Annotated in this window: 50 protein-coding genes (1 of these 50 cut by a window edge); 23 read left to right on the top strand and 27 right to left on the bottom strand. The window is 65.1% G+C overall.

Translation table 11 applies throughout. The annotated features are described in order from the left end of the window. Nucleotides 1–330 carry the end of a CDP-alcohol phosphatidyltransferase family protein gene (locus R3X27_RS09280; RefSeq protein WP_317708572.1) on the top strand. 381 nt of this gene lie to the left of the window's left edge, so the window shows 330 of its 711 coding nt (coding positions 382–711); its start codon lies off the left edge, out of view; its stop codon occupies nt 328–330. A 4-nt stretch (nt 331–334) separates the two neighbouring features. On the opposite strand, the gene truA is transcribed toward R3X27_RS09280, so the two are convergent. The 6 genes from truA to R3X27_RS09250 form a co-directional block, all read right to left on the bottom strand. After that, entirely contained in the window at nt 335–1,102 is a 768-nt protein-coding gene (gene truA / locus R3X27_RS09275) for a tRNA pseudouridine(38-40) synthase TruA (protein WP_317708571.1), read from the bottom strand. A 294-nt stretch (nt 1,103–1,396) separates the two neighbouring features. Then, nucleotides 1,397–2,629 (bottom strand): HlyD family secretion protein, encoded by a 1,233-nt coding sequence (locus R3X27_RS09270; protein WP_317708570.1) that lies wholly within the window; start codon nt 2,627–2,629, stop codon nt 1,397–1,399. Then, nucleotides 2,622–3,083 (bottom strand): hypothetical protein, encoded by a 462-nt coding sequence (locus tag R3X27_RS09265; protein WP_317708569.1) that lies wholly within the window; start codon nt 3,081–3,083, stop codon nt 2,622–2,624. The genes R3X27_RS09270 and R3X27_RS09265 overlap by 8 nt, the downstream gene beginning before the upstream one ends. A gap of 474 nt (nt 3,084–3,557) precedes the next feature. After that, nucleotides 3,558–4,988, bottom strand: coding sequence for an NAD(P)(+) transhydrogenase (Re/Si-specific) subunit beta (locus R3X27_RS09260; RefSeq protein WP_317708568.1), 1,431 nt, complete (start codon nt 4,986–4,988; stop codon nt 3,558–3,560). Between the two features lie 13 nt (nt 4,989–5,001). Then, nucleotides 5,002–6,576 (bottom strand): Re/Si-specific NAD(P)(+) transhydrogenase subunit alpha, encoded by a 1,575-nt coding sequence (locus R3X27_RS09255; protein WP_317708567.1) that lies wholly within the window; start codon nt 6,574–6,576, stop codon nt 5,002–5,004. A 124-nt stretch (nt 6,577–6,700) separates the two neighbouring features. Beyond that, the gene (locus R3X27_RS09250; RefSeq protein WP_317708566.1) at nt 6,701–7,165 is read right to left on the bottom strand and encodes an isoprenylcysteine carboxylmethyltransferase family protein; all 465 of its coding nucleotides are present in this window, start codon (nt 7,163–7,165) and stop codon (nt 6,701–6,703) included. A 275-nt stretch (nt 7,166–7,440) separates the two neighbouring features. On the opposite strand from R3X27_RS09250, the gene R3X27_RS09245 reads away from it, so the two are divergent. From R3X27_RS09245 to R3X27_RS09235, 3 genes are read left to right on the top strand one after another with little or no spacing between them, the layout of a single operon-like run. After that, a complete protein-coding gene (locus tag R3X27_RS09245) occupies nt 7,441–8,388 on the top strand; it encodes an ABC transporter permease (protein ID WP_317708565.1) in 948 nt (315 codons plus the stop codon). Further along, nucleotides 8,385–9,206 carry an ABC transporter permease gene (locus R3X27_RS09240; protein WP_317708564.1) on the top strand — a complete coding sequence of 274 codons (822 nt, stop codon included), beginning with the start codon at nt 8,385–8,387 and terminating at the stop codon, nt 9,204–9,206. Before R3X27_RS09245 ends, R3X27_RS09240 begins: the two co-directional genes overlap by 4 nt. Further along, a complete protein-coding gene (locus R3X27_RS09235) occupies nt 9,203–10,765 on the top strand; it encodes an ABC transporter ATP-binding protein (RefSeq protein ID WP_317708563.1) in 1,563 nt (520 codons plus the stop codon). The genes R3X27_RS09240 and R3X27_RS09235 overlap by 4 nt, the downstream gene beginning before the upstream one ends. Before the next feature lie 512 nt (nt 10,766–11,277). Here the strand turns inward: R3X27_RS09235 and R3X27_RS09230 are convergent. The 3 genes from R3X27_RS09230 to R3X27_RS09220 all read right to left on the bottom strand — a co-directional run bounded on the left by R3X27_RS09230 (nt 11,278) and on the right by R3X27_RS09220 (nt 15,015). Beyond that, nucleotides 11,278–13,254 (bottom strand): VWA domain-containing protein, encoded by a 1,977-nt coding sequence (locus tag R3X27_RS09230; RefSeq protein WP_317708562.1) that lies wholly within the window; start codon nt 13,252–13,254, stop codon nt 11,278–11,280. Further along, entirely contained in the window at nt 13,251–13,784 is a 534-nt protein-coding gene (locus R3X27_RS09225; protein ID WP_317708561.1) for an RNA polymerase sigma factor, read from the bottom strand. Before R3X27_RS09225 ends, R3X27_RS09230 begins: the two co-directional genes overlap by 4 nt. 277 nt (nt 13,785–14,061) lie before the next feature. Next, nucleotides 14,062–15,015, bottom strand: a complete 954-nt coding sequence (locus R3X27_RS09220) for an MBL fold metallo-hydrolase (protein ID WP_317708560.1) — start codon at nt 15,013–15,015, stop codon at nt 14,062–14,064. A gap of 140 nt (nt 15,016–15,155) precedes the next feature. Here R3X27_RS09220 and R3X27_RS09215 point away from each other — a divergent pair, with 140 nt between their 5' ends. After that, a complete protein-coding gene (locus R3X27_RS09215) occupies nt 15,156–16,574 on the top strand; it encodes a YcjX family protein (RefSeq protein WP_317708559.1) in 1,419 nt (472 codons plus the stop codon). A gap of 58 nt (nt 16,575–16,632) precedes the next feature. After that, the gene (locus R3X27_RS09210; RefSeq protein ID WP_317708558.1) at nt 16,633–17,667 is read left to right on the top strand and encodes a TIGR01620 family protein; all 1,035 of its coding nucleotides are present in this window, start codon (nt 16,633–16,635) and stop codon (nt 17,665–17,667) included. Between the two features lie 91 nt (nt 17,668–17,758). Here R3X27_RS09210 and hemB read toward each other — a convergent pair whose 3' ends face one another. After that, nucleotides 17,759–18,760 (bottom strand): porphobilinogen synthase, encoded by a 1,002-nt coding sequence (hemB, locus tag R3X27_RS09205; RefSeq protein WP_317708557.1) that lies wholly within the window; start codon nt 18,758–18,760, stop codon nt 17,759–17,761. Between the two features lie 239 nt (nt 18,761–18,999). On the opposite strand from hemB, the gene R3X27_RS09200 reads away from it, so the two are divergent. The 3 genes from R3X27_RS09200 (at nt 19,000) to R3X27_RS09190 (ending at nt 20,713) form a co-directional block, all read left to right on the top strand. After that, nucleotides 19,000–19,479: a component of SufBCD complex gene (locus R3X27_RS09200; RefSeq protein ID WP_317708654.1), complete on the top strand. Its 480-nt coding sequence runs from the start codon at nt 19,000–19,002 to the stop codon at nt 19,477–19,479. Between the two features lie 39 nt (nt 19,480–19,518). Then, a complete protein-coding gene (locus R3X27_RS09195) occupies nt 19,519–19,950 on the top strand; it encodes a PaaI family thioesterase (protein ID WP_317708556.1) in 432 nt (143 codons plus the stop codon). A gap of 136 nt (nt 19,951–20,086) precedes the next feature. Then, nucleotides 20,087–20,713 carry a hypothetical protein gene (locus R3X27_RS09190; protein ID WP_317708555.1) on the top strand — a complete coding sequence of 209 codons (627 nt, stop codon included), beginning with the start codon at nt 20,087–20,089 and terminating at the stop codon, nt 20,711–20,713. A gap of 250 nt (nt 20,714–20,963) precedes the next feature. On the opposite strand, the gene R3X27_RS09185 is transcribed toward R3X27_RS09190, so the two are convergent. From R3X27_RS09185 to R3X27_RS09160, 6 genes are all read right to left on the bottom strand, one after another. Further along, nucleotides 20,964–21,473, bottom strand: coding sequence for a polymer-forming cytoskeletal protein (locus R3X27_RS09185; RefSeq protein WP_317708554.1), 510 nt, complete (start codon nt 21,471–21,473; stop codon nt 20,964–20,966). Further along, a complete protein-coding gene (locus R3X27_RS09180; protein ID WP_317708553.1) occupies nt 21,463–22,785 on the bottom strand; it encodes a DUF5930 domain-containing protein in 1,323 nt (440 codons plus the stop codon). Before R3X27_RS09180 ends, R3X27_RS09185 begins: the two co-directional genes overlap by 11 nt. A 339-nt stretch (nt 22,786–23,124) precedes the next feature. Then, the gene (locus R3X27_RS09175) at nt 23,125–24,351 is read right to left on the bottom strand and encodes an MFS transporter (protein ID WP_317708552.1); all 1,227 of its coding nucleotides are present in this window, start codon (nt 24,349–24,351) and stop codon (nt 23,125–23,127) included. 127 nt (nt 24,352–24,478) lie between these two features. Next, complete coding sequence (locus tag R3X27_RS09170) at nt 24,479–25,258, bottom strand: DUF2189 domain-containing protein (RefSeq protein WP_317708551.1); 780 nt, start codon at nt 25,256–25,258, stop codon at nt 24,479–24,481. A 375-nt stretch (nt 25,259–25,633) separates the two neighbouring features. Then, complete coding sequence (gene metG, locus R3X27_RS09165; protein ID WP_317708550.1) at nt 25,634–27,352, bottom strand: methionine--tRNA ligase; 1,719 nt, start codon at nt 27,350–27,352, stop codon at nt 25,634–25,636. A 198-nt stretch (nt 27,353–27,550) separates the two neighbouring features. After that, on the bottom strand, nt 27,551–27,898 hold the full coding sequence (locus R3X27_RS09160) for an MmcQ/YjbR family DNA-binding protein (RefSeq protein ID WP_317708549.1): 348 nt from the start codon (nt 27,896–27,898) through the stop codon (nt 27,551–27,553). Nucleotides 27,899–28,241: 343 nt separating this feature from the next. Here R3X27_RS09160 and cysS point away from each other — a divergent pair, with 343 nt between their 5' ends. The 4 genes from cysS to R3X27_RS09140 all read left to right on the top strand — a co-directional run bounded on the left by cysS (nt 28,242) and on the right by R3X27_RS09140 (nt 32,930). After that, nucleotides 28,242–29,636, top strand: coding sequence for a cysteine--tRNA ligase (gene cysS / locus R3X27_RS09155; protein WP_317708548.1), 1,395 nt, complete (start codon nt 28,242–28,244; stop codon nt 29,634–29,636). A gap of 160 nt (nt 29,637–29,796) precedes the next feature. Continuing rightward, the gene (gene cimA / locus R3X27_RS09150; RefSeq protein ID WP_317708547.1) at nt 29,797–31,428 is read left to right on the top strand and encodes a citramalate synthase; all 1,632 of its coding nucleotides are present in this window, start codon (nt 29,797–29,799) and stop codon (nt 31,426–31,428) included. Between the two features lie 15 nt (nt 31,429–31,443). Then, nucleotides 31,444–32,163, top strand: coding sequence for a class I SAM-dependent methyltransferase (locus R3X27_RS09145; RefSeq protein WP_317708546.1), 720 nt, complete (start codon nt 31,444–31,446; stop codon nt 32,161–32,163). Beyond that, nucleotides 32,160–32,930, top strand: coding sequence for a squalene/phytoene synthase family protein (locus tag R3X27_RS09140; protein WP_317708545.1), 771 nt, complete (start codon nt 32,160–32,162; stop codon nt 32,928–32,930). Before R3X27_RS09145 ends, R3X27_RS09140 begins: the two co-directional genes overlap by 4 nt. Nucleotides 32,931–32,981: 51 nt before the next feature. Here R3X27_RS09140 and chrA read toward each other — a convergent pair whose 3' ends face one another. From chrA to edd, 3 genes are all read right to left on the bottom strand, one after another. After that, the gene (gene chrA, locus R3X27_RS09135) at nt 32,982–34,172 is read right to left on the bottom strand and encodes a chromate efflux transporter (RefSeq protein ID WP_317708544.1); all 1,191 of its coding nucleotides are present in this window, start codon (nt 34,170–34,172) and stop codon (nt 32,982–32,984) included. 126 nt (nt 34,173–34,298) lie between these two features. Then, nucleotides 34,299–34,940 carry a bifunctional 4-hydroxy-2-oxoglutarate aldolase/2-dehydro-3-deoxy-phosphogluconate aldolase gene (gene eda, locus R3X27_RS09130; protein ID WP_317708543.1) on the bottom strand — a complete coding sequence of 214 codons (642 nt, stop codon included), beginning with the start codon at nt 34,938–34,940 and terminating at the stop codon, nt 34,299–34,301. Nucleotides 34,941–35,054: 114 nt separating this feature from the next. Further along, nucleotides 35,055–36,860, bottom strand: a complete 1,806-nt coding sequence (gene edd / locus R3X27_RS09125; protein WP_317708542.1) for a phosphogluconate dehydratase — start codon at nt 36,858–36,860, stop codon at nt 35,055–35,057. A gap of 228 nt (nt 36,861–37,088) precedes the next feature. On the opposite strand from edd, the gene R3X27_RS09120 reads away from it, so the two are divergent. From R3X27_RS09120 to R3X27_RS09110, 3 genes are read left to right on the top strand one after another with little or no spacing between them, the layout of a single operon-like run. After that, entirely contained in the window at nt 37,089–37,229 is a 141-nt protein-coding gene (locus tag R3X27_RS09120; protein ID WP_317708541.1) for an RSP_7527 family protein, read from the top strand. Nucleotides 37,230–37,276: 47 nt separating this feature from the next. Further along, nucleotides 37,277–38,482: an RSP_2647 family RNA methyltransferase gene (locus R3X27_RS09115; protein WP_317708540.1), complete on the top strand. Its 1,206-nt coding sequence runs from the start codon at nt 37,277–37,279 to the stop codon at nt 38,480–38,482. Between the two features lie 41 nt (nt 38,483–38,523). After that, nucleotides 38,524–39,024, top strand: coding sequence for an RSP_2648 family PIN domain-containing protein (locus R3X27_RS09110; RefSeq protein ID WP_411572476.1), 501 nt, complete (start codon nt 38,524–38,526; stop codon nt 39,022–39,024). 113 nt (nt 39,025–39,137) lie between these two features. On the opposite strand, the gene ileS is transcribed toward R3X27_RS09110, so the two are convergent. The 6 genes from ileS to R3X27_RS09080 form a co-directional block, all read right to left on the bottom strand. Beyond that, the gene (ileS, locus tag R3X27_RS09105; RefSeq protein WP_317708538.1) at nt 39,138–42,071 is read right to left on the bottom strand and encodes an isoleucine--tRNA ligase; all 2,934 of its coding nucleotides are present in this window, start codon (nt 42,069–42,071) and stop codon (nt 39,138–39,140) included. A 368-nt stretch (nt 42,072–42,439) separates the two neighbouring features. Further along, nucleotides 42,440–43,504: a selenide, water dikinase SelD gene (selD, locus tag R3X27_RS09100; protein ID WP_317708537.1), complete on the bottom strand. Its 1,065-nt coding sequence runs from the start codon at nt 43,502–43,504 to the stop codon at nt 42,440–42,442. Between the two features lie 232 nt (nt 43,505–43,736). After that, a complete protein-coding gene (locus tag R3X27_RS09095) occupies nt 43,737–44,711 on the bottom strand; it encodes a threonine dehydratase (RefSeq protein WP_317708536.1) in 975 nt (324 codons plus the stop codon). Nucleotides 44,712–44,967: 256 nt separating this feature from the next. Continuing rightward, nucleotides 44,968–46,338 (bottom strand): ArsB/NhaD family transporter, encoded by a 1,371-nt coding sequence (locus tag R3X27_RS09090; RefSeq protein WP_317708535.1) that lies wholly within the window; start codon nt 46,336–46,338, stop codon nt 44,968–44,970. Beyond that, complete coding sequence (locus R3X27_RS09085) at nt 46,331–46,846, bottom strand: CBS domain-containing protein (RefSeq protein WP_317708534.1); 516 nt, start codon at nt 46,844–46,846, stop codon at nt 46,331–46,333. Before R3X27_RS09085 ends, R3X27_RS09090 begins: the two co-directional genes overlap by 8 nt. Before the next feature lie 75 nt (nt 46,847–46,921). Next, nucleotides 46,922–47,152 (bottom strand): hypothetical protein, encoded by a 231-nt coding sequence (locus R3X27_RS09080; RefSeq protein WP_317708533.1) that lies wholly within the window; start codon nt 47,150–47,152, stop codon nt 46,922–46,924. Between the two features lie 152 nt (nt 47,153–47,304). On the opposite strand from R3X27_RS09080, the gene R3X27_RS09075 reads away from it, so the two are divergent. Next, nucleotides 47,305–48,747, top strand: a complete 1,443-nt coding sequence (locus R3X27_RS09075) for a protein adenylyltransferase SelO (RefSeq protein WP_317708532.1) — start codon at nt 47,305–47,307, stop codon at nt 48,745–48,747. Here the strand turns inward: R3X27_RS09075 and R3X27_RS09070 are convergent. Next, entirely contained in the window at nt 48,723–49,622 is a 900-nt protein-coding gene (locus R3X27_RS09070) for a DMT family transporter (RefSeq protein WP_317708531.1), read from the bottom strand. The genes R3X27_RS09075 and R3X27_RS09070 overlap by 25 nt on opposite strands. A 335-nt stretch (nt 49,623–49,957) precedes the next feature. Between R3X27_RS09070 and R3X27_RS09065 the strand changes: the two genes are divergently transcribed. The 6 genes from R3X27_RS09065 (at nt 49,958) to R3X27_RS09040 (ending at nt 55,732) form a co-directional block, all read left to right on the top strand. After that, a complete protein-coding gene (locus tag R3X27_RS09065) occupies nt 49,958–51,325 on the top strand; it encodes a DUF2927 domain-containing protein (protein WP_317708653.1) in 1,368 nt (455 codons plus the stop codon). 30 nt (nt 51,326–51,355) lie between these two features. Continuing rightward, complete coding sequence (locus R3X27_RS09060; protein WP_317708530.1) at nt 51,356–51,520, top strand: apolipoprotein acyltransferase; 165 nt, start codon at nt 51,356–51,358, stop codon at nt 51,518–51,520. Nucleotides 51,521–51,600: 80 nt separating this feature from the next. After that, nucleotides 51,601–52,572: an NAD(P)-dependent oxidoreductase gene (locus R3X27_RS09055; RefSeq protein WP_317708529.1), complete on the top strand. Its 972-nt coding sequence runs from the start codon at nt 51,601–51,603 to the stop codon at nt 52,570–52,572. Between the two features lie 266 nt (nt 52,573–52,838). Next, nucleotides 52,839–54,020, top strand: coding sequence for a VWA domain-containing protein (locus tag R3X27_RS09050; protein WP_317708528.1), 1,182 nt, complete (start codon nt 52,839–52,841; stop codon nt 54,018–54,020). Between the two features lie 101 nt (nt 54,021–54,121). Then, nucleotides 54,122–54,988 carry a DMT family transporter gene (locus R3X27_RS09045; protein ID WP_317708527.1) on the top strand — a complete coding sequence of 289 codons (867 nt, stop codon included), beginning with the start codon at nt 54,122–54,124 and terminating at the stop codon, nt 54,986–54,988. Between the two features lie 48 nt (nt 54,989–55,036). Continuing rightward, nucleotides 55,037–55,732, top strand: a complete 696-nt coding sequence (locus tag R3X27_RS09040) for a M48 family metallopeptidase (protein ID WP_317708526.1) — start codon at nt 55,037–55,039, stop codon at nt 55,730–55,732. 230 nt (nt 55,733–55,962) lie between these two features. Here the strand turns inward: R3X27_RS09040 and R3X27_RS09035 are convergent, their stop codons facing one another. Beyond that, entirely contained in the window at nt 55,963–56,292 is a 330-nt protein-coding gene (locus R3X27_RS09035) for a TfoX/Sxy family protein (protein WP_317708525.1), read from the bottom strand. Between the last annotated feature and the right edge of the window lie 44 nt (nt 56,293–56,336).

Here is a 56,336-nt window from a genome sequence, read left to right as displayed (position 1 = left end):
GGCTTCCCCGGCTGCTGGAATATGGTCGTGCTCGTCATCTTTGCGTTGAAGCCGCCGGTCTGGCTCTGCCTGATCGTGATCGTTGCCCTCGCAGCCGCGATGTTTACCTCGCTCCGCTTCATCCACCCGGTCCGCACGCAGCGCTGGCGGGCAATCTCGCTGCCGATGATCCTGATCTGGACGATCTGCGGGGCCTGGGCGGCCTGGGTCTCGTTCGATCCGCAAAGCTGGGCCCGCGTCGGGCTGATCATCTCCAGCCTCTATCTCGTCAGCGCGGGCGTGCTGCAACAGATCCTGCCCCAACGCAGCGCCAAAGCCTCCACCTCCTGATCACTCAGAGGAAGGGATCCGGCTGGTAGCCGACTCCGGCGAGGTAGAGCCCCTGCGGCGGACAGACAGGCCCACAAACCGACCGGTCGCGTGCCTCCAGCGCCTCGCGGACCTGCTCCGGCTCCCACGCCCCTGCCCCGACCCGCTCCAGAGTGCCGACAAAGCTGCGCACCTGATTGTGCAGGAAAGAACGCGCCCGGACATGGAAATGAACTTCCGGGCCGAGCGGCGTCTCCACCGCGCGCACATCGAGCTGGTCCAGCGTCCGAACCGGGCTGTCGGCTTGACATTCGGAGGCCCGAAAGGTCGTGAAATCATGTCGCCCGAGTAAGAAATCCGCCCCAGCCCGCATCCGGGAAACATCCAACGGATAGCCCACGCGCCAGACTTTCCCCGCAGCCAGCGCCGCAGGCGCCCGGCGATTGAGCAGTCGGAAGAGATAGCGTCGCTCCCCGGCCGAGAAGCGGGCATGCCACGCCTCCGAGACCTTCACGACGTCGACAATCGCCACTGGCAGAGGCTTGAGATGAAAGTTCAGGGCCTCGGAAAGGCGAAAGGGCTCCCAGTCTCGTTCCATATCGGCATGGGCGACCTGCGCAAGCGCATGCACACCGGAATCGGTCCGCCCCGCAGCCGCAATCGTTGGCCGGTCCCGCTGGAGCCGACCAAGGGCTTCCTCCACCGCCTGCTGGACGGAAGGGTGCTCTTTCTGGCGCTGCCAGCCGGCGAAGGGGGCGCCGTCATATTCGATCTTGAGGGCATAACGTGGCATATCGGCGCCTTAGCCGTTCGGGGCCGCGCTGTCCATGGACAGGCGACGAAACGGGAGAGACGGCGGACAGGCGCGACAGACTGCCGGTCCGAGGCGGGCGCGGCTACCGCGACATCGCTGCCATCGACGCAAAGCGAAAGCTGAACCGGAATATGCCCCCTCTCCGCCCGCAGGATCGCTCCACACGGCCCGAAACCAAACGGGGTCGAAAATGAGAACGCCCCGGATGCGTTTCACATCGGGGCGTTCGTCACATCGATTGTCTGGTCCCGAGACCTGGCAATGAGCCGCGCGTCAATGCCCGGTCAGCACCAGCCCGTTGATCGGCAGCATCATCGTCTGGATGCGCAGGATGAGTGCATGCACGAGGCCCACCGTGTCGACCATGTGCAGATACAGCCCCTCCCAGAACCCGACCTCTTCATTTTCCAGCTTGTCGTGATTGTCGGTGTAGAGGTTCAGGATACATTTCGAACCGGGCGCGATCCGGTCGGTCGACCCCTCGAAAACCTCTTCCACAAGCACCGGAACGGTGGCCGGACGGGCCCTGTCCTGCACATCGATCAACTGGTCGGTGGGGCGAAACTGACCGGCGGCCAGAACCGTCGGCACGGCCTGGACCTTCACCGGCAGGATCACGAAAGGCAGCGAGAGGCAGGTCATCTCGCCAATCATGCCTTCCTTGATGACCTGCGCATTGAGCTGGTTGAAACCGCCCTGGAAGAACCCGTCGCTGAACTCCGGCGGAACCAGCAGGCCGGCCGGACGCATGAACGGATTGACGATATCGCCAACCTGCAGGGCAAATTGCTGCACCACGCCGTCAACCCCGGCATAGACCGTCATCTTCGAGAGCGCCGTTTCGGCCTCGACAAGACTTGCCTGTGCCGTCTCGAGCTGTGCCGGCAGGCTGACATCGATCCTGGTCTGAACAGAGAAGAGCTGCGCCTCCGCGGCCTCAAGCGCGCCTTCGCGTGAATCCACTGTGTTCTGCAGCTTCTCCACATCGCGCGGACTGACAGCCGCCGAACCCTCGTCGAGCAGCTGCTTGCGCACCTCGTACTCGTCGATCGCCTGCTGCAAGGCGCCCATGGCCTGATCCACGCCGCCCTTTGCGACAGCCTTGTCCGCCTCCGCCAGCGCAAACTGGGCCTCGACCTCGGCGATCCGCTTGTTGGCACTCTCGACGGCCGCCTTCTGCGTCCTGTCGTCGAGCGTGAACAGAACATCGCCTGTTTTCACCTCGCTGTTGGTCGTCACGAAGATCTCCTTCACCCGGCCATTGCCTTCCGGAAGGATCGACACCGTGCGGAAGAAGGACGTCACGTTGGTCGTCGAGGGATGGTAATAGAACACGACGGTGATCAGCGCGATCGTCAGCATCAGACAGGTCGTCAGACCGATCCGAAGCTCATACCAGACCGAGAACAGCGTGATCTCCTTGCCAAGGCGCTTGCCTTGCCTGAATCGCCGGTAGAGGTAATCGGGCAGCAGCGTGAATGTCGCACAGAAGAGAAGCTCAAGCATCTTTCTCGCCCTCCTCGCTGCGGCCTTCCCAGGAGTCGAGATCGACATAATCGTCCCGCGATGCGCGGTTCCGGCGCGAAACTTCCGCCTGCTGCTCCGGTTCGGGCATTTCCGAGCCTGACATCTTCTGCAGGGACATGGCGATGGATCTCAGTGGCGTGAGGAAATCCGGTATCGAAACCGCCGCCAGAAGCAGCGCCAGGATCCAGAACGCGTTGTTATGGGTCAGCAGGCCGATCAAGGCCATGATCGCCACCAGCTGATACTGCGCCGGGCTCTTGGAATGCGCCATCTGCTCGGGCAAGGCGTGCAGCTTGAAGTAAAAGATCCCCAGCCCGAGTACCAGAAGCAGGACGAAGATCACGACAACGACGAAAAGCACATCCGTCTGTCCCGGCGGGGTCACGTACATCGGCAGATGCACGGCGCCTTCGGCTGTTTGGGAATCGGCCATGGAAACCTCTCTGTTTCATTTCTTTCTTAATACCTTAGGTTGCATATTTCGCGTGGCGGGCCAACAGGCGAGCGTCCCGGACCCCGGTTGTTTCCGGCCATGCCTGATCGCCCCCCCGGAAATCACGGCAACGTGGCCGGAACTCCATGATGAGCGGATTGCAATCATTGGGTTTGCGCGCTGAGGGGCACGGAATCAAGGCCGAAGGCCGCCGTGCCCGCGCCGGACCGTCCCGGCGGTCTGGCGCTTCCGCATCCTCGCGCAACGGATTGAACGATTTCGGACTTGGCAGGGATCAAGTGCAGACCACAACTGTTGCGGCGCCAACCCACGGTCCGGCGCGGGCACGGCTCACGTTGCGCCCCTTGCTTTCGCGGCGAAAGTCCGATCCGTCCGCTGATTGTCACCACTGGCCCTCGGCCACAAAAGAAAAGGGCCCGCCGAAGCGAGCCCTTTCCAAGGATCGGGAGATGCCTAGTCGATCCGGCTCAGCAGGTCGTCGAGGCTCTTCTTGGCGTCGCCGAAGAACATCCGCGTGTTCTCCTTGTAGAAGAGCGGGTTCTCGATGCCCGAATAGCCCGTGCCCTGGCCGCGCTTCGAGACGAAGACGACCTTGGACTTCCAGCATTCCAGGACCGGCATGCCGGCGATGGGCGAGTTGGGATCGTCCTGGGCGGCCGGGTTGACGATGTCGTTGGAGCCGATGACGATCGAGACATCCGTTTCCGGGAAGTCCTCGTTGATCTCATCCATCTCCAGCACGATGTCATAGGGCACCTTGGCTTCGGCCAGCAGCACGTTCATGTGGCCCGGCAGGCGGCCGGCAACGGGGTGGATCGCGAAGCGAACCTCCTTGCCCTTGGCACGCAGACGGCGGGTCAGCTCGGCAACGCTTTGCTGAGCCTGCGCCACGGCAAGACCGTAGCCCGGGATGATGACAACGCTGTCCGCATCCTCAAGCGCAGAGGCCACACCATCGGCGTCGATGGCAACCTGCTCACCGGTCACTTCAGCCGCCGGTTCGCCCGAGCCGCCGAAGCCGCCAAGGATCACCGAGACAAATTGCCGGTTCATCGCCTTGCACATGATGTAGCTGAGGATCGCACCGGAGGAACCGACCAGCGCGCCGACCACGATCAGCAGGTCGTTGCCGAGCGAGAAGCCGATAGCCGCCGCGGCCCAGCCCGAGTAGCTGTTCAGCATCGACACCACGACGGGCATGTCGGCGCCGCCGATCCCCATGATGAGGTGGTAGCCGATGAAGAGCGCCGCCAGCGTCATCAGGAAGAGCGGGAAGAAGCCGCCGGTGTTGAAGTACCAGATCAGGCAGACAAGCGACAACGCAGCGGCAGCGGCGTTCAGCATGTGACCGCCGGGCAGCTGCTTGGGCTTGCCGTCCACGGACCCGGCAAGCTTGCCGAAAGCGACGACGGAGCCGGTGAAGGTGATCGCACCGATGAAGACGCCGAGGAAGAGCTCGACCTTCAGGATGTTGACCTCGACCGGGGTCTTGTGCGCCAGAACGGCGGCGAAGCCTTCAAGTGCCTCACGTGCGCCCACATCCATCGCCAGCACACGGCCAAGCTCGAAATGGGCGTTGAAGCCGACAAAGACGGCCGCGAGACCGACGAGGCTGTGCATGGCAGCGACGAGCTGCGGCATCTCGGTCATCTGGACGCGCTTGGCGACCACGACACCGATGGTGCCGCCGCCGGCGATCAGGATCAGCGAGAGCAGCCAGAAGCCGGAGCCCGGGCCGATCAGCGTCGCGAAGATCGCGAGCGCCATGCCGACAATGCCATACCAGACAGCGCGCTTTGCGCTTTCCTGGCCAGAAAGTCCCCCCAGCGAAAGGATGAAGAGGACAGCCGCAACGATATAGGCGGCAGTGGTAAAGCCTTCCATTGTCTCGCCCTCCTTAGGATTTCTGGAACATGGCGAGCATGCGCCGGGTGACGAGGAAACCGCCGAAGATGTTGATCCCGGCCATGAAGATCGAGAGCGCGGCGAGAATGACGACCAGCCACGAGCCCGAGCCGACCTGCATCAGCGCGCCGAGGATAATGATCGACGAGATCGCGTTGGTGACGGCCATGAGCGGCGTGTGCAGGCTGTGCGCGACGCCCCAGATGACCTGGAAGCCAACAAAGACGGCCAGCACAAAGACGATGAAGTGCTGCATGAAGCTCGCCGGCGCATAGGCACCCACCAGCAACAGCAGCGCACCGCCAATCCCGAGCAGCATGAACTGGTTCTTCGTCTGGGCGCGGAACTCGGCCTTTTCGATCGCCAGCTTCTCTTCGCGGGTCAGCTCTTTCGGCTTCTCCGCGGGCTTCTGCGCCGCAATCGCCTGGATCTTTGGCGGCGGTGGCGGGAAGGTGATCTCGCCCTCATGGGTGATGGTGGCGCCACGGATGACGTCATCTTCCATGTCATGATTGACCGCGCCGTCCTTCTCGGGCGTCAGGTCGGTCATCATGTGGCGGATATTGGTGGCGTAGAGCGTCGAGGACTGCGCGGCCATGCGGGACGGGAAGTCCGTGTAGCCAACGATGGTCACGCCGTTGTCGGAGACGATCTTTTCGTCCTTGACGGTCAGTTCGCAATTGCCGCCACGCTCTGCGGCGAGGTCGACGATGACAGAGCCGGGCTTCATCATCTCGACCATGTCCTTGGTCCAGAGCACCGGCGCGTCCCGGTTCGGGATCAGCGCGGTGGTGATGACGATGTCCATCTCCGGCGCCAGTTCGCGGAACTTCGCAAGTTGGGCGTCGCGGAACTCAGGGCTGGACGGCGCGGCGTAGCCACCGGTCTCGGCTCCGTCCGTCTGGTCTTCGTCGAACTCGAGGAAGACGAACTCGGCGCCCATGGATTCGATCTGCTCGGCCACTTCGGGGCGAACGTCGAACGCATAGGTGATGGCGCCGAGGCTGGTCGACGTCCCAATCGCGGCCAGACCGGCTACACCGGCGCCCACAACCAGCACCTTGGCGGGCGGAACCTTGCCCGCGGCCGTCACCTGGCCGGTAAAGAAGCGGCCGAAATTGTTGCCCGCCTCGATCACCGCACGGTAGCCGGCGATATTGGCCATGGAGGACAGGGCGTCCATCTTCTGCGCGCGGCTGATCCGCGGCACCATGTCCATGGCGATGACACTTGCGCCCTTCGCCTTCGCGGCTTCCATCAGCGCCTCGTTGGAGGCAGGATAGAAGAAGGAAATCAACGTCTTCTCAGGTGTCAGCAGATCGATCTCTGCGTCTTCCGGCGGCCGAACCTTGGCGATTATATCACATGTGGCAAACAGCTCCTCTGCGCTGCCCACGACCTCGACACCAGCCTCTGCATATAGCGCGTCCGAGAGCCCGGCGAGCACGCCCGCTCCGCTCTCGATCACACAATCATACCCGAGCTTCTGAAGCTGCTTGGCAGAGTCTGGTGTCATAGCGACACGTGACTCGCCCGGGAATACCTCCCGCGGGGAACCTATCTTCACGTCTCCGTCCCTTTCGTTCGGATGTGGCGCGGCGTTGCGCGCCACAACATGGCGTTCTCCGAGGCAGTGTTTCGCACCCCGAATGCGCCTTTTCCAGCTAAATCGATAGAGCGCGGCGTTATGCTCAGATCCAACGCCGGGTCACACGCGCCCATTGCTCGAATTCCGGGCCGAAATCCTCCTTGAGCCAGGTTTCTTCCTCGGAAATGAAGCGATCCGTGATCACCCACAGGAAAAGCGGAACCAACAGGAGGCTCGGCCAGGCGGACCAGTGCAGGATACAGCCCAGCAGCAGCATCGCGTCTCCAAGATAGATCGGGTTGCGCGAGCGGGCGAAGACACCGTTGGTCACCAGGAAACGAGCATGCTGGTGCGGCACGAAGGTCGTATGGTTCTGCCGCATCTGCACCACGGCCACCAGCATCAGCAACACGCCGCCGCCGATCAGCAGCCCGGACGCGAGATCCGTGAGCGGATGATCGAACCGGCCGACAGGCAGTCGCGTGGCCTGCACCCAGGCCAGCCCCAGAAAGAGCAGCAACCAGGCGGGGGGGATGTCCAGCCATTTCACGAGTGACATCTTCGGCATGATGGCTCCAGCTTGTTGTCTGTCGCTTCAAATATCCTGTCACGAAAGATCCGCAAGCCCGTGTCGCGGTGACAGCAGACGGTGTCGGCATTAGCCACCCTTCCCTGAAAGCGCCGGAGGATCGCCGCGAAACCGGCGCCCTCGGTTTGAATCCGTGCCCGAAGGCTCAGCACCGATCTCCTCATTTTGCCTCTTGCGGCCTCTCTCCTGGTCGCATCGGTCGCACCCCCGCCTTCCCACTGGCGCCCCGCCATGACCGTCGCTAGGGTCGCCGCATGATCCGGTATGCCGCCACCCGACTGATTTCGCTTGGCTTGTCGCTCATGGCGGCGAGCTTTGTGATTTTCGCGGTGGTCGAAGTCATTCCGGGCGACCCCGCCGCCTTCATGCTCGGGATGAACGCGTCCGAGGAAACCGTCGCCGCCCTGCGTGACGAGCTTGGCCTCACAGGCTCGCTGCCCGCGCGCTATCTCGGCTGGGTCACCGGTATGCTCGGCGGCGATTTCGGCACCTCCTATACCTATCGCGTTCCGGTCTCCGAGTTGATCGCGGCGCGGCTCTGGGTCTCGCTGCCGCTGGCGCTTTACGCGCTGGCGCTCTCCACCTTGCTCGCCCTTCCCATTGGCATGCTGGCCGCCGCCCGGCGCGGACGGGCGACCGATTACGGCATCATGGGGCTGACGCAGCTCGGCATTGCCGTGCCGAATTTCTGGTTCGCCATGCTGCTCGTGGTGCTGTTCGCCATCACCTGGCCGATCTTTCCCGCCGGCGGCTTCCCCGGCTGGGAAAACGGGGCCTGGCCCGCGCTCAAGGCGCTGACCCTGCCGGCCGTGGCGCTGGCGCTGCCGCAGGCCTCCATCCTCGCCCGGGTCATGCGCTCCGCCCTGATCGAGACGCTGGGGCAGGACTATATCCGCACCGCCCGCGCCAAGGGGCTGACCGAGGGACAGGCGATCCGCAATCACGGGATGCGCAACGCGATGATCCCGGTCCTGACTATTGTCGGGCTGCAATTCTCATTCCTGCTGGCCGGCGCGATCATCATCGAGAAGGTGTTCTTCCTGCCCGGGCTCGGCTTGCTGATCTTCCAGGGCATCACGCAGCGTGACCTCGTCGTGGTCGAATCCGTCGTCATGCTGCTGGTCTTCGCGGTGATCCTCGTCACCTTCCTCGTCGATCTCGCCTATGCGCTGGTCGACCCCCGTCTGAGGCATTCGCGATGAGGCTCCCGGTCCAACTCATTCTCGGCATGGTGCTCTTCGGCCTCTTCCTCGCCGCGGCCCTGCTGTCGCTGGTCTGGACGCCCTTCGACGTCACCGAGCTCGACATCGCCCACAAGCTCGCTGCGCCGTCCGCCGAACACTGGCTCGGCACCGATCACCTTGGGCGCGACATGACCGCCATGCTGATGGCCGGGGCGCGGACCTCCATCGCCGTGGCGCTGATCGCCGTCGGCATCGGTATCGCGCTCGGCGTGCCGCTCGGGCTGGCTGCCGCCGCACGGCGCGGCTCGCTGCTCGACGAGGTCATCATGCGCGGCAACGACCTGATTTTTGCCTTTCCCTCGCTGGTCATCGCCATCCTGATCACCGCCGTCTTTGGCCCTTCGGCGATCAACGCCATTCTCGCCATCGGCATCTTCAACATCCCCGTCTTCGCCCGCGTGTCGCGCGGGGCCGCGCTGACCATCTGGCCGCGCGAGTTCATCCTCGCCGCCCGCGTCGCCGGCAAGCATTCGGCGCGGATCTCCGCCGAACATATCCTGCCCAATATCGCCAACCTGCTGGTGGTGCAGGGCACGATCCAGTTCTCCATGGGCATCCTCGCCGAAGCCGGCCTCTCTTATGTCGGCCTCGGCGCGCAGCCGCCCACCCCCTCCTGGGGCCGGATGCTGGCCGATGCCCAGACCTTCTTTTACGCCTATCCCCGCCTCGCCATCCTGCCCGGCCTCGCCATCGTGCTGACCGTTCTGGGGCTGAACCTGATGGGCGACGGGCTGCGCGACCTGCTTGACCCGCGCCTGCGGAGATCCGTCCGATGATCGCGCTGGAAAACATCTCGCTGCTCCTCGCCGGAATCCCGGTGCTGCGGGATGTTTCGCTGCGGATTCCGCCCGGCCAGACGCTCGGGCTGGTTGGCGAGAGCGGCTCGGGCAAGTCGATGACGGCGCTTTCGGTCATGCGACTCCTGCCGGACGGGTCGCAACTCTCGGGGCGGGTGCTGCTGGAGGGGCGCCCCCTGACCGATCTTCCAGAGCGCAAGATGTGCGCGGTGCGCGGTGGCCAGATCGGGATGATCTTTCAGGAGCCGATGACGGCGCTGAACCCGGTCCAGACCATCGGCGATCAGGTTGCCGAGACGCTGTTGGTCCATGGAGCGGCGCGGCGCTCGGAGGCGCGGGAGATCGCCAAGGAGCGGCTGGCGCGGGTCGGACTGGCGCCGGAGCGCTTCCCGCTCGACCGCTATCCGCACGAGCTTTCGGGCGGGCAACGCCAACGGGTCTGCATCGCGCTGGCCATCGCCCTGCGCCCCAAGCTGCTGATCGCCGACGAGCCGACCACAGCGCTGGACGTGACCACGCAAGCGCAGATCCTCGAGCTGATCCGCGAGCTGGTGCGCGAAGAGGGGATGAGCTGCCTCTTCATCACCCATGACCTCGCGGTCGTCGCCGAGATGGCCGACGAGATCGCTGTGATGAAGGCCGGCGAGGTGGTCGAACACGGGCCGACAGGCGAAGTGCTGCACGAGATGCGCCACCCCTATACGCGGGCGCTGTTCGAGGCGTCGCGGCACTGCCCTGAGCGGGCACCGATCGTGCAGGAGGCACCGCTTCTGGAGGTCGAAAACGCGTTGCGGGACTACCCGCTCAAGCGGCAGGGGCTGTTCGGGAGAAGGGAGCATTTCCGCGCCGTGGATGGCGTCAGCTTCGCGTTACGGCGCGGCGAAAGCCTTGGCCTCGTTGGCGAATCCGGCTGTGGTAAGTCGACCCTGACCCGCGCAATCCTCGGGCTGGAGCCGCTTCAGGGCGGCGCAATCCGGCTCGATGGCGAGGCGGTGTCGCCCACGATGCCAGCCGAGTTGCGGCGCCGGATGCAGGTGGTGTTTCAGGACCCTTATGGCTCTTTCAACCCGCGCTACAAGGTCTCGAAACTGCTGGCCGAGCCCTTCCACCTGATTGGTCGGCCGACGGATCTGGACGCACGGGTCGCGGAGGCGCTGGAGAATGTCGGGCTTCACGCGACGGATGCCGACAAGTTTCCACATGAGTTCTCCGGCGGTCAGCGGCAGCGGATCGCCATCGCGCGGGCGCTGATCGCTCGACCGGAACTGATCGTACTGGATGAAGCGGTCTCTGCGCTGGATGTCTCGGTTCGCGCACAGGTGCTCGATCTGCTGGCCGATCTGCAGGCGCGGTTCGGGCTGTCCTACCTCTTCATCGCGCATGACCTCAGCGTGGTGCGCTCGGTGACCGACCGGGTGCTGGTCATGCAAGCCGGGCGGATCGTCGAGGCAGGCGAAACGGAAACGGTTTTTGCAACCCCGCGCGCGGCCTATACGCGCGAATTGTTGGCGGCCGCACCAGTTCTCCCGGCGGCCTGAAGTAGCGACGAACCAACATGTTTTTCTTTTTTCGCAATAGGTTTTTAACTGGTTTGAGTCCAGTTTCCCGATGCGATGTGACGCTTCTGGAAGGATCAATCATGTTTTCTGTCTTCGCGAAGTTGATCGGGTTGTGGCCCGCCCAACCGCCCCGAATGGCTCGGGGAACAGGTCCCGCTGGCAGGCCGCATTCCGCAGGTCCGGTGCCGTCGCAGCCTTGTCCGGACGCTGGTGCGTCGGGTCAGGGCAATGTGGCCACGACAGATCTGGGCCTATCCCGAGTAGAGACGCCAGGCCGCAATTACGCCTCCGGAGACAGGGCCGCGACGGGACGGGCCGCGCGTTTTCCGCCGATACGGTAAGAAAGGCCCTGGCGCAGGGATCCGGGACCTTGTCAGGTTGCGCCAGCGCGGCAGCTCGCCCGGAGGCTGGCATCGCGGGCAAAAGACGCGCCGATGGACAGGACGATTGGCGCGCCCCGGTCCGGTATGTGGTTCAGGGGCGCGGAGATCCTACTTGTCGAGGCTGCCCGCGAGGCGGATGAGGCGGAGCGCCTCGGCGCGGTAGCCAAACGGATCCTCGCCACGCGCATTGCCGGCCAGCGCCGCTGCCGCGTCGTAGTCCCAGTCTCCCAGATAAACCGAGCCGCGCAGGAGTTGGCCGAAGCCGGCAATCGCCGTGGCGAAGCGGGTTTCGACTGAGGCCTGCGAGACCTCTGCCGGGATCGGCGTCTCGATCAGCCGGCTCTCGCTGCCACCCGGCTCCTTGTAGCGCAGGCGCAGGAAGCCAAGCTCCCCGTTTGCGCCCTCGGGCGTGGCGGCGGGCTGATAGCGCAAAGGTTCGTTCAGCACGGCGGACGAGCCGACAGGCGTGACCTCGTAAAGCGCCGTCACCTGATGCCCGGCGCCGATCTCGCCGGCATCGACCTTGTCATTGGCGAAATCCTCGCGCCGGAGCGCGCGGGTCTCGTAGCCGATCAGCCGGTATTCGGCGATCTCGGCGGGGTTGAACTCGACCTGGATTTTCACGTCCTGCGCGATGGCGAAGAGTTGCCCGGTAAGCTGGTCGACCAGCACCTTCTGCGCCTCGGCGATGGTGTCGATATAGGCGGCCTGCCCGTTGCCAGCCTGTGCCAGCGCCTGCATGGTCGCATCGTCGAGATTGCCACGCCCGAAGCCAAGCACGGAGAGGAACGCGCCGCTCTCGCGCTTGCGGGCGATGAAATCTTCCAGCGCCTCCGGGTCATGGATGCCGACATTGAAATCGCCATCGGTGGCCAGCAGGATGCGGGAGACCTCGCCCTCGCCTTTCATGGTCTCGGCCAACGCATAGGCCTGTTCCAGCCCCGCCTGCCCCGCCGTCGAGCCGCCCGCCTCCAATCGGTCCAGCGCGGCGAGGATCTTGCTGCTCTCTCCGGCCGGGGTCGGCTCCAGCACCGCGCCGGCACTGCCAGCATAGGCAACGATCGCGACCTCGTCCTCGGCGCGCAGCTCACCCAGCATCAGCCGCAGCGACTGTTTCAGAAGCGGCAGCTTGTCGGGGTCCTGCATCGAGCCGGAGGTGTCGATCAGGAAGACGAGGTTGAGTGGCGGGCGGTCCTCCAGCGCCGGAAGCGCGCCTTGCAGACCGATATGCAGGATCTGCGTGTCCGGATTCCAGGGCGTCGGGCTGACGCCGAGCGTGGTCGCGAAGGGCGCGCCGCCCGGTTCGGGCGCGGGATAAGCATAGGGGAAATAGTTTACCATCTCCTCGATGCGCACGGCCTCGGTGGGCGGCAGGCTGCCATTCATCAGCGAGGAACGGATAACCGACCAGGACGCGGTGTCGACATCGACGGAGAAGGTCGAGACCGGCTGGTCGGCAACGGCGGTCACGCCGGAGGGGTCTTCATTTGCGAAGGCTTCGGTATCGACATCGACCGGCGCGGGGCGGGCATCGCTGTCGGCCGTGAGCGCGCGAGAGACCACGCTGGTCTCCGGCGCGGCGCGAGACAGCGCAAGGCGGCCCTCGACCTTCAGGGACTGCTCCACCAGGGGTGACGGCGGCGCGGCCGAAGACAAGTCCATCGCCAGCTCGGCCTCGGCGAGGACCGGTTCGTCCAGCAGGACAGGCGCCTCGGGCGCGCTGTCGATGTCCAGGTCGTGGGCGCCATCCGTGCCGGGGCCGAAGGCGGTGTCCTGCGGCAGGACGATCAGGAGTGCGAGGCCGGCGGTAACGAGGCCAGTGGTGGCGGCGAGGCCGGCGCGGGTCGTGAGGGCGTGGATCATCGAAATTCCTCCATCAATCAGGCGCCCCCAAACGGGGCGGCTGTTGGAGGGACGCGGCTCGATGGAGGATTCTTGGGTGGTCCCGGCGCTTTCTGCAGTTTCCGCGAAAGCCGTGTCAAAGGCAGACATCGCGGCGGCGATATCGTCTGCCTTGCGGGCCGGGTCGGCCTCCGGCGAGCCGGATTTCAGAGCGGCGCGGAGCCGTTCGAGATCGTCTGTCATTGGTCCTCCTCCGCAAGCGCACGCAGGGCTTTCTTCACTTCGGACATGCGCCAGGCGACCGTTCCTTCTGAAAGACCGAGCACCGAGGCCGCCTCGGCTTGGGTCAGTTCCTCCGCGAGGATCAGCACGGCGGTGTCCCGCAGGTCGGGTTTGAGCCGCGCCATGGCGCATTCGAGCCAACCGACGGCGTCGCGTGTTTCCGCGTCGCCGGCACGGCGGGCGATTTCCCAGTCGCCCCAGCCATCGGCGGCTTTCGCGTGGGTTGCGGCCCGGCGGCGGCGGTCATGCGAGGCATTGACGGCGACGCGATAGAGCCAGGTGGTGAAACGGGCCTCGCCGCGAAAGCTCTTCAGCTTGGACGGCAGGGCGAGGCAGATGTCCTGGGTCAGGTCCTCGGCCTCGGCCCGCGCCCCGGTGAGGCGCATGGCGAAGGCAAATAGCCTGTCATAGTGCCGCGCGAGCAAGGCGGCAAAGGCGTCTCGGTCGCCATGTCCGGCGGCCCGGGCCAGGGCGTCGTCATCGGTTGTCATGCGCATGTCATCCCGTCTGACGGGCGCGGAAAGGAAATCCTTGGCGCAAGGGATAGATTTTTTTCGGGGCGGTCAATGAGAGAGATGGGACAATGCTGCCGTTCGCTGTCGCCCCGAAACGCTCCAGCGGTAGCCGCGCCAATCAGCAGTCAGACCCAACGTCCGCAGCCGTCTCCCTGGGTAAACCAGGCGTCCACGCAATTCCGGCAGGGCGGTTCGAGGTTTCGGTTTCCAGCCTCCCTTTTGACCTGCAACACAACCAACGGTCCCTCGCTCCCTATTCGAACTCCATCTCCTCATAGACCCGCCCGGCATTCTTCGTCGCCAGTTCTTCGAAGGTGTCGAGGGTCCGATAGGCCTCCTGATCAACGTAATAGGCCTCAGCCAGATCCCCGCCATTCTCCAGATGTTCACCGATCTTTTCGCGCAGATGCACCAGGTAGTCCCGGGTGTAGCGCCGTACCTGGTCCATATTGGTCGGATGTCCGTGCCCCGGGATCACGTAGGTCGCGTCCAGCGGCTCGAATTTGGTCTCCCAGGTCTCGATCCATTCGGAGGTGATCGTGTCTGGAAAGATCGGCAGCATCCGTTCATGAAAGGCGATGTCTCCGGCAATCACGAGCCCCTGTTCCGGGAGCCAGACCTGCGTATCGCCCGGTCCATGGGCTGGACCGAGATGCAGCACCTCGATTTTCGTGTCGCCAAGCGAAGCGTCATAGCTGTCCTCGAAGGTCAGGGTCGGCCCCTGGATCTCCGTCCCCTCCGCCTTGTCCCTGTTGTAGCGGATCATGCCGTCGAGGATCTGTTGCCCATATTCCTCGACCTCATGGGCAGCATCGACATGGCCGAGAATCGGTACGCCCTGCGCGGCCCAATAAGAATTGCCGAGCACGGCATGCCCCTGCCCGTTCTCGTTGATCACCAGCTTTACCGGCTGGTCCGTCACCGCCTTGATCTCCGCATGCAGCGCCTCGGCCAGGATCGCCGCTGCACCGCCATTGATCACGACCACCCCTTCAGACGTCACGATGAAGCTCAGGTTGTTGTTATGGCCGGAGTTTTCATAGGTCGGTGGTGCTGTCGCCCCGATCGCCGAGAACACGCCGGGGATCACCTCGACCGGTTTCGAATAGAGCGGGCTCTGCGGGTATTGGTCGGCAATGTCCTCGCTGGCCCCGGCCACGAGCGGCAAAATGCAAAGCGCCAGCGCAAGGCGCGAAATCTGGTACATGAACTGTCCTCCCTATTCGCACATATTCGTATTTGAGAATGCTTTGTCCAGACAAATCCTGTCGCAGCCCCTTTTCGCCGGCCCCTAGGCATTGCGCCCTCGGGGCCATATGTGTTGGTCGTGCAGCGAAAGAGGGTCCTGTGGTTATCGGTAGATTGGCGAATGGTCTGATACAGGGCGTGGAGGATGCGGGCTCGGCCCTGTCGGAGGCGCTGTTCGAACCGGTGATCCGCGTTGGCGTGACCGGCTTTGCGCGGGCGGGCAAGACCGTGTTCATCACGTCGCTTGTGGCCAACCTGATGGATCGCGGCCGAATGCCCGGTCTCGCCGCCGCCGCCGAAGGGGCGATTACCGGCGCTTGGCTGCAGCCCCAGCCAGACGACACCGTGCCCCGCTTTGCCTTCGAGCAGCATCTCGCGGCGCTGACCGGCCCGGCGCCGCATTGGCCCGAGCCGACAAGCGCGGTCTCCGAGCTGCGGCTCTCGCTGAAGGTGCAGCCGCGCGGAATGCTCGGCACGTTGTCCGGGCCGCGCACCGTCCATCTGGACATTATCGACTATCCAGGCGAATGGCTGCTGGATCTCGAACTGATGGACCAGAGCTATGATGACTGGTCCGCCGAGATCCTCGCCCGCGCCGAACCGCGCAGCGCCGCCGCGCCCTTCCTCGAAACGCTGCGCGAAACGGATTGCGACGCCGAGTTTGGCGAAACCGCCGCCCAGGCATTGGCCGAGTCCTATACCGCCTATCTCCGCGCCGCCCGCGCCGATGGCTTCTCGGACTGCACACCGGGCCGTTTCCTGATGCCCGGCGAGCTGGCAGGCTCGCCCGCGCTGACCTTCGCCCCCCTGCCCCGCCCGGAGACGCGCCCCTCGCGCGGCGCGCTGCGCCGCGAGATGGAGCGCCGCTACGAGGCCTATAAATCCCGCGTGGTCAAACCCTTCTTCCTCGATCACTTCGCCCGGATCGACCGGCAGGTCGTGCTGGTCGACCTTCTCGGAGCGATTCATTCCGGCCCGGCCGCGGTCGAGGATCTCGGCCGCTCGATGAACGACATCCTTGGCGCCTTCCGCCCCGGCCGCAACGCCTGGCTGACCCGGCTTCTCGGCCAGAAGCGCGTCGAGCGCATCCTCTTTGCTGCCACCAAGGCCGATCATATCCATCACAGCCAGCACGGGCAGATGACCGCGATCATGGAGGCGATGCTGCGCCAGGCCCGCGACCGCGCCGATTTCGCCGGCGCGAAAACCCGCGCCATGGCCATCGCCTCGCTGCGCGCCAGCACGGAGGAAACGCGCTCAGTCGACGGCGCCGAGCTGGGCATGGTGCGCGGGCGGCTGGAAGACGGGCGCGATGCGGTTCTCTACCCCGGCACCCTGCCAGAGGATCCCTCCCGCCTGCTTGTGCCCGCGCAGCAGGGCGCCGAGCGCTGGCTCGACGGCGACTATTCGGTGATGAAATTCGCCCCCGCCGCCTCGACCCTGAAACCCGGCGAGGGTCCGCCGCATATCCGGCTCGACCGGGCGGCCGAGTTCCTGATCGGGGACAAGCTGCGATGAACGGCACGGCGCGCATAGACACGACATCGCCGGACAGCCGGCAGGAAGGGAGCCGCGCATGAGCGAGACACCGAAAGGCCCGGTCCTTATCGAGATCGACGCACAGGACGCATCCGGCGCCCCCCCGGCCTCCGGACCGGCCGACGCGCCACCCGTGCCCGATGCTGTGGAACTGCCGCAAGGCGTGGCGATGCAACAGGCGATCTCGCTCGCCAGCCGCCGCCCCTCGCGGATCGGCCGGCTCTTCTGGGCCGCGGCGTTGAGCTTCGTCACCTTTGCCGCCTCGGTCGCGGCCTGGGATTTTGTCACCTCGATGTTCGGGCGCAATTCCGCGCTCGGGACGCTGGCGCTCGGGCTGCTCGGCGCGGTGCTGCTGAGCCTGCTGCTGATGGCGCTGCGGGAGGCGGCGGGGTTCTTCCGACTGTCGCGTCTCGACAAGATCCATCGCGACGCCAATGCTGCGATCACCACCGGCGATCTCGCCGCGGCGCGCGGTGTGGCCGAGCGCCTGGACGGGCTCTATGCCGGACGCCGCGAGCTGGAGCTTGCGCGCGAAAGCTTCAAGGCGCGGGCCAGCGAACAGTTTGACGCCGACGCGCTGCTCGGCCTAGCGGAGACGGAGCTGATGGCACCGCTCGACGAGGCGGCGCGGCGCGAAGTCGAGTCGGCCGCTCGGCAGGTCGCCACCGTGACGGCCATCGTACCGCTGGCGCTGGCCGATGTGGTGACAGCGCTGCTGTCGACCACGCGCATGATCCGCCGTATCGGGGAGATCTATGGCGGGCGCTCGGGCACGTTGGGCAGCCTGCGGCTGACCCGCTCCGTTCTGACCCATCTCGTCGCCACTGGCGCTGTCGCTGTCGGGGACGACCTGATCTCCTCGGTGGCCGGCGGCGGGTTGCTGAGCAAGCTGTCGCGGCGCTTCGGCGAGGGTGTTGTCAATGGCGCTCTGACCGCCCGGGTGGGCGTTGCGGCCATCGAGGTCTGTCGGCCGCTGCCCTTCCACCGGGGCCGGAAACCTTCGGTCTCCCGCATCGTGAAACGCGCACTTGCCGGGCTTTTCAGCTCGGAGGGCAAACCGAAAGAGGACTAGGCCCGGACCGCGCGAAAAGATGCGAACAGGACAGCCTTTCAAGGCCTGCGCGATGAACGCCGTGGCAGCACCACCCCCCGCGGGCCGGTGGTCAACCGTCCTTCAGCAGACGCGCCACGCGCGGCGCAAAATAGGTCAGGATGCCGTCGCAGCCCGCCCGCTTGAAGGCCAGAAGGCTCTCCAGCATCGCCTTCTCGCCGTCGAGCCAGCCATTGGCGGACGCGGCCTCGATCATCGCGTATTCCCCCGAGACCTGATAGGCGAAGGTCGGCGCACCAAAGGTGTCCTTCACCCGGCGACAGATGTCGAGATAGGGCATCCCCGGCTTGATCATGACCATATCCGCGCCTTCGGTGAGGTCCCGCTCGATCAGGCGCAACGCCTCGTCGGTATTGGCCGGGTCCATTTGGTAGGTCTTCTTGTCGCCCTTGAGCGCGCCCGAGGCGCCAACCGCGTCGCGGAACGGCCCGTAGAAAGCAGAGGCATATTTCGCCGCATAGGACATGATCGTCACGTTCCGGTGCCCGGCAGCCTCCAGCGCGGTGCGCATGGCGCCGATCCGGCTGTCCATCATGTCCGAGGGGCCGAGAATGTCCGCCCCCGCCTCGGCCTGGGCCAGCGCCATCTTGACCAACGCCTCGACCGTCTCGTCATTAACGATCTCGTCATCAACCACATAGCCGTCATGGCCGTTGATATTGTAGGGGTCGAGGGCGATATCGGTCATCACGGCGATGCCCGGCACCTCGGCCTTGATTGCGCGAATGGCGCGGTTGGAGAGGTTTTCCGGATTCCAGGCCTCGGCACAATCCTCGGTCTTGAGCGCGGGGTCGGTATAGGGGAAGAGGCAGATCGCCGGGATGCCCAGCTCGGCCGCCTCCGCCGCCGCCTCCACGGTCAGGTCCACGGAGCGGCGCATCACGCCGGGCATGGAGGGCACCTCCTCGCGCACGCCCACGCCGTCCCGGACGAAGACCGGCCAGATCAGGTCCTCCCGCGTCAGGACATTTTCCCGCACCAGCGACCGCAACGGCTCAGTGCGGCGCAAACGACGATGGCGGGTTGCCGGGAAAGGGGCTTGGCTGGGGCGCATCGGGGGCCTCCGTTCTGGGATCTTGCTGTGGTTTTTCGGTCGCAGTTTGGCTCAGGTTGCACGGATCTGCTTCTATCTCAAGAGTTCGCGAGCGCGCGGTGACCGCGTTGCCTTGCGCCCTCCCCCAAGGGAAGCTAGGTCACAAGCTACGCGCGCGCGGAAAGGGTCCGGCGCTGCGCGCTATCGACAGGAGCTCTCCGGTGCAGGACTGGTATCAGACGGCGTTCGAACTGATCGACATGCGGTCGTTCTCGAACCTGTGGTACTGGATCGCGCTGGCCGTTCTCTGGTCGACCTCCAGCCACTGGGTTATCGGCGTCCCCTTCGACATGATCACCCGCGCACGCCGGTTCGGCGGCGAGGCGGAGGCGGACCTGCACGATATCGTGCGGGTCAATGTCAATCGCATCCTCTACATCATCGATACGGCCGGGATCTGGATCATCGCCATCGGCTGCTTTGCCCTGACGATGCTGGCGCTGCTTGGCTTCGTCTACTCGGTTGAATTTGCACAGGCGGTGTTCCTGCTGACGGCGCCGATGGGCATACTCTCCTGGATGTCGGTGCGCACGGCGCAGAAGATCCGGGATGCCGATGGGGCGGGCCTCCATGAAAAGCTCCAGATGCATCGTTTCCTGACCCAGATTCTGGGCATGGTCTCGATCTTCGTCACGGCCTTCTGGGGCATGTGGCAGAACATGACGCTGGGTGTTCTCTGAGGCCGTAACCGGCCATCAACCGACAGGTGTGAGGGAGAGATGCAGAAGACTATCCTCGACGAACGGCAACTTGACGCGCTTCTGGCGGAGATCTTTCCGCAGGTTGCGACCGATTTCCGGGTCGAACGGCTCACGAAAGACGGGATCGTTCTGCGGCTCTGCGTCGGGGAGAAACATCTTCGCCCGGGCGGAACGGTTTCCGGACCGTCGATCTTCGCGTTGGCCGATTGCGCCATGTATCTCGCCCTGATGAGCCGGATCGGGGCGGAGGCGCTGACGGTGACGACCAATTGCTCCATCGATTTCATGCGCAAACCGGAGGCGGGCCGGGACCTGCTCTGCGAGTTGCGCCTGCTCAAGCTCGGGCGGGTTCTGGCGGTGGGCGACGGGCTGGTGTTTTCGGAAGCGGAGGCGGCGCCTGTCGCGCGGGCCTCGCTGACCTATTCGATCCCGCCGAAACGCTCGGCATGACGGCGGGGCGGGAGACGGTGCGCGCCGGCCGGATCCACGCAGCCCCTCCACCGCGCACCGCGATAGCCCGCCCTTTCCGAGCCGCCCGGGACGATCTGAAATTGAGAACAAAAGCGGAACATGTTAGGATCACCGCATGTCCAGCCACGCCGCCCTGCTCTCCCGCGCGCCTCATTCCGGCCGCCCCGCCCTCCCCGTCCTCGGCGAGATGTCTCTGACTCTGGCACGCGTGCACGAGTTCTGCGGCCCCGCACGGCGAAGCCTGGCGCAGGAAGTGGCCGCCGCACGCGCGGGGCCGGTTCTCTGGATCGTGCCGGGCTGGGGGACGGACTGGCTCAATGGCGAGGGGCTCTGCGAACGGATTGATCCCGGCCGGCTGCTGATGCTGCGCGCGCAACGGGCGGAGGACCTGCTCTGGTGCATGGAAGAGGCACTGCGCAGCGGGGCGGTGCCGCTGGTCGTGGCCGACCTGCCCGCCCCTCCCGCGCTGACGCCGGTGCGCCGGCTGCACCTCGCGGCCGAGACCGGCGCCGAGGCCGGGACCGGCCTGCCCGCCCCGATCGGACTGCTGCTGACGCCGGGGGATGGCGGCGCGCCGGGGATCGAAAGCCGCTGGTCGTTTGCCCCGGCCCATGCCCCCGGCCGGACCGCCTGGACCCTCAGCCGCCTGCGCAGCCGCATCGCCCCTCCGGCCCACTGGCCGATACAGGAAGGCCCGCGGGATCGGAGCGGCCGACGCCGCCTGCAGCCAGCGCCACGCTGAGATCACAGACCAGGGACGCGCCACACCCGGGGCGCATTGGTCTCGTTCGAGTCGGAGGCCGAGACCGGAGCTGCGCGCGCAAGGGCACGAAAACTGGACGCAGCCGCTATGACCCCGCGGCGCAAGAACGTCCGGTCCGCAGCAGGGAGCACCACGGAGTCCAGTCAGGCCAAAGAAATCGGGCGGCGCCATTGGCACCGCCCGTTCAAACTGTCCTGAGAAACTGTTGCACGCCGCATGGGCAGGCGGATCACTCCTCGGCGTCAGGTGCCGCCGGAATGATCGGCTTCGGAAGTGCCTTGCTGCCGGCGCCGCTGAGCGGATCGTCCTGGCGCTGCACGGAGCCTTCGAAATGCGCACCGCTCTCGATGGCGATGGTCTTGTGGATGATGTCGCCTTCGACCTTGGCCGTGGACGTCAGGCGGACCTTCAGGCCCCGCACGCGACCGGCGATATGGCCGTTGATCACCACGTCATCGGCAACGCATTCACCGCGGATCGTCGCATTCTCGCCGATTGTCAGCAGGTGGGCGCGGATATCGCCTTCGACCGTGCCTTCGACCTGGATGTCACCAGTGGTCTTGAGATTACCGACAATGGTCAGGTCCGACGACAGAACCGACGCGGGCGGTTTTGCCTTGGGCGCGGTGGGCTTGCTGTCAAGACCGGGCACTGCCGGTTTCTTGGCGGCCTCGGGCACCTTGGAGGTTTCGGGTTCCTTTGCCGGGCCGGGCTCGTTGATTCGGCTCTTAGAAAACATCTTTGGCTGCCTTGATAAAGTTCATCGGGTTCGTCGGCTTGCCGTTCACGCGCACCTCGTAGTGCAGATGCGTGCCGGTCGACCGTCCGGTGTTCCCCATATCACCTATCCGCTGCCCTTTCGAGACCCTTTGACCCTCGGAAACGCGAAGACGGGACATATGCGCATACCAGGTCTCGATGCCGAATTCGTGGCGGACCTTGACCATGCGGCCAAAGCCCGAGTGCCAACCCGCCTTCGTGACCACCCCATCGGCGGTGGAGTAGATCGGTGTGCCATGGGATGCGGCAAAATCGGTGCCATTATGCATCCGCCCCCAACGCGACCCGAAAGGCGAGGTGAACCGGAAGCTGTCCTTCAGCGGCATGCCGAAAGGTGCCTTCTCCGCAGCGATCCGGTAGAGATTCATCCGGTCCAGCCCCTTGAGAAGAGAGTTCGCCCGGGATTCGTCCGGCGTCGGCTCGACGCCTTTGGTAGAGAAGGTGATCGGCATGAGCGGGCCGCCCTGGCCGGAATAGCCGCGTTTCACGGTGTCCAGCAGCCGCGACGGCGGCAGGCCAGCCTTGGTGAACATCTTCTCCAGCGGCGCGACGGAAACGGTCAGCGCTTCCTCGAGCTGGGTGAAAATCTTGTCATTGCGGTCAAGGATCAGGTCGCGCTCGAACTTGGCTGCGTCGGCTTCCTCCAGCGCCATCTCCGCACGCGCAAGCATATCGTCGCGCTCTTCGGCGGTGCGCTCCAGCGCCTCGTTGAGGAAGGCCACGGTCGTATCGACCTCGGCCAGCGAGTTGTGCTCGCCCTCCTCCTCGGCACGACCTTCAAGGACGGCAACCGCCTGCTCGGTCTCGTCCCGCGCAACGTCGCGTTCCTGCATGGTCCGGCGCAGGGTGGTCTGGATCACGCCGATCCCGGTCTCCAGTTCGCGGCGCCGATCTTCGGAGGTCAGCAATTGCGACTGCATGCCGGAGATCTGTTCCAGCGCGGCGTTGAAACGCTCATGCGCCGCCAACGCCTCGACCTCGGCCGATTCCCGCGCGAGAGACAGCGCGTTGAGCCGCTCCTCATAGAGCGCCTGGTCGCGTTGCGCCTGCTCGCGCGCGTTGCCCGCGCCAATGCTTTCCATCAGCAGGACGGACGATGCCAGGATGGCCCAGGCAATCGTCGCGGCAGAGCCGAACAGCACCAGGGCCTGTGTGCCCGGGCGCAGCCGGATGAACCGCGTCTGCTCGCTTTCCGAGCGCAGGAAGAGGCGCTGCTCCGGAAACCATCGTTCGAAGAAGTTGTGAATTCGGTCGCTCGGTCGCGTACGCAAAGGCCCGTCCCGTCCCCTGGATCTCTTGTTCTTTTTCCGCCGGCCCACGTCATCCCCGTCGGGAACCAGCTTAAAGCGGCTTAGGACCTGTGCAGAATTCGTGCAAGAAAATTGAAGCTTTTCCATTGTCGCACCCGGATCAGCGCGGCGAATCGGCAAGTTTTCGCCGATTCTTTTTGCGTTTTCAGGCAATTCCGGTCCGATGCCGGGCCGTTTTACAACCAGAAGCCGAGTGCCTGCCAAAGAAGCAGTCAGGAAGGAGAGACTGCGCGCGCGCCAGAAACGGGGGAATTATGATGCAAAAGGTCCGGTTAGCCCCTGTCCGGCGCCTCCCCGCGCTCAGCGGCGACGGTCGCGGTGACGGCGCATCAGACGACCGATGGTGAAGGAGGTGCGCGGCGCATAGACATAGGGCGTGCGCGCCTCGACGGTGGGACGGGTGCGCATGCGGGCAAGGCCGAAGATGACCAGCACCGCATGAGCAATCGCGATCATGACGAACAGCGCGGCAGGCCCGTAGACCGCGATGAGCGTCGAGGAGAACAGCGGCGCGCCGATGGCGCCGAGGGCGAAGAAGAACATCAGCGCGGCAGAAAGCTCGACCCGCTGGTTGCTCTCGGCGAAGTCATGCGCGTGCGCGGCGGAAACCGAGAAGATCGGGAAAGAGACGAGGCCGAACAGAAATGCATTGCCGAAGATCACGGCATCCGACGCGGTGCCGATGGAGATGGTCGCGAAACAGGAGCCGATGGAAGCGACCGAGAGGCCAATCAGGATCCAGCGGCGGTCGAACTTGTCGGCGAGCCAGCCCACCGGGAACTGCGCCAACGCGCCACCGAGAACCCAGGCGGCAAGGAACCAGGCGATCTGGCTCGGCAGCAGCCCGACCTCCTGTCCATAGACCGGGCCGACCATGCGGAAGGAGGCCGACGAGACGGCAGCGACCACGACCCCGGCCGCGGAGAGCGGCGAGACGCGGAGAGCGAGGCCAGGGCGCAGACGGGGCGCCGCGGGCGTGTTGGGCTGGCGCACCGTCGAGAGCGTGATCGGAAAGATCGCCGCACAGCAGATCAGCGCGAGAAGGTTATAGGAGAGATAGGCCGCCGGCGCGAGGACCCCGATGAGGAGCTGCGCGCCGAGATTGCCCATCGTGTCGACGGCACGATAGATCCCCATGACACGCCCCCGATTGGCGTTGCGCAACTTCGATTGCAGCCAGGCCTCGATGACCGTGTAGGCGCCGGCAATGCAGATGCCGGTCGATATACGCATGATCGCCCAGGCATAGGGATGAACCAGCATCATATGCGCCAGCAGGCCGATCGCGCCCGCGGCTGTGAAGGCGGCAAAGGCGCGGGAATGGCCGACCGAGCCCATCAACCGCGGCGCCCACCAGCAGCCGATGAAGAAGCCGACGAAATGGGCCGAACCCAACAAGCCGATCTGGGCGGTGGTGAAGCCAAGTTGCAGCCCGGAGAGCGCGTCAAGCGGGCCGACGCCGCCGGAGGAAAGCTGCAGTAGCAGGACCGAGAGAAACAGGGCAGCAAAGGAGATGAGCAGGCGCATGGGAGATTCGGGCTTTCAATCGCTCCGGTGTCCCCCGTTGCCGAGCGCAGGTCTGGCCCGTTCGCGACACGCTTGGACAAATCCGCCCTCTTTCGGACGGGTCAGTGTCGCGGGGGATGGGCGCCGTTTATTCCGGGTGGATCAGCGCCCGCCGGTAGAGATGCCAGGTCGCGTGGCCGAGTACGGGCAGCGCGATAAAGAGGCCAAGGAAGGCCGGGATCATCGCCAGCACGACATAGACCGCGATGATGATCGCCCAGAGGAACATGACCCCAAAATTCTCGCGCACCGCCTCGAAGCTCAGCAGCATGGCGGTCATGAAGTCGATCTCCTTGTCGACCAGGAGTGGCAACGAAAAGGCCGTGAGTCCGAAGAGGATGAAGCCCATCAAAGCGCCGATCAGCATTTCCACCGCGATCATCGTCAGCCCGTTTGTTGTCAGGAAAACATCGAGCGAGGAGGTCACGTTGGTCATGACCGAGAGCCCCATGAAGAGCGCGAAGATCATGTGGGCGAGGAAGGAGTAGAACAGGAAATAGATCACGATGATCGCGCCGACCCAGGGGATCTGCCTGTCCTTCTCTTTCCAGATGACGCCGAAGATCTGGTAGAGATCCAGCGGCTTGCCAAGCTCGATCCGCCGGCTGGTCTCGTAGAGCCCCACGGCCGCAAAGGGCGCGAGCAGCGGAAAGCCGAGCGCCAGGATAAGCGTCTGGGAAACGAAGCCACCCGAGACGAAAAGCAGGATCAGCCCGCCCAGCACATAGACGCCGCTGAAGACCAGTCCGAAGCCCGGTGCGCGGCGAAAATCCTTCCAGCCCATATCGAGCGCGTAGAGAATGTCGGAGCGGTCAAGCTCCGCGATATCCGGGCGTGGTGACGCCTGGATTTCGGTTGTGTCTGTCATGTCGGGCCTCCCCTCCCGGCTTTGGCAAACAGTGACGGCCAGAATGGCGCAGAACGCTCAGGATGCACGTGTTTTTTTTGCCGAAACCCGGACTTATTGCGAGAAACGCACAGAATCCGGGATCGCTCGCCTTGCACGGGTGACGGCAATGAGGCGGTTGGGGTCATTGGTGCTAAGCGCTGATTGGCACGGAATCGAGGCCGAAGGCCGCCGTGCCAGCGCCTGCCCGCCCCGGCGGGCTGGCGCTTTGTAGCCCGGGCACAACGGATTGATCTTTTTCGGACTTGGTTGGGATAAAGCGTAGACCTCAGCCGATGCAGCGCCATCCCACGGGCAGGCGCTGGCACGGCTTGCGTTGGTGCGTTTTGCGCCCGATCAACTCCGAATGCCGGAGAACCGCTCGGCCCAGTCCGCCCGGTCCTCGTCACCGATCTTGGCAAACAGCGTATCTGGAACGACAAAGCCATGCTCGGCCGGCAAGATTTGGACAGCGGACGCCATGTCCTCGGGCCAGTCGGTCGCATCCGTGCGCATCGCTTCGAGCAGCGTGGCCGAAGCGTCCGGCAGGAAGGGCGCGGAGATGACCGCGTAGACGCGGATCAGGTTGAGCGCGAGGCGGATATCGGCGGCAGCGCGATCCGGATCGGTCTTGAAAGAGGTCCATGGGGCTGCGCCTTGCAGGAACTCGTTGCCCGCGGCCCAGATTGCCCGCAGTTCGGCCGCCGCCTTGCGCACCTCGATCGCCTCCATATGGGCCGTGTAGGCCTTCAGGCGCGCGTCGAGTTCCTCGACCAGTTTGAGCCCTTCTGGCGTCATCTCGCCGCCAGCGGGCACCGCTTCGCCGAATTTCGACCGGCAGAACTTGGTCACGCGGGAGACGAAATTGCCCAGCACATCGGCGAGATCCTTGTTCACGCCGGCCTGGAATTTCTCCCAGGTGAACTCGCTGTCCGAGGTCTCCGGTGCGTTGGAGAGCAGCCACCAGCGCCAGTAATCGGCGGGCAGGATCTCCAGCGCCTGGTCCATGAAGACGCCGCGCCCCTGGCTGGTCGAGAACTGACCGCCATCATAGTTCAGGTAGTTGAAGCTCTTGATGTAATCGACAAGCTTCCACGGCTCCTGGCTGCCCATGATCGTCGCCGGGAAGGAGAGCGTGTGGAAGGGGACGTTGTCCTTGCCCATGAACTGGACATACCGCACATCCTCGGCGCCGGAATCGGTGCGCCACCAGCGCCACCAATCGGCCTCTTCCAGCCCCTGCGCCTCGGCCCATTCGGCCGCGCAGGCAATGTATTCGATCGGCGCGTCGAACCAGACATAGAAGACCTTGCCCTCCATGCCGGGCCATTCCTCTTCGCCCTTCTTCACCGGGATTCCCCAGTTGAGGTCGCGCGTGATGCCGCGATCCCGAAGTCCATCGCCGTCATGCAGCCACTTCTTGGCAATAGACGTCGTCAGGACCGGCCAGTCCACCTTGCTATCGATCCAGCCGTCGAGATCACCCTTGAGCGCCGACTGGCGCAGGTAGAGATGCTTGGTCTCGCGCACTTCGAGGTCGGTCGAGCCGGAAATGGCCGAGCGCGGGTCGATCAGGTCGGTCGGGTCGAGCTGCTTGGTGCAGTTCTCGCACTGGTCCCCACGGGCCTTGTCATAACCGCAATTTGGACAGGTCCCCTCGATATAGCGATCCGGCAGGAAGCGGCCATCGGCATGGGAATAGACCTGCTTCTCCGAGACTTCCTCGATGAAGCCGTTCTCCGCAAGCTTGCCGGCAAAATACTGGGTCAGCCGGTGGTTCTGCTCCGAGGAGGACCGGCCGAAATGATCAAAGCTGAGCCGGAAGCCGGCCGCGATCCTGGCCTGAACGCGGTGCATCTGCGAGCAATACTCGGCCACCGGCATATCGGCCTTGGCCGCGGCGAGTTCGGCCGGCGTGCCATGTTCATCCGTGGCGCAGAGAAACAGCACCTCGTTGCCCCGTGCACGCATGTAGCGCGCGAAGAGGTCGGCGGGAAGCTGGCTGCCGACCAGGTTTCCGAGATGCTTGATCCCGTTGATGTAAGGGATGGCCGAAGTAATGAGAATGCGCGACATGCGAAGCGTGCTCCGTTTCTTTTGCGGCAGGCTTTAGCCGAAGCCGGACCAAAGCGCCAGCACGGAGACGGCGCCGCCCCGCAAGCCCCGGGGAATTCGACAGGGCGGCCCGCCCCTGCCCTCGCCCCGTCCACCCACGAGCCGGTCACCCCGAGCGAAGCGCCCCGGCAAGAGATCGATGGTCGGCGCGGGAAACGTCTAGCGACGCGGCGGGAAGCTGGCCTGAAGCTTCTTCGTCAGGCTGGCGCGGACCAGATCATAAGACATCGTGATCCTGTGTTCGGCTTCGTCCTCTTCCGTCGTTTCGAAGGGAAGCAGGACCCAGGAGCGATGGAAATACGGCGCTTTTTCGAAAGCTCCGGTTTCGCGCAGCATCTCGGCCGTGTCGATATCGGCGCATTTCACCGAGACACCCCGCCCCTGCGCGCCGATCGCGGCAAAGATCTTGCCGCCGATCTTCCAAATGTCATGGCCCGGCCCAAAAGGCGCGCTGAGGTTGGCTCCCGGGAGGGTTGCGCAGAATGAACTGGTGGCATCGCGATCCATGACGCGAACCTGCCTCGGGGATCAGGGCGCGGCAAGGGGAATTCGCGGACGGAGCGGGCATTCGCCCTGTTCTCAAGGATGAGGGACGCGAGCCGTGCCCTTCAGCGCTCGGACCCAAAGTCCCCAACCGGCTCTCAACAGACAATTTGCCTCCCCACCCCGTCTGCAAAGGAAAAAGCTTGGCCCCACAGTCGCCGCGCGTTATGAACGCCCTCATGAACCGTCGCTGCATCAATATTTGCATCTGCATTACCTGCTGACATCGTCAGGCGGGCCGGTTCCTTCATTCCCTTTCCAGATCGAAGTTGCTAGACCCGCCGCGCGCGCAACGCGAGGAGTGATCATGGCCGAGATAAGGCTCTGGAATACAAGGACCCGCAGCAAGGAAGTGCTGCAGCCGATCGACCCCGACAACGTGCGGATGTATGTCTGCGGGCCGACCGTCTATGACCGGGCGCATATGGGCAATGCCCGCCCCGTGATCGTCTTCGACGTGCTCTACCGGCTGTTGCGTCATACCTACGGCGCCGATCACGTGACCTATGTGCGGAATTTCACCGACGTCGACGACAAGATCAACAAGCGGTCCCAGGAGAGCGGCCGTCCGATTTCGGAGATCACCGAGGAGACCATCCGCTGGTATCACGAGGATATGGGTGCGCTTGGCGTGATGGTGCCGAACCACGAGCCACGCGCAACCGCCTATATCGCCGAGATGATCGCCATGATCGAGGGGTTGATCGCGGACGGGTACGCTTATGCCGCCGACGGGCATGTGCTCTTCGCGGTCGAGAAATACGATGACTATGGCAAGCTCTCCGGCCGGTCCATCGACGACATGATCGCCGGTGCGCGGGTCGAAGTCGCGCCCTACAAGCGCAACCCGATGGATTTCGTGCTCTGGAAACCGTCCTCCGAGGAGCTTCCCGGCTGGGACAGCCCGTGGGGCCGTGGGCGACCGGGTTGGCATATCGAATGCTCGGCGATGAGTCTCGCGCTGCTGGGCGAGAGCTTCGATATCCATGGCGGGGGCAATGATTTGATGTTCCCGCATCATGAGAACGAGATTGCCCAGAGCTGCTGCGCCCATCCGGGCAGCGACTTCGCGAAGATCTGGATGCATAACGAGATGCTTCAGGTCGAGGGCAAGAAGATGTCCAAGAGCTTGGGCAATTTCTTCACCGTGCATGACGTGCTGCACCAGGGCATCCCGGGCGAGGTGATCCGGTTTGTCTATCTCCAGACGCATTATCGTAAGCCGATGGACTGGACCGAACGCAAAGCTAGCGATGCAAAGCGGACGTTGGCAGGTTGGTACAGAATGACGGATGGGATTGAGCCATCCACTTCATTGCCGTGCGAGGTAATTGAGGCTTTGTCCAACGATATCAATACTGCCGGTGCGATTGCCGCGATGCATGGTTTGCTAAAACGAGAGCAATTTCCTGAACTGAAGGCCGCCATGAAGCTTCTTGGATTGCCTTCTGCCGAAGAAGTAGATTGGTGGAGAGAAGTTTTTGCGCCGGTCGCCGTTCACGACGAACCGGACCATGCGATCGAGATCGCGAACCTCGTCGATAGGTGGCAGGAAATGCGGAAGGCACGCGACTTCGTCGCTGCGGATGCGTTGAAAGAAGGGCTAGAGGCCTGTGGCCTAAAACTGTCGGTCACCCCGGAAGGACCAAACGCCGAGCCGACCGCAGAGTTCGATCCATCCAAACTGAAAGCGATAAAGTGACCGCCCACACGAACACCGCCCGGGGCGCTTGCGTCCCGGGCAGCGCCCGAACCGCCCCCCCGGGGCGGGCGCTTCTCGCCCACCCCGCGGTTCGGGCACTGCCCTCCGTTCGGTGCGCAGCACGGGACCATGACGAATTTCAGAAAGGAAGGGGTGCGGCATGAGCAAGGAACGTCTTTACCTGTTCGATACGACCCTGCGGGATGGACAACAGACGCAGGGCGTGCAGTTCAGCCTTGAGGACAAGCACCAGATTGCGCGGATGCTGGACGAGCTCGGGATCGACTATGTCGAAGGCGGCTGGCCCGGGGCCAACCCGACCGATAGCGAGTTCTTCGAAGCCGCGCCGAAGCTGCGGAACGCGACCTTCCTTGCCTTTGGCATGACCAAGCGGGTTGGCCGTTCGGCGGCCAATGACGAGGTGCTTGCGGGCGTGGTGAATGCCAATACACCGGCGGTCTGTCTTGTCGGCAAGAGTTATGATTTCCACGTGACCAAGGCGTTGGGCGTCGAACTGGAGGAGAATATCGCGGCGATCGCCGACTCGGTCTCCTACCTCGTCGGACTGGGGCGCGAGGCGATGTTCGACGCGGAGCATTTCTTCGACGGCTACAAGGCCAATCCCGAATACGCGCTGGCGAGCCTGCATGCCGCGTTGGAGGCGGGCGCGCGTTGGGTCGTGCTGTGCGACACCAATGGCGGCACGCTGCCGAGCGAGATCGGCGAGATCACCCGGGCGGTGATCGCAAGCGGCATCCCCGGCGACAAGCTCGGCATTCACACCCATAATGACACCGAAAACGCCGTTGCCGGCACGCTGGCCGCCGTCGAGGCGGGCGCGCGGCAGGTCCAGGGCACTCTGAACGGGTTGGGCGAGCGCTGCGGCAATGCCAACCTCGTCTCGCTGATCCCCACCCTGCTGCTCAAGGAGCCCTATGCGAGCACGCTGGGGACCGGGGTCACTCCGGACGGGCTGGAGAGCCTGACGCGGGCCAGCCGGTTGATGGACGACATCCTGAACCGCGTGCCGCAGCGCAGTGCGGCCTATGTCGGCGCCTCGGCCTTTGCGCACAAGGCCGGGCTGCATGCGAGTGCCATGCTCAAGGACCCGTCGACCTATGAGCATGTCGACCCATCGGTGGTCGGCAATGAGCGGATCATCCCGATGTCCAACCAGGCCGGGCAGTCGAACCTGCGCAAGCGGCTCTCGGATGCCGGGCTGAGCGTCGAGAAGGGCGATCCGGCGCTGGCGCGGATCCTTGATCTCGTCAAGGCGCGGGAATCGGCGGGCTACACCTATGACACCGCGCAGGCGAGCTTCGAGCTGCTGGCGCGGCGCGAACTGGGCCTGCTGCCGAGCTATTTCAAGATCGACCGCTATCGGGTCACGGTGGAGCGGCGCAAGAACCGGCTGGGGGAGACGATCACGCTCTCGGAGGCCGTTGTCGTGCTCTTCATCGATGGCGAGAAGCGGCTCTCGGTCTCGGAATCGCTGGACCCGGACGGCTCGGATCGCGGCCCGGTCAACGCGCTCAGCCGGGCGCTGGCCAAGGATCTCGGCCCGCTCCAGCCTTATATCGCCGATATGAAGCTGGTCGATTTCAAGGTGCGGATCACCAATGGTGGCACCGAAGCTGTCACTCGGGTTATTATCGACAGCGAGGATGCGCATGGACGGCGCTGGTCGACAGTGGGCGTGTCGCCCAATATCGTGGACGCCTCCTTCGAAGCGCTGCTGGAGGCAATCCAGTGGAAGCTGCTGCGCGACGGAGCGCCCACCGACACGCATTAAAACGGAGGAATATCAATGGATTTGAGCCCGTTCTTTACACTTCACAAGGACCTGCCCCGGGAAGGGCCGGGCACGCCGGAAGACGTGGCCTGGGCGGTGAACCTGGCCGGGACGCATGGACGGGCGCGGGTCTGCGATGCGGGGTGCGGACCGGGCGCGGATACGGAAGTGCTGGCCGAATTGTTGCCGGAAGCCTGGATCGACGCGCTGGACCTGCATCCCTATTTCGCAGAAGCCGCGGCGGCGCGGGTTGCGCGGTTCGGACCTCGGGTGAAAGCCTGGGCTGGATCGATGGCGGAGTTGACCGGCCCCTATGACCTGATCTGGTGCGCGGGCGCGCTCTATTTCCTCGGCGTGACCGAAGGGCTGACGGCCTGGCGTCCGGCTTTGACACGCGGCGGCAAGGTCGCCTTCTCCGAACCGATCCTGCTGGGACCGAACGAGCCGCAGGCGGTTCGGGACTACTGGGAGGAATATCCGCAAATCACGGAACTGGCCGGGATCGAGGCGCGGGTCGCGGCGGCGGGATACCGGATTCTCGACACGCGGGAGATCATCGGCGCTCCCTGGGAGGCCTATTACGCGCCAATGGAGGCACGGATCGCAGAGCTGCGCTCCGAGGGCCTGTCAGACGCGGTGGAAGCCGCACTTGTCGAGGGCGAGGCAGAGATTGCAGGCTGGCGCGCGGCAGCAGATCGGATCGCCTACCTGCTGGTCGTGGCGGAGCCCGCATGAGCATTGCCGATTGCGCGGCGCTGGTCGAGCGCGGGGACCCGGACCGGTTCCGCGCGGCGATGACGGCACCGGTGGCGGCGCGGGAAGGTCTGTTTCCACTCTATGCCTTCAATGTCGAGGTCACGCGCGCGCCCTGGGCGAGCCAGGAGCCGATGATCTGCGAGATGCGGCTGCAATGGTGGACCGACCTGCTCGGCCAGATTGCCGATGGGGCGGCCATCCAGTCCCATGAGGTGGCAACGCCGCTGGCTGGACTGGTCCGCGAGCGCGGGCTGGACGTGGCACCGCTTCAGGCATTGGTGGCGGCGCGGCGGTGGGATATCTACCGCGACCCCTTCGAGAGCGCTGAAGAATTCGACCGCTATCTGGACGCGAGCGCGGCGGGGTTGATGTGGGCGTCCGCACAGGCGCTTGGCGCCCCGGCGGAGCTCGAACCAACCGTTCGCGATATCGGCTGGGCCGGCGGGCTGGCGGCGTTGTTCCGGGCCGTGCCGGCGCTGGAAGCCCGCGGACGGTTTCCGCTCCATGACGGACGACCGGGCTCGGTCGCAGCGCTCGCCCATCGCGGGCTGGAGCGACTCTCCGCCGCGCGGCGGGTGCCTATCTCGAAAGAAGTCGCGCCGGCTTTGCGAGCTGCCTGGCGCGCGGAGGCCAGCCTGAAATGCGCGGTTTCGGCGCCGGATCGGGTTGTTCAGGGAGCGCTCGAAGAAAGCCCGTTGCGCCAATGGGCGAGCCTGTCGCGGCGGGTGCTGACCGGTCGCTGGTAGCCTGCGCGGAGCGGGTCGTCATTGCTCCGGGAGGAGCGCGCTCGGCGACAGTCAAACGAGCGCCAAGCCGACGCCGCCCGCCGCGCCGACCAGAACCACAGCCCAGGACGGCATTTTCCAGGCCACCAGCAGGACGAAACAGGCCAGCGCCAGCGCGAAATCGGCCATGTCTCCGACGCCGGCCGTAAAAACCGGGTCATAGAGCGCCGCGCCCAGGATGCCGACCACGGCGGCATTGGCGCCCTGCAGAAGGCTTTGAGCGCGCGCGCGGCGACGAAAGGCATCCCAGAAGGGCAGCGCGCCGAGCAGAAGCAAGAAGCCCGGCAGGAAGATCGCCAGCAGCGCGACCAGCGCACCACCGAGCCCGCTGGCGACTGCGCCGAGATAGGCCGCAAATGTGAAGAGCGGTCCGGGCACGGCCTGCGCGGCCCCGTAGCCCGCAAGGAAGGCATCGGCGCTGACCTGCCCGCCCCGGACCATTTCCGCCTCAAGCAATGGCAGAACGACATGACCGCCGCCAAAGACCAGCGCACCGGCGCGGTAGAAACTGTCGAACAGGGCGACCCCCGCGCCGAAACCGGCCAGCAGCGGCAGCACGAGTAGCAGGGCAAGGAAGGCGGCGAGGCAGATCGCGCCCACGCGCGGCGTGATCGGCACCGGCAAACGCCCGTCAAGCTCCGACGGCGCGCCGCGCCCGAGCGCGAGGCCGGCCAGCCCGCCCGCGAGGATTGCGCCGACCATCGCCAGCGGTCCCGGCAGGGCGGCAAGCAAGGCAACCGCAAGCACGGCGATGCCGGCGCGTTCGCGATCCGGGCAGAGGCTCTTCGCCATGCCCAGCACGGCCTGCGCGACGATGGCCACGGCAACGATCTTCAACCCCGAGATCGCCCCCTGCCCCACCGGTCCGTCCAGTGCGGCAGCGCCCGCGGCGAAGGCGATGAGCAGTAGCGCCGATGGCAGGGTAAAGGCGGCGAAGGCCGCCACCGCACCCCAGGGTCCGGCGCGCATCAACCCGATGGCAAAACCGACCTGGCTGGAGGCAGGCCCCGGCAGGAACTGGCAGAGAGCGACAAGATCGGCATAGGCGCTGTCCGAGAGCCAGCCGCGCCGGGTCACGAAGGCCTCGCGGAAATAGCCCAGATGCGCGATCGGGCCGCCAAAGGAGGTCAGGCCGAGCTTGAGGAATGCGGCGAAGACCTCGCCGGGGCGGCCATCTGGGGTTTCGGGCGTAGCGTCGGTCATTCTCGAAGCATCCGTTGTTATTGCCACTTTTACACGGCCAGTCCTGCGGTCTTGCGACAGCTCACAGCAAAACGGGCGCGCAGGAAAGCCCGCGCGCCCGTTTTTGGTCCGATCAGTCGGTCTGACTCAGGCGCCGAGCTTGGCGGCTTCCGCGGCAAGCGCCGTGATCGCATCCCAGTCGCCAGCTTCGACGAGGTCCTTCGGCGCGACCCAGGAACCGCCGACGCAGAGTGTGTTGGACAGCGCCAGATAGGTCGCCGCATTGGAGGGCGAGACGCCGCCCGTCGGGCAGAACTTGATCTGCGGCAGCGGGGCACCGATCCCCTTCAGCGCGGGCGCGCCACCAGCGGCTTCAGCGGGAAAAAACTTCTGCACCGTGTAGCCGCGCTCCAGCAGGCGCATCGCTTCCGAGGCAGTGGCAGCTCCGGGAAGAAGCGGCAGGTCGGCCTCTTCGCAGGCATCCAGCAGTCGGTCCGTCGCGCCCGGCGAGACACCGAATTTCGCGCCAGCATCCACGGCGGCGGCAACGTCCGCAGGGGTCAGCAGCGTGCCCGCGCCGACCACGCCGCCGTCGACCTTGGCCATCTCGCGGATCGCGTCCAGCGCGGCCGGGGTGCGCAGGGTAATCTCCAGCGCCGGCAGCCCGCCAGCAACCAGCGCTTCGGCCAACGGCCGTGCCTTGCTGGCATCGTCGATCACCAGCACCGGCACCACCGGCGCCAGTTGGCAGATTTCGGCGGATTTGATGGAGGCTTCCTGAGGGGTCATCTTATGTCCTTTCAGTATCCGGCCAGGGAGGGACCGGGAAATGTCGCGAGCACGGCGCGAGCACAAAGAATGCGCCGGCGCGCGAGGGTCAAGGCTTTCCTTTGCCGCAGGCGGTCAGAGAACCGCGCAGGCGCCCTCGGTCGAGGGGCCAACATTGGCGCGGAAACTGGCGAACAACTCGCGTCCGATACCATGGGCATTGGCAGAGAGATCGGCTTCAACGGGCGCGCGCGTCTCGAAATCCGCTTCCAGCACGTCGAGCGTGCCAGCGACGGCATCCACGCGGAGGAGGTCGCCATCGCGCAGCCGCGCAAGCGGGCCGCCCGCCGCCGCCTCCGGGCTGACATGGATCGCCGCCGGGACCTTGCCCGACGCGCCCGACATCCGCCCATCGGTCACCATGGCAACCTTCAGCCCGCGTTCCTGCAACACGGCGAGCACTGGCGTCAGCGCGTGCAGTTCCGGCATCCCGTTGGCGCCCGGCCCCTGGAAACGAACCACGACAACGGTATCCTCGGTGAATTCGCCGGCCCGGAAGGCGGCCTTGACTGAGCCCTGGTCGTGGAAGATCCGCGCCTTGGCCTCGATCACCTGGCGCTCCGGCGCCACCGCCGAGACCTTCATCACGCCCTGGCCCAGCGAGCCCTTGAGCTGCTTCAGCCCGCCGGTCGGCTGGAACGGCGTGGCGGCAGGGCGCAGGATCTTTTCGTTGAGGCTCGCACCCGCGCCCTCTTCCCAGATCAGCTTGTCGTCCAGCAGCTTCGGCTCCCGCGTGTAGAGGCCGAGCCCTTCGCCCGCCACCGTCCGCGTGTCCGGATGCAGCAGGCCCGCCTCAAGCAACTGGCCGATCATGAAGCCCAGGCCACCCGCAGCGTGGAAATGGTTCACATCGGCGAGCCCGTTCGGATAGACCTTCGCGAGCAGCGGCACGACATCGGAGAGATCGGCGAAATCCTCCAGCGCGAGCTGGATGCCCGCCGCCTTTGCCATCGCCGGCAGGTGCAGCGCGAGATTGGTCGACCCGCCCGTCGCCATCAGCCCGACCATGCCATTGACGAAGGCCCGCTCGTCGAGGATTTCGCCGGCTGGCCTGAACTCGTTCCCAAGCGCCGTGATCTCCAGCGCGCGTTTGACGCCCGCCTCGGTCAGTGCAGCGCGCAACGGCGTGTTCGGCGCCACGAAGCTCGCGCCGGGCAGGTGCAGCCCCATGAACTCCATCAGCATCTGGTTGGTATTGGCGGTGCCGTAGAAGGTGCAGGTGCCAGCGCCATGATAGGAGGCCATCTCGACCTCCATCAGCTTGTCGCGGCCAACCTCGCCTTGCGCGAATTGCTGACGCACCTTCGCCTTCTCGTCATTCGGAATACCGCTGGGCATCGGGCCGGCCGGCAGGAAGACCGCCGGCAGATGGCCGAAGCTCGCCGCTGCCATCACCAATCCGGGAACAATCTTGTCGCAAACACCAAGATAGAGCGACGTATCGAAACAATTATGGCTCAGCGCCACGCTGGCCGCCATCGCGATCACGTCGCGCGAAAAGAGGCTGAGCTCCATGCCCGCCTGGCCTTGCGTGACCCCGTCGCACATCGCCGGAACCCCGCCGGCCACCTGCGCCGTCGCGCCCGCCGCCCGTGCGACCTCGCGGATCTGCGCCGGGTAGGTCTCGAAGGGCTGATGCGCCGAGAGCATGTCATTATAGGCGGTGACGATTCCGATATTGGGCGCGCGCCCCTCGGCCAACGCCCCCTTGTCCTGGCCCATCGCTGCATAGGCATGGGCCTGGTTGCCGCAAGTCAGATGCGCCCGCGCCGGACCTGCCGCCGCCATTGCCCGCATCCGTTCCAGATACTCTCCCCGGCTGTCGCGGCTGCGTGCGATGATTCGGTCTGTCACCTTTGCGACATTGGGGTTGAGGCTCATGGGACTCGCTCCTTGATTGCTGGGCATGGCCTAACAAGTTAACGCTAACAGGTCAATTCGGGCCTTACTTTTATGCAGTTGCCGCCGGGGCGCCGTCAATTGCGGCAGCAAGAGTGCCATGTGTCTCCTGCAAGGCGGAGTTTCCGCTAACATGGCTGGTCGCGCGGCCATCCCTGACTTATCTCGCGTGCAGGGAGCAAACGAAAGCGCAAACGAGCGGGACGAAAGATGAATGATACTGAACTGAACCTGCACGAAATTCAGGCCGAAGCCTCCCGTCAGCGGGCCGCCGCCTTTGCCCGCATGGTCGTGGCAACGGGCCGTTTCGTGACGCGCCCCTTCCGTCGCGGCGGCGAACAGGCCGTCTGAGCCGCTTCGCCCTTCCCCTCGCGCCTCTCAGGCGCTAGGTCGGGCGGATGAATGAACAGGCCGCCCCCCTCCCGACAGTCCGCCTCAAGCCGAAAGCCGATGCCCGCGCGCTGCGCCACGGCTTTCCTTGGGTGTATTCCGATGAACTGGTCACCGACCGCCGCACCAAGGCGCTCGCGCCGGGCACGCTGGCCCGGCTCGAAGATTCCGAGCGCCGCCCGATGGGCGTGGTCGCGGTCACACCGGACTCCCGCATCATCTGCCGCATGCTCGACCGTGACAGTGACGCGGTGATCGACCGCGCCTGGCTCGCCGCCCGCATCGCGCGGGCGCAGGAGCTGCGGGTCCGGCTCTTCGATGCCCCCTATTACCGTCTTGTCCATGCCGAAGCCGACGGGCTGCCCGGTGTCGTGATCGACCGTTTCGGCGACGCCGCCGTGATCCAGCCCAATGCGGCTTGGGCAGATCGGTTGACGGACGAGCTTGCCGACGCCTTGGTCGAGGTGACCGGCTGCAGCACCATCGTCAAGAACGGCTCGGGCCGCGCGCGGTCGCATGAAGGTCTGCCCGAGGAGATGGGTGTTCTGAAGGGCGCGGTCGATGGGCCGATCCCGGTGCCGATGAATGGCGCGACCTATATGGCGGACCTGCTGGGGGGCCAGAAGACCGGCCTGTTCTATGACCAACGGCCCAACCACGCCTTCGCGGCCCGGTTTGCCGAAGGCGCCCGGGTGCTCGATGTCTTCTCGCATGTTGGCGGGTTCGGCCTTGCCGCGCTGGCCGCCGGGGCGGTCTCAGCGACCTGTGTCGACGGCTCCGCCCCTGCTCTGGAACTGGCCGAAGCCGGGGCGCGCGCTGCCGGGACGGAGGCACGCCTGACCACCCGCAAGGGCGACGCTTTCGCGACGATGGAGGCGCTGGCCGCCGAAGGCGCACAGTTCGACCTCATCATCTGCGATCCGCCTGCCTTTGCGCCCTCGCGCCAGTCGCTCGATGCCGGATTGCGCGCCTATGAGCGCGTGGCGCGGCTGGCGGCAGCGTTGGTGGCGCCGGGCGGCTATCTCGTGCTGTGCTCCTGCTCCCACGCGGCGGATCTGACCAAGTTCCGCAACGCCTCGGCGCGCGGCATCGGCCGTGGCGGACGGCGCGGGCAGCTCCTGCACACAGGCTTTGCCGGCCCCGACCACCCGATGCTGCCGCAACTCGCCGAGAGCGGCTATCTCAAGGCGTTGGTCTTCCGGCTCGCGCCGTGACGCGCGTGCTGCTCGACGCCTGCGTGCTCTATCCGACGGTGATGCGGGAAGTGCTGCTTGGCGCAGCGGCGGAAGGGCTCTTCACGCCGCTTTGGTCCGAGCGTCTGCTCGAGGAATGGGCCCGGGCCGCGGCGCGACGTGGGGAATTGGACGAGATGCAGGCGCGCGGCGAGATCGCGCTTCTGCGCGCGCATTGGCCAAGCGCCTCGATCCAGCCGCGCGATGGCGACCTTGCCCGTCTCTGGCTGCCCGACGAGAATGACATTCATGTTCTCGCCGCCGCCATCGCCGGCTCCGCCGATGTCATCGTGACACTGAATATCAAGGATTTCCCGCGCCATATCCTCGCCGAAGAAGGCGTGGCGCGGCAGGATCCGGACGGGTTTCTCCATGCGCTCTGGCTCGACCATCCGGAGGCGCTGGAACGGGTCGGCGCGAAAGTGCTGGCGCAGGCCGAGGAGATCGACACAGCGCCGCATGACCTGCGCAAGCTGCTGAAGAAGGCGCGATTGCCGCGGCTCGCAAAGGCTTTGGCTGGCTAAGTTCTGACTGGCACGGCTGGCGTTTCGAACCAATGCTGCTTTTGTCCACCAAACAAAAGCGCCGCGGAATATCCTCCCGCGGCGCTTTCTCATGTCATCCGGATCAATGGCCCTCAGCCAAGCGCCTCGTCGCAGCGCTGGCAGGTGCCCTCGTGCGCATGCGTGCCAACATCGGGCAGGATCTTCCAGCACCGCTGACATTTCTCGCCCTCGGCCCGCTTGAAGACCACGCCAACGCCGGAGATCTCGTCCAGCGTAAAGGCCCCATCGGGCGCCGTCCCCTCGGTCAGGGTGATCTGGCTGGCGATGCAGATATCGGCGAAGTTCACCGTCCGCAGCAGCGCCACGAGCGCGGCATCCTCGACATAGACCTCCGGCGCCGCCTCCAGGCTGGAACCGATCACCTTGTCGCGTCGCTGCACCTCCAGCGCGGCGGTCACGACACGGCGGACATTGCGCACCCGCTCGACCAGCGTGTCCAGCTCCGGCTTGTTCCACTCGGCCGGCGTCTCCGGAATATCCTGCAGATGCACCGAGCTTTCGGCGCCCGGATACCGCTCCAGCCAGACCTCTTCCATCGTGAAGACCAGAACCGGCGCGAGCCAGGTGGTCAGGCGCTGGAACAGGATGTCCAGCACGGTCAGCGCCGCGCGGCGGTGCAGGCTGTCATCGGCGTCGCAATAGAGCGCGTCCTTGCGGATGTCGAAGAAGAAGGCCGAGAGATCGACCGTGGCGAAGGTGAAGACCTTCTGGAACACGCCCTGGAAATCATAGGCCTCGTAGCCCTTGCGAACCTCCTGGTCGAGCTCGTAGAGCCGGTGCAGCACCCAGCGCTCCAGCGGCGGCATCTCTTCCACGGCCACCGGCTCGATCTTGTCAAAATCGCCAAGCGAACCGAGCAGGAAGCGCATCGTGTTGCGCAGCCGGCGATAGCTGTCGGCAACACCCTTCAGGATTTCCGGACCGATGCGCAGGTCGGCGGTGTAGTCCGACTGCGAGACCCAGAGCCGCAGGATATCGGCGCCATATTGCTTGATGACCTGCTCGGGCGCGATGGTATTGCCGAGCGATTTGGACATCTTGTTGCCCTTGGCATCCAGCGTGAAACCGTGGGTCAGCACACCGCGATAGGGCGCACGGCCGTTGGTGCCACAGCTCTGCAGCATCGAGGAATGGAACCAGCCGCGATGCTGGTCCGTGCCTTCGAGATAAAGATCGGCGATGCCGTCCTCGGAGCCGTCCGCGCGGTCGCGCAGCACGAAGGCATGGGTCGAGCCACTGTCGAACCAGACATCGAGCACGTCGAAGATCTGCTCGTACGCGTCAGCATTGTAGTCGGAGCCGAGGAAACGTTCCTTGGCGCCGTCCATGTACCAGACATCCGCGCCTTCGGCCTCGAAGGCCTCGACAATGCGGGCATTGACGGCGTCATCGCGCAGCAGGAAATCCGGATCGTCCGGCAATGCGCCCTTCTTCACGAAGCAGGTCAGCGGCACACCCCAGGCGCGCTGGCGCGAAAGCACCCAGTCCGGACGGTTCTCCATCATCGAATGGATCCGGTTACGCCCTGTCTCGGGTGTCCATTTCACCGTGTCGATGGCGTTGAGCGCGCGGCTTCGGATCGTCTTGCCGAGCGCGTCCTGCCCGTCGCCGACCTCGCGGTCGATGGAGGCGAACCATTGCGGCGTGTTGCGGAAGATCAGCGGCGCCTTGGAGCGCCAGGAATGCGGGTAGCTGTGCTTGATCCGGCCGCGCGCGATCAGCGCGCCGACACCGGCCATGGCGTCGATCACCCGCTTGTTGGCGTCCTTCTCCTTGCCCTTGTGATCAAAGATCACCGCGCCGCCGAACAGCGGAAGCTCGGGGCGGAAGGTGCCGTCTTCCAGCACGTTATGGGTCATCTTCAGCCCGTGCTTGACGCCGAGGATGAAGTCATCGGCACCGTGGCTCGGCGCGGTATGGACAAAGCCGGTGCCGGCCTCGTCGGTCACGTGATCGCCCGGCAACATGGGCACGTCGTAATCCCACTCGCCCTCGCCGCCCTCGATGCCGCGGAACGGGTGCGCGCAGACCATGAGGTCGAGCTGCTTGGCGCTGATATCCTCGGTGCGCTCATACGCATCGACACGGGCGGATTTCATCACTTCGTCGGCCAGATTGTCGGCCAGAAGATATTGATCCCCCACCTTGGCCCAGTTGTCCTCCGACGCTTCGGTGACCTTGTAGAGCCCGTAGGAAAGCTCCGGGTTGAAGGCGACGGCGCGGTTGGAGGGGATCGTCCAGGGCGTGGTGGTCCAGATGATGACGTTCACGCCGCGCTGCGGCTGGCGGGCACCGTTCTGGTCCAGAGCGCGGATGACCGGGAACTTGACCCAGATCGTGTGGCTCTGGTGGTCGTGATATTCGACCTCCGCTTCAGCCAGCGCGGTCTTCTCGACCACGGACCACATGACCGGCTTGGAGCCCTGGTAGAGCGTGCCGTTCATCAGGAACTTCATGAACTCGCCGGCGATGACCGCCTCGGCATGATAGTTCATGGTCAGGTAGGGATCGTCCCAGTTGCCGGTCACGCCGAGCCGCTTGAACTCGTCACGCTGGATATCGACCCATTTCTCGGCAAAGGCCCGACATTCGCGGCGCAGCTCGACAACCGGCACCTCGTCCTTGTTCTTGCCCTTCTGGCGATACTGCTCCTCGATCTTCCACTCGATGGGAAGGCCGTGACAGTCCCAGCCCGGGATGTAGCGGGCATCCTTGCCCATCATCTGCTGGGAGCGGACAACCATATCCTTCAGGATCTTGTTGAGCGCGTGGCCGATATGGAGGTTGCCGTTCGCATAGGGAGGGCCGTCATGCAGCGTGAAAGGCGTGCGCGGTGTGGCGGCGGCCTTCTCGCGCAGCTTTTCATAGATCCCGATCTCCGCCCAGCGGTCCAGCCAGCCCGGCTCGCGCTTGGGCAGGCCAGCGCGCATCGGGAACTCGGTGCGCGGCAGGTTCAGGGTGGGCTTGTAGTCGGGCGTATTGGGTTCGGGCGTGTCGGCGCACATGTGTTGCGTCCTTTGGGTATACGTCTGTTCGGAAGGTTCGGTCGGCGCGGGCAGCCCATACGCCTTGTCCCGGCGGCTCGATCTCTCAGAGCGCCGGGCCGGTAATTCGAATGATGATCGACCATATCAGCATCTTGAGCGCGGGCTTATCGCAATCCCGGACGAGGGTCCAGAGCGGCGATACGTCCCGGCGGAGGCTATGATGGGAAGGGCGCGGCGCGGACTTGGCGGTCATGCGCAGCGATCACATGGACGCCCGGCAGGTGCCGTGCCTTTCTGCGCTCAACACGATGCCCGGACACGTTTCCATTCCGTCAGAGCGCCTCCCCCGACTGTCGTGAGAGGCCCCGAAAGCACTGCCGCCCGTTTCAGGTCACCACGATCCGGGGATCATCCGTCTTCGCGACAACCTCGCCCACAACGGAAGCCTGCTCGAACCCATGCCGCGCAAAAACTGCCAGCACCGAGTCCAGCGCATCCGGCGCGCAGGACACCAGCAGGCCACCCGATGTCTGCGGATCAGTCAACAGGGCCTGATCGACATCGGTAAAGCCGTCCGTCAGGACGATCTCAGCGCCGTAGCTGGACCAGTTCCGCCCCGAAGCCCCGGTGATGAAGCCGCCTTCCGCCAATGCGCGCACCTCCTCCATGAACGGCACCGCCGCCCAGTCCAGCCGCGCCTCGCAGCCCGCCCCGCGCATCATCTCCAGCATATGCCCGCCGAGCCCGAAGCCGGTCACATCCGTCATCGCATGCACCCCGGAAAGTTCGGCAAGCTCCGGACCGGGCGTGTTGAGCTGGGTGGTCATTGCGATCATGCGCGCATAGCCCGCCTCGCTCAGCTCGTTCTTCTTCAGCGCCGCCGAGAAAACCCCCGCGCCGAGCGGCTTGCCCTGGACCAGCAGGTCTCCGGGCCGGGCCGAGGCGTTCTTCTTGATCAGGTCCGGATGGACCAATCCGAGCGCCACCAGCCCGTATATCGCTTCCACCGAGTCGATGGAATGCCCCCCCACGACCGGGATGCCCGCCGCGCGCGCAGCCGCCTGCCCACCATCGAGAATGCGCCCGATCGTCTCCTTCGAGAGCACATCGATCGGCATGCCGACCAGCGCCAGCGCCATGATCGGCCGCGCGCCCATCGCGTAAACATCGCTGATCGCGTTGGTCGCGGCGATGCGACCAAAATCATGCGGATCATCGACGATGGGCATGAAGAAATCGGTCGTGGCAACCAGCGCCTGCTCGTCATTGAGCCGGAAGACGGCCGCGTCATCGGCATTCTCCGTCCCTACGAGCAACGCCTCGGGCAGCGCCATCGGCGTCGTCTGCCGCAGGATCTCCGAGAGCACCGCAGGTGCGATCTTGCACCCACAGCCGCCACCATGAGACAGAGACGTCAGGCGCGGTTCGGACGAAATGGGGGCGGCGGTCATGGCTGGGCTCCAACGCGAAAGGACGGGTTCAGGTGTGATCTGTGCACCGCCTTTGCATGGCGGGCGTTGAGCGGCCGCACTAGTCCCGTGCCGCGCTGCTGTCAATGTCGCGCGCCCGCCGGACAGCGCTCCTTCCGCCCCATCCTTCCCCGCGCCGAAGGCGCGCCGCCCCCCAAAGGAGGGAGATGCCGAAGGCGTCGAGCGCCGAGGGGACGCGCCCTTTGCGGCGGGTTCAGGCGGTCGGGGTCTCGCCGGAGAGCACGCTCCGGAAGACATCCGTGTCGACATTTCCGCCCGACAGAACGATGCCAACCTTGCGCCCCGCAATCGCAACGCGCTCATGGTACAGCGCCGCGAGCGCCGCGGCCCCTGCCCCTTCGGCGACATTATGCGTGCACTCGAACAGAAGCCGCATCGCGGATGCGACCTCCTCATCGGTTACGGTGACAATTCGGGCGGCGCCCTCCCTGTAGATCTCGACCGCTTCCGGCACCGGAACCCGCACCGCGATCCCGTCTGCGAAGGTCGTCGCGGACCGGGTCTCGACGGGGCGGCCGGCCTCGACCGTCAACTTGGCGCAGGGCGCCTGCGTCGAGACCACGCCGACGATCTCGGTCGTCAACCCCAGCGCATCCCGGGCCAGGATAGTGCCGCAAATGCCGGAGCCACAGCCGATCGGAACATAGACCGTGTCGAGATCCCGCAAGGCGTTGAACAACTCCCAGCCATAGGTTCCGACCCCGCGCACCAACTCGGGATGGAAGGGTGGCACCATGGCCAGGCCCTCGGCCTGCGCGACACGGAAGGCTTCTTCCCGCGCCGTGTCGAAATCAGTGCCATGAACGACAAGCTCGGCCCCGAAGGCCTCCATCGCCGCGTTCTTCTCGACCGAATTGCCCTCCGGCACATAGACCAGTGGCCGCAGCCCCGCCGCCCGCGCCGCCAACGCCTGACTCTGGCCGTGATTTCCGCGTGTCGCGGTGCAGATCCCGGGCACCTCTGGTTGGCTCCGTTTGAGCCAGTCGATGAAGGTGATCCCACCACGGACCTTGAACGCGCCCGTCGGGGCATGGTTCTCATGTTTCACCCAGGTCTCGACCCCGATCCGGCGGGAGAGCAAAGGCCAATGACGCTGTGGGGTCGGTGGCACGAGGCGGTGGACCATCTCGGCGGCAGCGTCGAATTCATTGGCGGAGAATCGGATCATGGCAGGCTCCTTGCGATTGCGCGCAGGGAAGCACTGCCGAGGATGATGGACAATCGAGGAAGGCGCGACGCACTGTCCCAACTGGCGCGCGGATGGCCAAGTTTAGGGCCGTCGGGACGCTCCGGCACTGTTTCCGAGCGATTTCCAGCAATCGCCTGCCGGTAGGGAATTGCCTTGGAATGCCCGACAGTACGGTGGCTTCGCCTTGCTTCCGCCAGCGTCTCCGAACGGCTCGCCCCCCCCCGGAAGCCTGCGTTCAGAAGTACCGCAGCCAGATGTAAACGTTGGCGATCATCAGCGTCAGGATCATGATGGGGAAGGCGATCCGGGCGAAGGCGATAAAACCGATCGGCTGATGAGCTTTCTCGGCGAAGGCCGCGACCGTCAGGTTCGCCGAGGCGCCAAGCAGCGTCCCGTTGCCGCCCAGGCAGGCGCCCAGCGCCAGCGACCACCAGAGCGGCTCGATATTCTCGGCGCCAAAGGTCGTGGCCGTCGACTCGATCAGCGGGATCATGGTCGCCACGAAGGGGATATTGTCGAGGATTGCCGAGAGGATGCCCGAGGCCCAGAAAATCAGGAAGGCTGTCCACATCATGTCCCCTTCCGTGAAATCGAGCACCGCTTGCGCAAAGAACTCCAGCAGGCCGACATGTTCGACCCCGGCGACGATGACGAAGAGGCCGCCGAAGAAGAAGATCGTGACCCATTCCACCTCGCCGAAGACATGGTGGAGCGTGTCCGATTGCTGGTCCGCGGGCTGGTGTCCATAAGCCAGCAGCATCAGCAGCGCCGCGCCCGCGAGTGCCGAGGTGCCCGGCTGGATGCCATAGCCATGGCCGAGCGTGAAGCCCAACAGCACAAGCGCCAGCACACCGAGCGACTTGACCATCAGCTTACGGTCCTGGATGGCGCCCCCGGCATCGAATTTCATGATCCGGTCGCTGGCCGATTTCGGAATCTGTTTCAGCGCCTTGCGGTTCATCAGGTAGATGATCCCGGTCAGCACGACGAGACAGATCGCGGCAATCGGCGCGAGGTTCACGACAAAATCGTTGAAGCTCAGCCCGGCGGCCGAGCCGATGATGATGTTGGGCGGGTCACCGATCAGCGTCGCCGTGCCGCCGACATTCGAGGCGAGAATCTCGGCAACGAAGAAGGGAAAGACCTTGGTCTCCAGCGCTTCCGTTATCAGCAGTGTGATCGGCGCGATCAGCAGGACGGTGGTCACGTTGTCCAGCAGCGCCGAGAAAACGGCCGTGATCAGCGTGAGCATGATCAGGATGCCCGTCGGGTCCGCCTTGACCGCCTTGGCCGCCTTGATCGCCACATATTGAAACAGGCCCGAGCGCGAGGTGATCGCGACAATGATCATCATCCCGATCAGCAACGCCAGCGTGTTTGCGTCGACGCCGGCCACGGCCTGCGCCTGGTTGATGATCCCGAACAGGACCATCAACGAGGCGCCGAGCATGGCCAGGATCGCGCGGTTCACCTTTTCGGTGATCAGCGCGGCATAGACGAGGATGAGGATGCCGGTGGCCATCCAGAGCGGGTCGATCCCGAGCATGTCGGGGAGCGAGAAGCCCGCCCCATGCCCTGCCCCATGGGCTGCTGTTTGCTCACTCACTGTTTTCGTCTTCCATATCTTCGGGTTGGGCCAGCACGTGTTCGAGCAGCGAGTTGGCGCTCATCGTGCCCACGAACCGGTTGGTGTCGGGATCGACGAGGATCACGTGCCGCTTGTATTGGTGGATGAGGAAAATGCCTTCCATCACCGGCGTTTCCGGCGCGGTAACGGGAATATTCTCCGGGTTGGAGAGATTGTCCCCGACCTTCTCGGTCTTGAGCTGGTCGAGCCGGGCGGCGAAATCCTCCTCCGTCAGGCGCATGAAGCCGAGATAGTTGAGCGGCACGCGGGTGTGTTCAAGGCCGATCAGCGCCGCCTTGGGCAGGATCAGCTTGAGCAAGGTCGGCGCGGTGAAGACACCGACATATTTGCCCGCGTGATCGACCACCGGCAGGAAGCGCGCACGGCTTTGCTTGATGATGTTGAAGGCCTTGGCGACGCTCTCCTCCGGATGGATCGTGTTTTGCACCTCCGGTGCCACCATCACATCAAAGCATGTCAAACCCATATCGGACCTCGATATTTCTACAATGGAACCGCCTGGTTGCCTGCTGGCCCAGAGCGGGCGATGTCGCCGCTGGACTCACCTGTCAGAGTAAGCCGGTTGCGGGCCACTGCAATGGTTGCTTGATTTCACTTCTCCCGCCATCGCGCTAGCGACCAGATTGCATAGCCGGTCTTCCTTTGCCGCCGCGTCATTTTGGTAGGTCGGCGAGTCGCGGATATTGGGCACAGAAAAGCGGATTTTGTACTTAGGAGTGGCGACCGAGTGGATCAAAAAGCCGATCCCGGCGCCTTCCAGGAACACCAGCACAGGCCGTTCTTGGACCCGACTGGATATGCAACGCCATATCCTGAAAATGGCGGAGGCAGGTCGTGCCTTCGGATCGACAGCGCCCTGTTTCCTCGCGGAGCCTTTACTGCGTCAGGCTGGCGAACCTCCCCCCAAGCCCCTAGACAGGGTCCATGGAACTCGAAATCGCCTTTGACAACAGCTATGCCCGCCTCCCGGGGCGCCTTTTCATGCGGCAGGCCCCAGTGCCTGTGCGCGCGCCCGAACTTCTGCTGCTCAATCTCGGGCTGGCGGAAGAGCTGGGACTTGATGCCACGCAACTCAAAAGCCCCGAGGGCCTTGGCATTCTTGCAGGCAACGCCGTCCCTAAAGGTGCAGAGCCGCTGGCGCAGGCCTATGCCGGGCACCAGTTCGGAGGCTTCTCGCCCGTGCTGGGGGATGGACGCGCCATCCTGCTGGGCGAGGTGATCGACCGCCAGGGCGCGCGCCGCGACATTCAGCTCAAGGGCTCTGGCCTGACGGCCTTCTCACGCCCCGGCAGCGACGGGCGGGCACCGCTCGGCGCGGTGATCCGCGAGTTCATTATCTCGGAGGCTATGTATGCGCTCGGCATTCCAACCACCCGGTCGCTGGCCGCGGTGGCCACGGGCGAGCATGTCCGGCGCGAAGCGATGCTGCCCGGCGGCGTGCTGACGCGTGTGGCCGCCAGTCATATCCGTGTCGGCAGCTTCCAGTTCTTCGCCGCCCGGGGCGATACCGAAGCGCTGCAGGCGTTGCTCGACCACAGCATCGAACGCCATTTCCCCGATGCCGACGGGCCGCTCGGCTTCCTCGACGCGGTCATCGCGCGGCAGGCAAAGCTGGTGGCGCAATGGCTCGGCGTGGGCTTCATCCACGGCGTGATGAACACCGACAATATCGCGATCTCCGGCGAGACCATCGATTTCGGCCCCTGCGCCTTCATGGATGTCTTCCACCCCGGCACGGTCTTCTCTTCCATCGACCATCAAGGGCGCTATGCCTATATGCGCCAGCCAGAGATCCTCGCCTGGAACCTCGCCCAGCTCGCCTCCGCGCTCCTGCCCCTGATGGGCGAACCGGAAGACGCGGCACTGGAGGCGGCTCAGGCAGCGGTTGAACGTTATGCGGACCGCATGCGCGCAGAATGGGCCGCAGAGTTTGCTCGCAAACTCGGCTTGCAAAAGCTGGAGGACGGAGATGCAAACCTCGCGGCGGATCTGCTGGAACGCATGGCCGCCGAGGGAGCAGATTTCACCAACACGTTCCGCGCGCTCGCAACCGGACGGGCCCGCGACGAGTTCACGGATCCGCTTGCCTTCGACCAGTGGGAAGAGAACTGGCGCGCGCGGTTGGCACGGGAGCCGGAGCCCGAGGGGCTGACGGCGCGGCTGAAACAGGCCAACCCCGCGGTGATCCCGCGCAATCACCGGGTCGAACAGGCGATTGCGGCGGCGATGCAGGGCGATCTCTCGGTGGCCACCCGCCTCATCGGCGCGCTGGCGCGGCCCTTTGGCGACTTGCCGGAGGATCTGGCCGATCTCGCCCGCCCGCCGCTCGAAAACGAGCGGGTTCAGCGCACTTTCTGCGGCACCTGACGGTTCATCAGCACCAACCCCAGCGTGACCAGCGCCAGCGCACCGAGCAGGCCGGGCGCCATCTCCTCGCCGAGGATCAACCAGCCCATGGAGACGCCGAAGATCGGGGTCAGGAAGCTGAAGGCCGCGACAGAGGCCGGCGGATAGACCGAGAGCAGCCAGAGCCAGATGGTGAAGCCGACCGAGACAACGAGGACGACTTGCAACGCAAGCCCCCACCAATGAACCGGCTCGGGATCGCGCAGGAACGCGCCGAAGAGCGGCGAGATCGCCAGCAGGAGCGGCGCGGAGACGGCAACCTGCCAGAAGAGCTGGCTTTGCGCATCAATCTCGACGAGCTTGGTGCCGCGCGCGCAGAGCGCGATCCCGGCCCAGGCGAAGGCCGCGCCGAGCGCACAGAGATCGCCCGCAAGCGAGGCCTCCCCTGCCCCGCCGCCACGGTCGACGATTGCCCAGACAACGCCCGCGAAGGCGACGAGCAAACCGACGATCTTGTTCCGGGTAAGCCGCTCGCCGGGCAGCAGCACATGCGCCGCGAGCGCGAACCAGACCGGCATCGAGTAGAAGATGACCGAGGAGCGGGTCACCGTCGTCAGGTCCAGCGCCTTGAACAGGAGCAGGAACTCCGCCGTGAAGACGACACCGATCAGCAAGCCCGCCGGCCAGATCTCGCGCCGCAGGACGGGCCGCTTGCCTGCCAGCCGCATCAAAAGCCAGATACAGGGCACCGCGCCGGCCGAGCGCAGCCCGGCCCAGAAGACCGGCTGCAGCCCCTCGTTCACGACCTTGATGACGACCTGATTGAAGCCGAGGAATGCCGAAAAGCCGATCAACGCCAGCGCGCCGAACATGTCGATCCTGTCCTTGCGCGGCATAAGCCCTCCCCCCTGAACAGGCCGCTCCTGCGCCCGCGAAGAACGGAAGTCAAGCCGGGGCAAGAGAGGCAGCGCTGCAACGCTCCCCGGATTGTTACCACGTGGGCGAATCAAAAGAGTTCACGCCGAATCACCCCCGCTGTAGCTTCGCCCCATAACAAGGACGGAAAAATCATGTCCGAGAGAGCAGTGACGACGGTTCGTCCCGAAGAGGCAGGGGACGAAACGGAAATCTGCGGGCGCGCAGCCCGCTATTCTGAGTTTTGCGAGAGCCACCGGGCCCCGGGTGCGCCTGCGGGTGCCCCTGCGCGCCCCCGGGAGGCGTTCGCGTGAGGCTGCGTGCAATTTCCCTCGCGGCGCTGACTCTGGCGCTGGCCGCCTGTGCCCCCGGCCCCTCGGCCGACATCTCCGACCGCAAGGCCAGCTATGGCGAGCCGCTTCCCGCCATGCGCAGCTTCACCACCGCGTCTTCCACACCCAGTGTTCGGTCGAACCGGCAGCTTGCCGGGGATTTCCTCGAACTGACCTTCGAACTGGAAAGCGGCCGCGAGATCCCGCGCCTGACCCGGTTCGACGGAGAAATCACCCTGGAGCTGCGCGGGGCCGCACCACAGACGGTCCGGCGCGATCTCGACCGGCTCATCGCGCGGCTGAAGCGCGAGGCAGGACTGCCCGTCCGGCTGGCCCAGCCCGGCGAAACGGCCTCCATCGTGGTCGAGGTTCTTCCACGCAAGGATCTGCAACGCGCGGTGCCGCAGGCGGCCTGTTTCGTTGTCCCGCGCGTGCGCGGCTGGGACGAATTCCGCAAGGCACGACGCTCCGACAAGGTTGACTGGACGACGCTCCAATCGCGCGAAGTGGCGTCCGTCTTCCTGCCCGGCGATGTCTCTCCGCAAGAAGCGCGCGACTGCCTGCACGAGGAGATCGCCCAAGCGCTTGGTCCGCTCAACGACCTGTATCGCCTGCCGGATTCCGTTTTCAACGACGACAATTTCCACACCGTGCTGACCGGGTTCGACATGCTGATGCTGCGCGTGACCTATGACCGCGCGCTGGCCAATGGCATGGGACGGGAGCAGGTCGCCGCCGCCCTTCCCGGCATTCTGGCACGGCTCAACCCGCGCGGCGAGCGCAGCGGCCCACCGCCCTCGCCACCGACGCCGCATATCTGGGTCGAGGCGATCGAGAACGCGCTCGGCCCGCGCGGCACACCCGGCTACCGTCGCGCTCAGGCGCGGCGCGCCGTGGATCTGGCCCGCTCTGCCGGCTGGAATGACACGCGCATGGCCTTCTCGCTCTATGCCTATGGCCGGCTCACGCTCAACACCGCCCCGGATCAGGCGCTCGCAGCTTTTGTCGACGCCTCCAACATCTACACCTCACTCCCGGACACCCAGATCCAGGCCGCCCATGTCGCCATGCAGCTTGGCGCCTTTTCTCTGAGCGCAGGCGAAGCGAATGGGACGCTGAGGCTGGTGGAGAGCAACCTTCCGGCGGTGCGGCAGGCGGAGAATGCGGCCCTTCTCTCGACATTGCTGATGATGCGGGCGGAAGCGCTGGAACTGCTCGGTCGCAGCGCCGAGGCGCGCACGCAGCGCAACGAGGCACTTGGCTGGGCGCGCTACGGATTTGGCTCCGATACACTGGTGCGGGATCGCGCCAGCGAGATCGCGGCCCTTGCCCCCGTGCGGACCGGATTGTAAGCGGCTGTCGAGGCAAGAGGGAATATACCGATGATTGTCATTCTGGCCGCGCTGGCCGGCGCGATCTGGGGCGGGTTGCTCGCCCGCAAACGTGGCGGGAAACCGGCGGATATAGCGCAATATGCTGCGGGCTATGCCATCGCATTCGCCTTGGCAGGACTGTTCGTGACGATTGCCCTGGAGCGGATGCTCTAAGAGCCCGCGTCGTACTGAAAAGCTCGACCGATGGCCGAATCCAAGCCACACTCTCCGGATCAAGGCCTGGGGAGGAGCATATGGATTTCTTGACAGACCCGTTTCTTTTAGACGCGTCCTCGTTTGACGGTCCGGTCCTGGTGACCGGTGCAGGTGGCTGCATCGGCGCCTGGGTGGTCGCGATCCTGGCCCGGTCCGGTATCCCGCTTGTCGCCTTTGACCTGCAGGACAACCGAACCCGTCCCTCGCTGCTTCTGGGAGATGCGGCGGCGGACCTGACCTGGGAAACAGGCGACATCACCGACAGCGCCCGCCTGTTCGAGATCTGCGACAAGCACGGCATTCGAGCCGTCATCCATCTCGCCGGGTTGATGGTGCCTTTCTGCAAGGCCGATCCCGCCGCGGGCGCGCGGGTCAATGTCGAAGGCACGATCAATGTGCTGGAACTTGCCCGGCAGCGCGGCCTGAAACGGTTGGCCTATGCCAGTTCGTCGGCCATTCACGGCATGCCACCGGGCGGACCGACCATCGCGACATTATATGGCGCCTACAAGCTTGCGAACGAGAACACCGCGCAGGTTTACTGGCTGGACTGGCAGGTGCCCTCGGTCGGCATCCGCCCCAATGTGGTCTATGGCGTCGGGCGGGATCAGGGAATGACCTCGGAATTCAGCGTCGGCCTGCTTCGCGCCGCGCGTGGCGAGGCCCACGAGATTTCTTTTGGCGGCCCCGTGAGCTGGCTCTATGCGGGCGAAGCCGCAGCCGCCTTCATCACCGCCATTGCCCGCGATGGCGACGGCGCACCGGTCTTCGACCTGAACGGGAGCTGCATGTCCGTCGAGCAGGGGTTGGAGATCCTGTCTCATCTGGCCCCAAACCATTCGGTCAGCACAGCGGGCAATCCGCTGCCCATTCCGCCCGATCTCGACGATGCGCCGATCCGGGCACATCTGGGCTCATACCCGTCAATACCGCCTGAGCAGGGCATTCGCGAGAGCCTCCAGGCGTTCCGGCAGCTGATCGCTGATGGCGTTCTGCCCGCTCAAAGCTGAACTGTGCGGACCGGGAAAGGCGTTCCGCCCTTTCGCCAACGCCCACCCTTCCACCCTCGCGCCACCGCGCGCCGAAGGCGCGCCCGGCCCAACGGGAGGAGCGCATCTGTGATGCGTCGACGACGGGCGGGAGCGCTCCCGCCCCTTTTCGCCGGGCTTACACCCGACAAAAAGCGTTGGGGGTGGCGCCCTTCGGGCGCGGCCGCGCTGTTGACCTCGGCGCGTTCGCGCGGGAGGGTGGCGGTCAGCACAACTCGGGACCATCGATGTTTCTACCCTTCTTCCAGACACTGCGAGATGGCGGCGTCCCTGTCTCCTTGCGTGAATACCTCGCCTTTCTCGAAGGGATGTCGGCGGGGCTGGTGACCTATGATCTCGACGGATTCTATTATCTCGCCCGCTCGGCAATGGTGAAGGATGAACGCCATCTCGACCGCTTCGACCGAGCCTTCGCCGCCTCCTTCGATGGCGTCGAGGCACTGACCGCCGAGCAGGTGATGGAAGCGCTGGACCTGCCCGAGGACTGGCTGCACAAGATGGCAGCAAAACACCTGAGTTCGGAAGAGATGGCCGAGATCGAGGCGCTCGGCGGGTTCGACAAGCTGATGGAGACGCTCAAGGAGCGGCTCAAGGAGCAGGAGGGTCGCCACCAGGGCGGCAACAAATGGATTGGCACCGCCGGCACCTCGCCCTTCGGCGCCCATGGCTATAACCCGGAAGGCGTGCGCATCGGCCAGAAGGAAAGTCGGCACAAGCGCGCGGTCAAGGTCTGGGACAAGCGCGAGTTCCGCAATCTCGATGACAGCGTCGAGCTGGGCACGCGCAATATCAAGGTGGCGCTGAAGCGGCTTCGGCAATGGGCGCGGCACGGCGCACATGAGGAGCTGGATCTCGACGAAACGATCCGGGCCACCGCCGATCATGGCTATCTCGACGTCAAGATGCGGCCCGAACGGCACAACGCGGTCAAGGTGGTGATGTTCCTCGATGTGGGCGGCTCGATGGACCCCTATATCAAGGTCGTCGAAGAGCTCTTCTCCGCCGCCCGCTCCGAATTCAAGCATCTCGAATACTACTACTTCCACAATTGTCTCTATGAGGGCGTCTGGCGCGACAATCGCCGTCGCTGGGACGCGCAGACCCCGACCTGGGAGGTGCTCAATACCTATGGGCCGGATTACAAGTGCATCTTCGTCGGCGACGCCGCGATGAGCCCCTATGAGGTGCTGCATCCGGGCGGGGCCAACGAGCATTGGAACGCCGAGAGCGGCGAGACCTGGCTCAGGCGCGCGCAGGCGCAATGGCCCGACCATCTCTGGGTCAACCCGACGCCAGAGCGGCTCTGGGGTTACACCCAATCCATCGGCATGATCCGCCAGATCTTTGGCGAACGCATGGTGCCGATGACTCTGGAAGGGATCGACCGGGGAATGCGGGAGTTGGGCTGAAGCCGTCGGCAAGCGCCACCCGCGCCGCGCTCAGGAGCGCTGTTGCGGAGCCAGCGCATGCCCGTTATCGCTAACCGGCATCCCCTTTTCCCGGTAACCCGATGTTTCGTCCCACCGCCACCCTGCTCTTTCTGGTCGCGATTTTCCTGATCACGGCCATGTCGGCCATTGTCCGTCTGCTCACATCCGACTTGCCCATCGGCCAGATCCTGTTCTGGCGCTCGGCGGGCGCATTCCTGCCGATCCTCGGATACATGGCGTTGCGCCGCGAGTTTCCTGCCGCCCTGTCGACGCGCCACCCTCGGCTGCATATCACGCGCAGCCTGTTCGGCGTGCTCTCCATGGCGCTGTCCTTTCTCTCGCTGGCCTACCTGACGGTGGCGACGGCACAGGCGCTGGCCTACCTGACACCGGTCGTGACCCTACCCCTGGCGGCACTGCTTGCAGGCGAGCGGATGACGCCCCGCGTCGTGCTGGCGACGCTCACTGGTTTCGCGGGGGTGCTGTTCATGGCCGGCGGCGCGCTGGCGCTTCCCGGACACGGCGCGATGATCGGCGTTGCGGCCGGCTTGGGATTCGCGCTCACCATGGCCTTTGTCCGCGTGCATATCCGAAGCATGACCCGCACGGAGCGCCCCTCCACGATCGCCTTCTACTTTGCACTGACCGGCAGCGCCGCAGGGCTGGCCAGCGCGCCCTTCGGTTGGCAGCCCCATGAGGCAGCGACACTTGGCTGGCTGCTCCTGGCCGGTCTGCTCGGCGGGCTCGCCCATGTGCTTTCGGCCGAAGCGGTGGCCCGGGCGCCGGTCTCGCGCCTTGCCCCGCTGGAATATACCGGCCTGATCTGGGCGCTCGGCTTCGATCTCGTGCTCTTCGGCGACCTGCCCAGCTGGTACGGCGTGGCTGGCGCGGCGACCATTCTTTCGGCCGTCGCCCTGGCCACATGGCGACCGTCATCTGCCCAATAGTCCTATCCGGACTTGCCGTCGCGGCCATGCCGGCCCATATCTTCGGGGATGCTGAAGCTCACCCCTCTCCTGCTGATGATCGGCTACGGGCTGGTCATGTACCGTTTCTCCGCCTGGAAAACGGCAAAAGAGCTTGATGCGCGCTCGACCGAGCTGGCAGACCCCGGATTGCGACGCCTGATGGACCGGATGGCCGAGGCGCTGGATCTCGAACGGATCCGCGTCTTCATCTACGAGGTCGCACCGATCAATGGGCTGGCCGCCCCGGATGGGCGGATTTTCATCACCCGCGGCTTCTATGATCGTTACCGCGCGGGCGACGTGTCCGGCGAGGAACTGGCCTCCGTCATCGCCCATGAGCTGGGCCATGTCGCGCTCGGCCACTCGCGGCGCCGGATGATCGATTTCTCCGGCCAGAACGCGATCCGCATAGCGCTCGCGACCGTTCTCAACCGCTTCATTCCGGGCATTGGCGCGGTGATCGCCGGGGCGCTCACCTCGCTGCTCGCCGCGCGGCTGAGCCGACAGGACGAGTTCGAGGCCGATGCCTATGCCTCCGCCCTCCTGGTCAAGTCCGGGATCGGAACAGCGCCGCAGAAAAGCTTGTTCTCCAAGCTGGAACACCTGACCGGCGGGCTTGGCGCGGGCACACCGGCCTGGCTGCTGAGCCACCCGAAGACAGATGACCGCGTGGCAGCGATCGAGGCGCGTGAAGCGCGGTGGGAGACACCACGGATCGATTGAGCAAAGCGCCCGTGGCCCGGAAACAAAGCCGAAGGCCGCCGGGCCAGCGCCTGCCCGTCCCGGCGGGCTGGCGCTTTGGTGAGGCAAGCGCAACCTATGGAACTTTTTCGGATCTGGTCGGGATAAAGTGGTGACCACAACCCTAGCGGCGCCATCCCACGTGCAGGCGCTGGCTTGGCTTTCGGTGCACTACTTGGCTAGCGCAGCGAACGGTGGCTCTGTCCGGGTCCCTACCGCCGCATTCCTGTTCCGATCTGGTCCAGAACGCGTTCGACCTCGCCCATCCCGGTCGCACGGCTTCGGGCGACAATCGCGTCGAACCGACGGCGCAGCGCCTCTTTCTCGGATCCCTTGCAATCGTTCCAGGGTCGCCCTTGCAACCCCATCTCGATCACGTAATAGCCGATGAAATGCGGCCGCGTACCGATTTCGAGGAGCCTGCCATAGGCCTCGTCGGCGCCAAGCGCGCGCAACTCCTCGGCCGAGCGAATGCCGGCACGTGTACAGGCGGCCTCCATGGCCGGACCAAGATTGCGGATCGATGAAACGGGGTCTGCCATAACGACAAACCTACCTGTCCGGGCGGCACCGGCAAGGTGCCGAA

This window comes from Tropicimonas sp. TH_r6 (genome assembly GCF_033101155.1).
In the GTDB taxonomy this organism is placed as follows: Bacteria; Pseudomonadota; Alphaproteobacteria; order Rhodobacterales; family Rhodobacteraceae; genus Tropicimonas.
This window is presented reverse-complemented; position numbering and strand designations above follow the sequence as displayed.

Excerpts from the sequence above, each read along its gene's own strand:
- R3X27_RS09235 (WP_317708563.1), top strand. The coding sequence starts at position 9,203 with ATGATCGCGCTGGAAAACATCTCGCTGCTCCTCGCCGGAATCCCGGTG.
- metG (WP_317708550.1), bottom strand. The coding sequence starts at position 27,352 with ATGTCGCGCATTCTCATTACTTCGGCCATCCCTTACATCAACGGGATC.
- truA (WP_317708571.1), bottom strand. The coding sequence starts at position 1,102 with ATGCCACGTTATGCCCTCAAGATCGAATATGACGGCGCCCCCTTCGCC.
- R3X27_RS09145 (WP_317708546.1), top strand. The coding sequence starts at position 31,444 with ATGGATTTGAGCCCGTTCTTTACACTTCACAAGGACCTGCCCCGGGAA.
- R3X27_RS09160 (WP_317708549.1), bottom strand. The coding sequence starts at position 27,898 with ATGGATCGCGATGCCACCAGTTCATTCTGCGCAACCCTCCCGGGAGCC.
- cimA (WP_317708547.1), top strand. The coding sequence starts at position 29,797 with ATGAGCAAGGAACGTCTTTACCTGTTCGATACGACCCTGCGGGATGGA.
- R3X27_RS09170 (WP_317708551.1), bottom strand. The coding sequence starts at position 25,258 with ATGACAGACACAACCGAAATCCAGGCGTCACCACGCCCGGATATCGCG.
- R3X27_RS09185 (WP_317708554.1), bottom strand. The coding sequence starts at position 21,473 with ATGTTTTCTAAGAGCCGAATCAACGAGCCCGGCCCGGCAAAGGAACCC.
- R3X27_RS09060 (WP_317708530.1), top strand. The coding sequence starts at position 51,356 with ATGATTGTCATTCTGGCCGCGCTGGCCGGCGCGATCTGGGGCGGGTTG.
- R3X27_RS09035 (WP_317708525.1), bottom strand. The coding sequence starts at position 56,292 with ATGGCAGACCCCGTTTCATCGATCCGCAATCTTGGTCCGGCCATGGAG.
- cysS (WP_317708548.1), top strand. The coding sequence starts at position 28,242 with ATGGCCGAGATAAGGCTCTGGAATACAAGGACCCGCAGCAAGGAAGTG.
- R3X27_RS09045 (WP_317708527.1), top strand. The coding sequence starts at position 54,122 with ATGTTTCGTCCCACCGCCACCCTGCTCTTTCTGGTCGCGATTTTCCTG.
- R3X27_RS09140 (WP_317708545.1), top strand. The coding sequence starts at position 32,160 with ATGAGCATTGCCGATTGCGCGGCGCTGGTCGAGCGCGGGGACCCGGAC.
- R3X27_RS09095 (WP_317708536.1), bottom strand. The coding sequence starts at position 44,711 with ATGATCCGATTCTCCGCCAATGAATTCGACGCTGCCGCCGAGATGGTC.
- selD (WP_317708537.1), bottom strand. The coding sequence starts at position 43,504 with ATGACCGCCGCCCCCATTTCGTCCGAACCGCGCCTGACGTCTCTGTCT.
- R3X27_RS09200 (WP_317708654.1), top strand. The coding sequence starts at position 19,000 with ATGCGGTCGTTCTCGAACCTGTGGTACTGGATCGCGCTGGCCGTTCTC.
- ileS (WP_317708538.1), bottom strand. The coding sequence starts at position 42,071 with ATGTGCGCCGACACGCCCGAACCCAATACGCCCGACTACAAGCCCACC.
- R3X27_RS09245 (WP_317708565.1), top strand. The coding sequence starts at position 7,441 with ATGATCCGGTATGCCGCCACCCGACTGATTTCGCTTGGCTTGTCGCTC.
- R3X27_RS09050 (WP_317708528.1), top strand. The coding sequence starts at position 52,839 with ATGTTTCTACCCTTCTTCCAGACACTGCGAGATGGCGGCGTCCCTGTC.
- R3X27_RS09250 (WP_317708566.1), bottom strand. The coding sequence starts at position 7,165 with ATGCCGAAGATGTCACTCGTGAAATGGCTGGACATCCCCCCCGCCTGG.
- R3X27_RS09070 (WP_317708531.1), bottom strand. The coding sequence starts at position 49,622 with ATGCCGCGCAAGGACAGGATCGACATGTTCGGCGCGCTGGCGTTGATC.
- R3X27_RS09225 (WP_317708561.1), bottom strand. The coding sequence starts at position 13,784 with ATGACAACCGATGACGACGCCCTGGCCCGGGCCGCCGGACATGGCGAC.
- R3X27_RS09120 (WP_317708541.1), top strand. The coding sequence starts at position 37,089 with ATGAATGATACTGAACTGAACCTGCACGAAATTCAGGCCGAAGCCTCC.
- R3X27_RS09260 (WP_317708568.1), bottom strand. The coding sequence starts at position 4,988 with ATGGAAGGCTTTACCACTGCCGCCTATATCGTTGCGGCTGTCCTCTTC.
- hemB (WP_317708557.1), bottom strand. The coding sequence starts at position 18,760 with ATGCGCCCCAGCCAAGCCCCTTTCCCGGCAACCCGCCATCGTCGTTTG.
- chrA (WP_317708544.1), bottom strand. The coding sequence starts at position 34,172 with ATGACCGACGCTACGCCCGAAACCCCAGATGGCCGCCCCGGCGAGGTC.
- R3X27_RS09270 (WP_317708570.1), bottom strand. The coding sequence starts at position 2,629 with ATGCTTGAGCTTCTCTTCTGTGCGACATTCACGCTGCTGCCCGATTAC.
- R3X27_RS09240 (WP_317708564.1), top strand. The coding sequence starts at position 8,385 with ATGAGGCTCCCGGTCCAACTCATTCTCGGCATGGTGCTCTTCGGCCTC.
- R3X27_RS09190 (WP_317708555.1), top strand. The coding sequence starts at position 20,087 with ATGTCCAGCCACGCCGCCCTGCTCTCCCGCGCGCCTCATTCCGGCCGC.
- eda (WP_317708543.1), bottom strand. The coding sequence starts at position 34,940 with ATGACCCCTCAGGAAGCCTCCATCAAATCCGCCGAAATCTGCCAACTG.
- R3X27_RS09265 (WP_317708569.1), bottom strand. The coding sequence starts at position 3,083 with ATGGCCGATTCCCAAACAGCCGAAGGCGCCGTGCATCTGCCGATGTAC.
- R3X27_RS09075 (WP_317708532.1), top strand. The coding sequence starts at position 47,305 with ATGGAACTCGAAATCGCCTTTGACAACAGCTATGCCCGCCTCCCGGGG.
- R3X27_RS09210 (WP_317708558.1), top strand. The coding sequence starts at position 16,633 with ATGAGCGAGACACCGAAAGGCCCGGTCCTTATCGAGATCGACGCACAG.
- R3X27_RS09230 (WP_317708562.1), bottom strand. The coding sequence starts at position 13,254 with ATGACAGACGATCTCGAACGGCTCCGCGCCGCTCTGAAATCCGGCTCG.
- R3X27_RS09220 (WP_317708560.1), bottom strand. The coding sequence starts at position 15,015 with ATGTACCAGATTTCGCGCCTTGCGCTGGCGCTTTGCATTTTGCCGCTC.
- R3X27_RS09085 (WP_317708534.1), bottom strand. The coding sequence starts at position 46,846 with ATGGGTTTGACATGCTTTGATGTGATGGTGGCACCGGAGGTGCAAAAC.
- R3X27_RS09055 (WP_317708529.1), top strand. The coding sequence starts at position 51,601 with ATGGATTTCTTGACAGACCCGTTTCTTTTAGACGCGTCCTCGTTTGAC.
- R3X27_RS09110 (WP_411572476.1), top strand. The coding sequence starts at position 38,524 with ATGCGGGAAGTGCTGCTTGGCGCAGCGGCGGAAGGGCTCTTCACGCCG.
- R3X27_RS09115 (WP_317708540.1), top strand. The coding sequence starts at position 37,277 with ATGAATGAACAGGCCGCCCCCCTCCCGACAGTCCGCCTCAAGCCGAAA.
- R3X27_RS09040 (WP_317708526.1), top strand. The coding sequence starts at position 55,037 with ATGCTGAAGCTCACCCCTCTCCTGCTGATGATCGGCTACGGGCTGGTC.
- R3X27_RS09175 (WP_317708552.1), bottom strand. The coding sequence starts at position 24,351 with ATGCGCCTGCTCATCTCCTTTGCTGCCCTGTTTCTCTCGGTCCTGCTA.
- edd (WP_317708542.1), bottom strand. The coding sequence starts at position 36,860 with ATGAGCCTCAACCCCAATGTCGCAAAGGTGACAGACCGAATCATCGCA.
- R3X27_RS09195 (WP_317708556.1), top strand. The coding sequence starts at position 19,519 with ATGCAGAAGACTATCCTCGACGAACGGCAACTTGACGCGCTTCTGGCG.